The following is a 57671-nucleotide window of genomic DNA, read 5'->3' as shown; positions in this document are numbered from 1 at the left end:
TTCACAGCCTCCCCTCGAAACAACCAACCGCTCGTTGCCTCAGGCCAAGACCGGCAGACGTTTCACGCATCATCTGCAAAGAGCGGCAAATGCGTACCCTATTCGCCGACCAGTCCGTCGAAGACTTCAAGCATGGCTTCGCTGATCGCCTTGCCGAGGGCGGCGGCGGTTTGTGCGAGCGCCTCTTCGTCCATGTCGCGGGCGGCGAGCGCGAAGGCGGCGCCTTCTGCCGTGACAATCTCCTGCGCCCGCTGGATTGCCCACAAGGCAAAGTCGCCGCGACCATTGATTTCCACCGTTTCCATGTCTGTTCTCCGCGGTTGTCCGAAGCGATGCCTTACCGCGATCTCTTCGAGGTTTGAAGAGCTGACAAAGGAGAGCAGGCGCGCACCTTGCCCGGTCGGGCAGGGATTTCGCTTGCGGGACGTGGCTGGATGGGAGACAGACTTGCCTGTTTGATCGAGGCGGCGGGATGCGAAATTGCCGATGCGCGATGCCCGCCGGCGAGGGTGTCTGTCTCGCTCGTCTGGACATGGAGAGGAACGTCACCCGATGCCGCGTTTTGCTGCCAACCTGACCATGATGTTCAACGAGCACGCGTTTCTCGACCGGTTCCAGGCGGCAGCCGATGCAGGCTTCGAGGCCGTCGAGTTCCTGTTTCCGTATGACCATCCGGCGGAATTGCTGGCGGAGAAACTGCAAAGGGCCGGACTTTCCCAGGCGCTCTTCAACATGCCCCCCGGCAACTGGCACGCCGGCGAACGCGGGCTCGCGGCAGTGGCGGGTCGCGAGGAGGCGTTTCGTGCATCCGTCGACACCGCCCTCGGCTATGCGAAGATCATCGGTTCACCCTTGCTGCACGTGATGGCGGGCTTGGCCGACCGGCGTGACACGGCTGCTATGACACGCTATCTCGACGCATTGCGGTTCGCATCCGATTGCGCCGCAGACGCCGGCGTCGGATTGGTCATAGAGCCGATCAATCGACGTGACATGCCGGGTTACTTCCTCGACGACTTCGACGTCGCACTCGACATTGTCAGGAAGATCGACTGTCCAAACCTACGCCTTCAGTTCGACATCTATCATCGCCAGATCCTTCATGGCGATGTAATCATGGCCCTTCGCAGCATGATGCCGTGGATTGCCCATATCCAGGTTGCCTCCGTACCGAAACGCAACGAGCCGGGGACGGGTGAACTGAACGATGCGCTAATCTTCTCCGAGATCGACGCTCTTGGTTATGACGGCTTTGTCGGCTGTGAATACCGCCCGGCCGGCAGGACGGAAGACGGGCTTTCCTGGCTGAAGGCCTGGTAAATCCCGACAGGGCCTCGGGTTTCGGTGTCCTTACCTGTTCCTTGCTCTTCTTGTGGCATGGCGTTCGTCATGCGGGTTTGCATCCACGGCTTTCCCTAAAGCAGTGCGTATCTGCGCCTTTCGGCGCAGCAGCGATTAGTCTTTCCCGAAGACCTTCGCCCCTCTGGCTGGCACTTCATCCGGAAAGGGGGCTTGTCGCTTCCGTTCTCTCGCCGAAAACTGCTCTGCAAGCCGGTCGATCCACGCCTGCTTTTTGGTCGAATATCTCCAGTGCGGACGGAAGTGGTTGGAATGAAAATCGAAAGGTTGTCCGACTATGACGACAATTCGACCATCGGTGCGGATCTCGTCATCATCGGGGGTGGCCCGACCGGATTGACGATCGCCGCACAGTGCGCGCGGGCGGGCCTAAAAGTGCTCGTCGTCGAAAGCGGTTTGGAAGTTGAGAACCCGGACCATTCCGCGCTCAATGCGGTGGAGTGTGCAGGCGAGCCGCGAACCGAGGCGCAGCGCCGGAAGCGCGTGGAATTTCACGGCCCGCAAGCTCCCTTCTGGAAGGAGGATGTCCAGTCCTTCGGCGTGCGTTGCCGCGCGCTTGGCGGCTCGACCCATGCCTGGGCAGGAAAATCGGCTCCTTTCGACGAAATCGATTTCGCCAGCCGCGACTGGGTTGCCAACTCGGGTTGGCCGGTTGATCGGGACCAGATCGAACCGTGCATCGAGCGCGCCATGGCGGTGCTCAATCTCTGCCCCGACAACCCGCCGATCCGGTTCGCGGGGGAGGGGCTGAATTCCTTCTACTGGCAGTTCGCCCGTTCGCGCGTCGACCGGATGGACGTGATGCGTTTCGGCCGGGAGCTCCTGGCGCAACGACCCGCCAACACGCATATCCTGTTGGACGCCTCCGTCACCCATATAGGCCTCAGCCCGGATGGCGCGCGGTTCTCGCACTTGGATGTGTCGAGCATTGGCGGCAGGCGTGCCCGGGTCGAGGCGAAATGCTGCGTGCTGGCGGCGAGCGGCATAGAGAATGCGCGCCTGCTTCTTGCCTCGAACGACGTCCACGGCAACGGCATCGGCAATCATCATGACGTGGTCGGACGCTATCTCATGGATCATGCCGCGTCCCGGGTCGGGCGCATACCGACCGAGCAGATGGCAGTCCTTGCCAAGCTGTTTGGTTTCTACGGAATTCGACACAAGGGCCGGGCCCACATGTTCATGCACGGGCTTGCGCTGTCTCCGGAAATGCAGGAGCGAGAGCAGCTGCTCAATGCTGCGATCTATTTTTCGACCGAACGGGCGCCTGACGATCCCTGGGATGCGCTGAAGCGGCTGCTCAGGCATCGCAGCGAGGCGGTGGGGCGTGATCTCCTTTCGGTGGCCGGCGGTTCCGGCCTTCTCGTCAAAGGGATTGGTATGAAAGTTCTGGCCGACGAGCGGACGCCCAAGGCCTTCAAGGATCTCGTAATTAATACCGCCATTCGGTTCTCGCCGAACATGGTGGCGAACGAGTTCCAGGATCACGGGCTGCCGCACAAGCTTGCCGGGCTTCGGATCGAAGCAATCTCCGAGCAGGCGCCGAACCCCGAAAGCCGGGTCAGCCTCGGGACGGGCAAGGACCGGTTCGGCGTGCCGGTTGCGAAGGTCGACTGGCGGATCAACGATGCGGAACGCCGCACCCTGCTGCGGCTCGCCGAGCTTTCCCGGACCGCGCTCGCCGGCGCCGGTTTGCCGGTGCCGGTGCTGGAAGACTGGGCCGCCGACCGCAGGCCGGAGGACATCGTCATCATCGACATGGCGCATACGCTTGGCACCACCCGCATGTCGGCCGATCCGCGGACGGGCGTCGTCGATCCGGACTGCCGGGTCCACGGCTTGCCCAATCTCTACGTCGCCGGCGGCTCCGTCTTTCCGACCAGCGGGCACGCCAATCCAACCTTGATGATCCTCGCTTTCGCGATCCGATTGGCCGACCATCTCAATGCGGAACTCTGGCGTCCCTAGCCTTCGGGTACATCGCGAGAGGTGCCCGCAACGTTCCGCTCCGTTCTTAAGATTTTTCGAAATGGAGTGGCCGATCGCGGCTTTGGCAAGACCTGGTTAAGGTTTTCTTTCTATTAACGAGACTGGTGTGACAGCTTGTGTGATGGTCTCGCGTAGCATGCAAAATCCCTCCTCCCGTATTCCGAATTCCAATCCCGACGCCATGGCACAGGACAGCGAGCCGCCGCATACGGTTCGAGGGCCGCAGGTGCATCCGCACGTCCAGGTCGCGGGTGAGGGGATGGTGCCGCAGCCGGTCACGGATGCCGTCATTCTGGATCCGGAAAAGCTGCCGACCTGGCAGCGCGCCTTCATTCTTGGACCGAATGTGCGCTTCACCCGCACCCCGGGTCCGACCTACGCAAAGCGCGAGGCCGAGGGGGCAGGAGAGGTCCCGCCGGCGGTTGACTCTTCCAGCAGAGGCGGCGCGGCGGCTGTTGTTGGCGAGACGAATGGCGTTGCCGGCAGCTACATCATCGGCCGCGGCAATCCGGTCTGGACACCGCCCGGTCAGGCCGCGGCTTCGCCCGTCGGTGACCTTCAGCGACAGATCGCACAGGCGCTTCATCAGGGAGAGGCGTCACCCGCCGCCGCTGGATCGAAAGCCACGTCCGGCCTCATTCTCCCGCCGCGGACCGGTGCCCCCCTCCGGGTGCCGCCGCGTGGCGCCCACACAATTCCTCGCAACGAACCCGTACGCCCGACCGTCAATATGCCACCGCCTGTGATTGCGCCTGCCGTTGTCGTTACGTCTGCGGCGCCGCTGGTCCCGCATATCGAGCAGGTCGTTGCCCCCGCGTCCGCTGCCACAGTCTCCCCGACGCGCCTGCTGGCCGAGCCACAAAGAGTTTCCGCCGCCGTGACGCCTCAAAAGACTACTCCCGTCCGCCCGTTTGCCGGCATTCCGGATCATCTGCTCTGGGAAATGATGAGTCTTGGTGCGTCCGACAGTGCGCCAACTCATGCAGCATCGCGCGTTGCGCGAACCACGCCGATTGCACCGTCGGTGCCAAGCCCGCCGATCGAGAGACCGGCGCCGATTACGACGCCTGTCGCGGCGGTCAAACCCGTCGTCGGTGCCGTAATCCGGATGACGCTTCCGCCCGAGCCCGTGGCGGACGTGTCGTCCGCGCCGGTCATGCCGACCGTGCCGCAGGTGTCTTCCGCACCGTCAACGGTGCATCTCTACCGGCAAGTTGAAATGAGGGCGCCTCTGAGGAGCGAGCCGGTCGCAAGTGCCGGGGAGCCTGATCTTGCAGCGGTTCCGGTTGCGACTGAGCCGGTTCCCGCAGTCGAGCCGGCTCCGGTTGAATCAGTGGCCCTGCCGCAGACGCCCGCCCCGGTCGAGACGAGTTTTCACGCACATTCCGCACGCCGTTCGCTCGGCCCGCTCTCTTTCGTCCAGACGGAAGACTATCTCTTCCCCGCAGTCGATCTACTGCAGTCGGCGCTGCCGCGGCTGGCGGGACCGATGAGCCAGGATGCGCTGGAACAGAGTGCCGGCCTGCTTGAGAGCATTCTCGAGGATTTCGGGGTCAAGGGCGACATCATCGACGTGCGCCCCGGTCCTGTCGTCACGCTCTACGAATTCGAGCCGGCACCGGGCGTCAAGTCCTCGCGCGTCATCAATCTCGCGGACGACATCGCCCGTTCGATGTCGGCACTTTCGGCGCGTGTCGCCGTCGTGCCCGGACGCAATGTCATCGGTATCGAGCTTCCCAATGTCGAACGCGAAACGGTGTTCCTGCGCGAATTGATCGAGAGCCACAGCTATGTCGGGACCGACTATCGGCTGCCGCTCTGCCTCGGCAAGACGATCGGCGGGGAACCGGTGATCGCGGAGCTCGCCAAGATGCCCCACTTGCTCGTCGCCGGCACCACCGGCTCGGGCAAGTCGGTCGCCATCAACACCATGATCTTGTCCCTGATCTACCATCTTCGGCCGGAGGAATGCCGCCTGATCATGGTCGATCCGAAGATGCTCGAACTCTCGGTCTATGACGGCATTCCGCATCTCCTGACCCCCGTCGTCACCGATCCGAAGAAGGCGGTTCTGGCGCTGAAGTGGGCCGTGCGCGAGATGGAGGAGCGTTATCGCAAGATGTCGCGGCTCGGCGTCCGCAATATCGACGGTTTCAACGCCCGCGTGGCGGAGGCTCGCGACAAGGGCGAGACGATCATGCTGAGCGTGCCCTCCGGTTTCGACCGGTCGACGGGCGAGCAGACGTTCGAGGACCAGGAACTCGATCTGACGGCGCTGCCCTATATCGTGGTGATCGTCGACGAGATGGCCGACCTGATGATGGTCGCCGGCAAGGAGATCGAAGGCGCGATCCAGCGGCTGGCGCAGATGGCGCGCGCGGCCGGCATCCACCTGATCATGGCGACCCAGCGTCCTTCGGTCGATGTCATCACCGGCACGATCAAAGCCAATTTCCCGACCCGTATTTCCTTCCAGGTGACCTCCAAGATCGACAGCCGGACGATCCTCGGCGAGCAGGGCGCCGAACATCTGCTCGGCCAGGGAGACATGCTGCACATGGTGGGCGGCGGCAGGATCGCCCGCGTGCATGGTCCCTTCGTGTCTGACCATGAGGTGGAGAAGGTCGTCGCACATCTGAAGACGCAAGGGCAGCCAGCCTATCTCGGCAGCGTCACCGAAGACACCGAGGACGGTGCCGGTGAGGACGACGAAGACACGGCCGTCTTCGACAATACGGCGATGGGTGCTGAAGACGAGGGCGACGATCTCTACGAGCGAGCGGTCAAGATCGTCCAGCGCGACAAGAAGTGCTCGACGTCGTATATCCAGCGCCGGCTTTCAATCGGCTACAACCGTGCCGCTTCGCTAGTCGAACGCATGGAGCAGGACGGCCTGGTCGGCGCGCCGAACCATGTCGGCAAACGCGAGATCCTTGGCCCGCGGTCGCAGGGCGCTGGCGGAGAAGAATAGTTGTCGAAGCGGCCGGTAGGTCCCCGTGGGCTTTCCGGCCACGCCGACCCAAGCCGTCTTTGGGACGGGTAGATACCCGACCCACACCCGTCACGGCCCAATATGCCCCTTTCAGGAACCAAGTCAGTCGCCCGGAGTTAGTCTCTTGCCCCAAGGGCAATTCGAGACAAATTCTGAAAAAGGAGAAATCAAATGATTTCCGCTGACCAGATTCGTGAACACATGGAAGTGCGTGCGTTTGATGGCGCCCATGTTGGCACTGTCGATCATCTCGAGGGGTCGAGCCGCATCAAGCTGACGAAGACCGATTCCCCGGATGGCAAGCATCATCTCATCCCGCTCGATTGGGTCGACCACGTCGACGAGCACGTGCATCTCACCATAAGCGCCGACGATGTTGCGCGGCAGTGGACAGTCCTGAACTGACGGCGAATAGCCTTTCCAGGTGTCCTCTGGAATAGTGATACGAACATCTTTCGCGAGGCGGCCTTGTGCCGTCTCGCATTTGCCAGCATCCGTTCAGAGCCTACCGCGGGAGGGAAGATGCCTCCCAACGGCGCTGTGTCCAATTCCCGGGTCGGCTTGGTCGGGCCGGTCCCTGTCTCATCCCTCGTCCGCTCGGCCGAAAATGGGAGTTCTCATCTACCTCAATGTGACGAAGCGGTGCCCCTCAGGGGCAATTGCATAGTTGCACTTTGACGGGCAGCTTTGGCGATAGCTGGAGGTGAGACGAAATGTCATTGTTTTCCGATAATGTCGCACAGCGGCATGCCAACATCTCTTCCGTGAAGAGAAGCGGAAGCCGTGGCGGAAAACGCGCATTCGACATTATCTTTTCTCTTTCGGCTCTTCTCTTCCTGTCCCCCGCATTGATCTTGATCGCGGCGGCCCTGTTGCTCGTTGATGGCCGCCCGATCATTTTTCGCCACAAGCGCGTCGGTCAGAATGGCCGAACCTTTCATTGCCTGAAATTCCGCACCATGCGCCGCGATGCGGACAGGGTGCTGGCGGATCTGCTTGCAACCGACCCCGCGCGCCAGGAGGAATGGGCCCAGACCCAGAAACTGCAGGGAGATCCGCGCGTGCATTGGCTGGGCAAGTACCTGCGCATGACCAGTGCCGACGAACTGCCTCAATTGTTCAATGTGTTGCGCGGTGAGATGAGCATCGTCGGTCCCCGACCTATTGTCGCGGATGAACTCGAGCGCTACGGCCCGCAGATCAACTGCTATCTCGCGATGACGCCCGGTATCACCGGGCTGTGGCAGGTTTCGCGCCGTCCGGACACGACCTACGAGGAACGCATCCGTTTTGACGTGGACTATTATCACAAGGCCTCGTTCTTCACCGATATCGGCATCATCGTGAAGACCGTCGGCGTTGTGCTCTTCGCGCAGAATGAGCGCTGAGCCGAGCAGGTCCAGGACTTCGGCCCACGGTTCCATCAGCCCATAAGGATCCATCAACACCGCCCTGAACGGCATTCACTCGTTCAGACGCCGGTGTCGCATGCCGTGACGGAAACCGGAGGGCGGCTCGGCTTCCAGTCTCGACACTCGCGTCTCGCCGTGGAGGGCTGGCAGCTTGCCGTCAAGGTAATGGCCGCGACGGGGGCGCGGCCAAGGATCGCGTGATACATCATCCGTGCATTGCGGGCTCAGGGCCGCCGGAAATAGAAGCCGGTGCTCTCGCTGGCGCCGAGCTCGGGATGGGTTTCGATCGTGTGCGACAGGGTCGGTATCGTCCAGCGATCCATCATCTGGTAGCCAAGCCTCGACAGCTCCGCCATGAAGCCGGCATCGTTGCGGATCTGGTAGGGGACGGTGACATCCTCGAAGCGCTGCAGCGTGAAGACCGTCGGGCCCTGGCGAAGGGCGACCTTGTTGAGGATCACGTGTTTCGGCAACTCAGGAAGGCGCGACAGGAGCGATGTCAGCGGGACGTCCAGATACTGCAAGAGGCCGGATCCGATGAAGAGGTCGGGTGCCCCGGCGTCCTCCATGCGCTCGACGAAGCGCAGTCTGTCGAGGCCATCCAGTTCCGCCCGGCGACGGCCGGCCCGAACGATCGCCGGCACGTCGTAGACCACCCAGTCGACCTCCGACTCGATCGGCAGCAGATTGCGGAAGGCGCGGAACTTCGTGCCCATGTGACCGCCGGCATCCACCAGCAGGTCGATCTCCGGCAGGAGACGCGACAGCCAGAAGAGGACCGGATAGTCCCAAGGCATGATTTCGCACATCCGTTCGAATGCCACGTCCGTCAGGTCTTCGTGGTCGAAGCCGATCTTGCTGCCGGGTCTACCCGCAGCAACGGCGAGGTCGTAAGTGGCATAGGCACCGGAAAACTGGGGCGGGAAGGGGGACAGGAGTTTCATCCGCCCGCCCGCAATGCGCAGCGGTTCCATCCCCCGCCGCAGCCCGTGGGCCAGGGTCCGGATCGAGTTTGCCGCTTCGGAGCTCATCATTGCCATGTCTGTTCCCCTTTCCTGGCCGCCTGCGATTATCTGTCGCCAGAGGGCCTCATGAGTTGTTTTGTCTGAAAGCTGGCGCGGCGGACACGACCGCCATTCTGTGGAAGAGTATAAGAACCGCCACATAGACCAGCGCACCTGCAAAGATCTCGAAGCCGCTTGTGAAGGCGCTCGGCATCAGATCCGGCAGGGCGATAAAATCGATCGCGGTATCCGCGGCCAGCATGGCCGCGAGGGCGACGAAGGTTGGTCCGCTGCGCCGCGTGATGCCGATCCAATCGAGACCGCCGTGGCGTTGCTGCAGGCGGATCATGGTCGCCAGCCAGAAGGCACCGACCAGGCATTGCCCGACAGCGAGCGGTATCAGGCCGAAGGGGGCGAACATGACGATGAACAGGATGGCCACGGAGCCATTTGCGAGCGCAATCGGCGGAAGGCGCCTCAGTTCACCGACCATCGAAAGCAGCGGTTCTATGATGCTCGACGGTATGAGCAGCATCTGACGCACGGCCAGGATGCTGACGAGCACAGCCGCGGGCATCCAGTTCTCGCCTAGCACGAAATGCACCAGCGCACCGGAGGCAAGGGCAAGGCAGAGGTAGAGCGGAGCGGCGAGCGCGATGAAGCGCACGAGGAATGTATTGGCCGCCCGGGCAATGATTGCCGCATCATCGCCGGCTTCACGGGGGTTGCGTTCGCGCGCACGGCGAAAGACGACCCAGGAAAGCATGCGTGCCGGCTCGGCCACAAGCTCTGAGATGCCGGAGACAATACGCTCGGCGGCCCGATAGTAACCAGCCTCGGACAGGCCGAGAAAGCTCCCGACGGCGAGTGTGGCAGAGTAGGAACGCAGGAAAAAGATCAGCCGGTTCGCCAGAATATGCCTGGAGAAGCCCAGGACCTCGCGGAGAAATGGACGGGTCATGCGCAATCGTGGCACCCAGCCCACCGCAATGGCAGAGCTCAAGAGCGTGATCGATTGCATGGCGAGCCGTCCCGCAAAGAGTGCGAAGATGTTCCATCCTGCCCACAGGCCGAAAGCCACGAAGACGAGGCCGAAAAGTTCGGCAGCAATGCGGATGATCGCCTGGGTCCTCAACCGGCCGCGTGAGATGAGAATTGCATCGTAGATCGTGGAAAGAGCAGACAGGAAGATCAAAACGGAGAAGATACCCAGCACCTTTCCGGGGACGGGATCGGCGAGCCAGAGGGTCGTGACAACGGCTCCGGCCAAGGTTGCCACGGACACGATGCCACCGGAGGCGATTGCTGTGGTGGCAATCTTGTCCAGTTCGGCCTCTGTGTCGTGAGACTTCAGCAGGAATTCCCCCCAGCCACCTTCCGCCAGAACGATCAGCATGACCAGAAAGGCCGAGATGAACGCGAAGAACCCGAATTCGGCGGAGGTCAGGACGCGCGCGGCAAGAATGAAGATCGCAAGCTGCACCACCTGGGACGTGCCCTTGGCGGCGATGGTGAACATGCCGTCGCTGACGAGCTTCGGCAGGCGGGCGGAAACGGCTGAAAGCAGTTTTCGCAGGCGCTGATTCAGCCGTCGAAACATCGTACTCATTGCAACTCTTCCGGAAGTCCGATCGCATCCTCGCGACTGCCGATTCCGGCCCTGATATTCAACGTGCTTTGTTTTCGACAGAATTTGCGCGCTAATATCGCATGCGCAGAAGGTAGCCGGCTCTGCGCGGCGGCGGGACGAACGGCGGGAATGAGGAGAAGGTCAAGTATGATTGGCCGGTCTGGGTGGCATCTGAAATACAGCCTTCGTTGGCTTATCATACTGTTCTGCCTCGCCGTTTGGAGCATCGTGGCATTCCTTTTATTCTGTTGAGGCGCCAGTCGTCGCGGCGCTGGGGCGACCGCTCGGCCACGGATCGTTCATCCTTGCGACGATCCCGAGACAGTCTTCAGCGGCCGGTGATTCGCGCCCGGATGCCGTTCTTTCCATCGGCAGCCGCGTCGGCACGGTCGTTCCGTTTCGCCTTTTCCACCTCTATTGCACTCATGACGCTGCCAGCCGTGACGGCAATTTTCAATTGATCATGGCGGCATCCGGCTAGTCACAATGGCGTAGGTCCATCGGCCGGACCGGCATGCCACGCAACCACCGCTCCATTCCGGGGCGAGGGTTTCGATCATGTCCATGCGATTGAAAGGGAGCCATTCAGGCGTGGGGCGTTGCGGGGCGGTTCGCTTCCGAGAGGATCCGGCCGTAAAGTGAGATCAACGCCTCGATCCAGGTGCTAGCCGTGTGTGCAAGGCCGGATGCCTCATGCCGGCAGTTCAAGCTCATGGTTCGGATGAGTTCGTCGTCGGAGGCCATGCGTCGCAGACCGTCGGCCAGAGACTCCACGCTGCCGTTCTTGAAATTCAGTCCGCAGCCCTGTGCGGCGATCTCCTCCGCAAGCAGGGCCGAGTCCGGCATGATCACCGGTATGCCGCTGCCGATGGCTTCGATCGCCGCCAGCCCGAACGGTTCGGGCACGCGTGACGAGATGACGATCGCGCGAGCGTCTCGGACGATCTCGCGCAAACCTTCCCTCGACTGCCAGCCGTGGATGAAGATTTCGGGATAGTCGTGCTCGAGCATCGCACGGCCTGCCCCGTCGCCGATGACGTGCAGCCTGGCGTTTGCCAGTCGCGCCGCCTTGGCCGCCTCCTCGAAGCCCTTTTCCGGTTCCAGCCGACCGATGAAGTAAAATGTGCGCTGGGTCCAGGGAGCCAGTTCCTCGGTGACGAAAGGGTCGGCCGGATTGCGGATGGTGTCGACGTGCTCGATGTTGATCCCGCATCGCTCGAAGATCGCCCTCATCTGTTCGTGGACGACGACGATATTCGCCGGCATGTCGTGGGTCGGATAGAAATGCTCGCGCAGGAAATGCCGCGCGGACCGCCAGAGCTTTTCGTGATACCCGCGCTTGTCGCACTGGGTCATCAGGCACTGCGCCGACATGGGCTTCAGATCGCAGATCGTCTGCGTGCGGTAGTTGGCGAAGCCGCCGTTCGGGCAGGCGAGAAAGTAGTCGTGGGCGTGAAGGATGGTGCGTTCACGCACGTCGGAAAGAGCGCGGAAGATCGAGGGTGACAGGATCTTCGACCAGCCGTGGACATGATAGATCGTCGAGGGAGTATCTTCGGCGGCTATCAGGTCATGGAGGACCTCGTAGGCCTTCGAGTTATAGATGCCGCCGGCGAAGGCGGCGAGCCTGCCCTGCTGGGTCAGGGGCGTGCCGGCAAGGTTGATGGTATCGTTCGCGGGTTTCAGCGAACCGGGATGGTCGCCGGAGACATAGGTCACCTTCACCCCACGGCTCTCGAGCAAGCCGGCCGAAAGGATGGCGAGGTTCGATGCGCCCCCGACGGTGGTCGAACGGTCATTGATGATCACCACGCGGTCCGGCTGATGCGCCATGGCGCTAGTCCAATCTCTCGACATTCTGCGGGGCGAGCCGCCCGACCACGAGATCATAGATGGCCAGCAGGTTTCCCTTGAGGCGGCCCTTGCGATCGATCCATGGTTCGGGGCGCCAGATCCTTGCCAGATTTGCGATGATGTTCCGCGTCATCTGGAGAAGGGCGCGGCGGCTGCTCATCGTCTCCTTTTGCATCAGGTAGACCGGATTGGCGATCTGCGAGTAGCCGAAGCGCGTGCCGGAGGTTCGCCCAACCTTTGTTCCGAGATGGACGCCGATCAGCCTCGGTGAAGATACGACGCGCCCGTAGCGTGCGGCACGCCTGCTGAAGTCGACGTCCTCGAGCCAGCCGTAGAGTGGCAGGTTTTCGTCGAAACGCAGGTCGCCGATCCGCACGGAGGACATTCGCACCGCCATGTTGCAGCCATAGGCGTTATAGACCGGCATGGCGGGCAGGCTGCTCTTCGGCCCCGGATCGCGTTGCAGACGCTCCATGCCTTCCTCAACCGACATTCCGGGACCGCCGATGCCGTCTGCGATGACCGTCCCCGTGCAGATGTCGATGTCGGGATACTTCGCGAACAGCCTCTCGGTTTCCGCGAGATATGAGGGCGACATCAGGAAATCATCATCAAGGAACACCACGATGTCGGCGTCCGGAACGGATTCGAGGATATGATTGCGTTGCCGGCAGCTTCCCCGCTCGGATATCAGGATGCGTACCGGGCTGGGGATTTCCACGATCCGGGCCCGATCCACGTCGGCGGGAGTGGCTACACAGATGACGATCTCGTCCGGCAGGCGCGTCTGGCGTGCGATATAGGGCAGGGCGGATGCAAGAATTTCCTTCCGTCCAGTGCTCGGTATGCCGACGACGAGGGTAAGGGGGTGGGCGCCGGTGTCATGTCTGGAGTTCGCAGACGAGAAGTCAGGGCGAAGGGTCATCTGCCTGTGCCTCTGTTGTGCGTCGGGTTCCAGCGCGGAAGCCGGCTGCGGTTCGCGATTACGCCCAGCAGGGCGATGCGTGATTTCCCGAATGTCGTCAGCGCGTCGGCAAGACGCTCGATCGTCATCTTGTTCGAGTTTCCGAGGACCAGTACGATGCCGTCCAGATAGGTGCAGATCGCCCGGGTGTCGGCCGAATCCTCGAAGCCCGACATGTCGACGATGATGACCTTGTACTGCCGGCGCAGTCTAGCGATCGCTTCCTTGAGGGCAGAGAGGTGGCCATAGCGCTGATGCGGCGGGGCAGCTTCCCTGGTCCGTTCGATCGTCAGCAGCGGCAATGCGGACGCGACTGTCTCGCCGCTCTCCGCCTCCGGATGATGGTCCTTCTCTCTCGGCGAGAAGGCCACCTGCCGGTAGACCTTTGAACCGGACAGGGCTGCCCCTTGAGCGAAGGCTGCATGTTCGTCGACATCGGACAGCTCGATGGTTTCCATGCCGAAGTCGGCGGCGGCACTGGCTGCCAGGCGCGAGAGCCTCGCCCCGACAAAGTCCGCGTCGATGAGCAGAATGGACTGTCCTTCGTTCTGATAGAGTTGCGCAAGGTTCGTTGCGATCGTCGTCTTGCCTTCGCCGGACCCCACAGAGGTGATGCCGATCACCACGGAACCGTTGGCCGGGATGATGGAATCGAGCGAGTTTTTCACGCTTCTCAAGGCTTCGGAGAAGCGGGAATACGGTGTGTCGAGGATAGACCGCAATGGCAGGAGCGTGGTCGGCATGTCCATCCGGCGGTTGTTGGCATGGGCATCGTAGAGCGGGACATGTCCGAGCGAAGTAATCCCGAGTTCACGCTGCAGGATCTCGCTCGAGCTGGTTCGCCTGTCGAGGCCGGCTCGGAGTATGGTCACCAGCATCCCGCCGGCAAAGCCGAGCATCATGGAGAACGGCAGAATGATCGACGGCTTCGGCCATATCCGTCCGAAGGGGGCGGTTGCGGCTGTCACGATACGGGCCTTTCCGAGCGGGAAGGACTGGGTCTGCAGGGTTCCAACGAATTGCTGCAGGATGCCCTCATACAGACGCCGGTAGGTATTGGCACGGCTCTCGATTTCGGCAAGCTCGACGCGTGCGATGTTCTTGTCCGCGCCCCTTTGCGTGGCGGCCTTGAACTGCTCCTCCGCCAAGTGTTCGCGGGTGCGGGCCTCTTCGAGATTCGATTTATAGACGGCTTCCAGCCGGCGCAACTCGCCGTCGATCGATGCCTGGAGGCGAACGATGTCCGCTTCGGCGGCCGCGACGGCGGGATTTCCCTCGCTATAGCGGCCCTTCAGCCCTTCGAGCTTCGTTTGTGCAGCCCTCATGTCATCACGCAGATTCTGGATCTGCGGATTGTTGAAGGCTTCGTCGACTGCCCCATCGGACGCACCGCCACCAATGAGGCGCTGCAGCGTCGTCAGCTTCGCCATTTCCGCCGCCGTGGCGGCGCGTGCCGCCAGCATCTGGCTGCTGACTTCGGAGAGTTGCTGCTGGTCGAGCGACGAGGAGTTGCCCATGGCGGTGATGTCGTTGCGATTGCGGAATTCTTCGGCCGCCATCGCCGCCTCGCGGGCCTTATGGCCCACCTCGATCAAGCGGCTCTCCAGCCAGGTTGCCCCTCGCTTGGCGGCATTGGCGCGGTCATCCATGCCGTTGCGGATATAGGCTTCAGCGAGCGCGTTCGCCGTCCGCGCCGCCTTCTGCGGATCCGACGACATGTAGCCGATTTCAAGCACGTAGGACTGTCCGACGCGGCGCACCGAGACGCGCGAAAGGAAACCGCCCATCGTCCTGCGCATGAGTTCTTCTTCGCTGGAGGGAGCGGTGTCTTCATCCTCTCCGCCCGAGAAGAAGCTGAGGACGGAGGTCAAGGCACCGCGAATGCGCGACTGCCAGGAACGGCCGTTGACGATCTCCGGATCTTCCGTAAGGTCAAGCTGACGAATGACGTCCTGGGCGATTGCCTCGGACTTGACGATCTCGACCTGGCTGGCGATCTCAGCGGCCTCGATAATGACGGCCCCTGTCGAGGTGTCCTGCGACACGATCCGCCCCTGTTCCGGGTCCATGACGAGCCGAGTTGTTGCCAGATAGGTCGACTGGGCGGACAGCACATAGATGCCGCCCAGCACGGTGCCAGCGGCGGTGAATGCCCCAAGCAGGATCATGTTCCGGCGCAAGAAGGACAGGAGGTCGCGGAAGGAGACATATTCCCTCTGTGCACCGTCTTTCCTGTCGGTGTGGGACCTCGTCTCAATGTTTCCGAACTCATGGAAGCCCATATGCATCACCCTGCTTTCCTGGATCGCTCGTTCTTCTTATTGGGACTGCCCCGTGTCGGTGGACAACTCGACGGGGTCCGCCATCGCGGCGGAGACGTCATAGCGGACGTCGAGCACGTCGCCGGGCTCAAGTGCTGCGGTCTGCTGGATCCTGAACGGGGAACGAACGTCGCCCTTACGGGTTACCCAGTATTCCACAGGCTGGAGCGCGGTTGCCTCGAGGGCCTTGTAGCGTGACACCGAGGCGCCGCTTGCTTCCAGCAGCTGCATGGTCGTGTTGCGCTTCAGCTTGGTGTCCTCGATTTCCGCCTCGACCTCCTGGAGGTCCCGGCCGGCCTGCGTGCGGCGATCCCCCTTCAGGGTCAGCGCATCGCGCTGCGTTTCGCTGAGCTTCTGCTTAGCCCTCATGGCTGCAACCACGAGATCGAGCTTGTCGCTGCTGAGATCCGCGACAACTCGTTCGAGCGAGGTTTCGCGCGACCTCGCGAGGGTTCCCGTGTCGACAAGCGAAGCGATGCTGGACAATTCGTCCTGGGCGATCTTGATCTGCCGGTCCTGGACGACCGTCTTTTCTTCCAGAACCTTGATTTCGTTCTGGAGGAGTGACTGCAGCTCATCGAGGGATTCGAGCTGGTGCTTGAGGGCTTCGGCCCGGGCGATGAAGAGGCTGTTCTCGCTCTCGGTGATCGGCCGACCGGTGGTCTCGTCCGTCACCCGCGCGAGCTCCTTGGGGAAGTTGACCGCAGGAAGATCACGCATCTCGGCATCCAGACGGGCTCGCTTGGCGATCAGTTGTTTCAACAAGAGTTCGTAGCGATTGAGCTCGCCGAGATAACGGATCTGCTCCAGTTCCGAATAGCCGGTCGGGTTGGACTTACGTTCCCGTCCCCCGGCCATGGCGACGGCCTGCATGGCGGTCAGGCCGGGTTTAAATTCCATTTCGCCCGGGCGGTCGACGACGCCCGTCACATAGATCATCGGATAGCGGACGACTTCGACCGTGGCGACCGGCGGCGCGGACAGGCCGGTCTTGTCCTTCAATGTGCGGGAAATGCGTTCGGCCACTCCGGACGTGGTGTCATCCGCGACGACGATCTCGCCAAGAAGCGGAATCGAGATGGTTCCGAGCGGAGATACCGAGTATTCACCGTTCAGCGCCGACCACTCCTTGTATTCGCCGGTCGAGGCAACCCATTCGACAATCGTCACCTTGATATGGGTCTGGGGGCGCAGGCGGTAGCTATCGTTCGCAGCCGCGGCCTGATCTGCTGCGACGGCGGGCGGCAGGACGAGGCCGATCAGCAGGCATCCCAGCGCCATCCTGTTCCGGCGGGGAGACGGTAGCTGCTTTCCAAGAGGCAAAATCGGCATAGCGTAACCTCACGCTTTCGGCCGCCCGAGCCGGATCGAAGCGGGCCGGGCTTGAGCACTGTCAAAAACGATAATCAGCGCAATCCGAGATGAGTAAATCCCCTGCGGGTGTGGCCGGGACTAGTCCCTTTTGGCAGACAGGCTTAGTCTCTCACCCCAATCGGATGATGCTGCGTCGATGATCGCGTTAAGCGACTACCCGATCGGTCAATCGGCCGGTGCTGCTTGCTGCGGTCCTCTCACTTTGGCTAGGGTTGCAGACCTAAGGTGGTCCTGTGCCGAAGGATCACGGCCCATCTATTATGCATCTCCATGCTCGGGAGTGGGGACGTGAAATGCGGGTCGCAATCGTTCACTATTGGCTCGTGTCGATGCGCGGCGGCGAGAAGGTCGTCGAGGCATTGTGCGACATGTATCCGAATGCGGATATCTTCACGCTGGTCTATGACGAGACCCAGGTCTCCGAGAAAATCCGGCGCCACAGGATCATTCCTTCATTTCTGCAGCGTATTCCGGGGGCGGTGAAGCGATACCAGTCGCTTCTGCCGCTGATGCCGTTCGCGCTCGAGAGCTTCGACCTTCGCGGCTATGACCTTATCATCTCCAGCGAATCCGGACCTGCCAAAGGCATCATTCCGCCGCCGCATGCGGTCCATGTTTGTTATTGCCACTCGCCCATGCGGTATCTGTGGGACCACTATCACGCCTATCGCAGCCACGCCGGACGTACGGCGCGGTTCCTGATGCCGATCCTCGCGCCGCTCCTGCGTTCCTGGGACGCGAATTCGAGCCTGCGGGTCGATCGGTTCGTGGCCAATTCCCATCACGTCGCCGGCCGTATCGACAAGTATTATCGACGCACGGCAACCGTTGTCCCACCGCCGGTCGCCGTCGACGAGTTCGCGCCCACAAACGAGCTTGAGGATTTCTATCTCTGCGCCGGGCAGATCGTGCCCTACAAAAGGATCGATCTCGCCGTCCAGGCCTTCACGGAAATGAAGCGAAACCTGGTGGTCATCGGCGACGGCGCGAAAGGCGACATCGATGCGCTGAAGCGCATGGCGGGCCCGACCGTACGCTTTCTCGGGCGTGCCTCCTTTCCGGTGCTCAAATCAAAGCTGGCGCGGTGCCGCGCCTTGATCTTCCCCGGCGAGGAAGACTTCGGGATCGTGCCGGTCGAGGCGATGGCCAGCGGCCGGCCGGTGATCGCCTTCGGCGGTGGCGGCGCACTGGAGACCGTAGTGCATGGCCATACGGGGTTGCTGTTCGACGAGCAGACGGTCGAGGCGCTGGTCGACGCCGTCAATCTCTTCGAGCACGGCGACTACGAATTCCGGCCCGATGTTATTCGCATGCATGCCTCGCAGTTCAGTGTCACGAAGTTTCGCAGCAGCATGCAGAAGATCATCGACGAGGAGTTGGCTTCAAGGCGGAGGGTTGCTCCAAGCGACGCAAAGATCATGGCTGTACCACGTACCTACAACGGCGAGACGCCGATACCCTTGCATTGAGCCCCCTGTCGTCCGGACCACGCAAGGAGTGATACCATGACCCTGATACTGAAACGGTATGGCGAGCTCGACAGGCATGGAATGGCAGCCTGGCGACGACTGCCGCGTGCCCCACGATATCTTCTGTTTGTTCCCTGCCTGCTCGAATATGCGCTCTTCTACCTTGTCGGGTTTGGCCTCCTGGGTGCTATCCTTCTCCTGATGCTTGTCGAAGCGCGGCTGGTGCGAGAGTAGCGATCTGGCGCGCATCTTATTCTGGTTGTTGCTGCCAGAAACTAATAGATTCCACCATTACAGAAGTCGGACAGCATTCGGCCCCGATTGATCAGGGTAGATCCCTTGTCATTCGGGGCCGTATCTTGGTTCGTCGATGGTGCTGCCTGGGCGAACTCGAGCCTTCGCTGCACCATTCGACCGATTCTATTGATGCCTGCCAGTATCTGCAGCGATCACTTGAGCTTGAAGGCGACTTCCGTGCGGTTCGTCGCGTTCAGCTTCTTCATGATGTTGCGGATGTGAACCTTCACGGTGCTTTCGCAGAGGTTCATCTCGTAAGCGATGATTTTATTGGCCTTGCCGCGGCGCAGAGCTTCGGCAACTTCGATCTCGCGGGGAGTGAAGGTGTCGTTCGAGTAGCTGGACCCGGTGACGACCGAGGTCAGCACTTCCTTCATGGCGAGAATGCTGCTTGCGGGGATGAACACCCCGCCTGCACGTGCCAGCGCAATGGCTTCCGCCGCCACGCTGATGTTGACACTGGTGGGGATGTAGCCACGGGCGCCGCATTCCACCGCCTTCAAAATGTCGCCGAGATCGTCGGAGTCGGCGATGACGATGACCGAACTTTGCCTGAATGCTTCCGCGACGCTCGTGATTTTCTCGCAAGAGCCGGCTTCGGTCAGTTTCTTGCTACCGAAGACGAGAAGGATGGCGGAAGGGTCGTCATTCATATGACGTTTGCGCCATTCTTCTATGGATCCGGCCGTAATGATGTTCATGGCCGGGTTGTAGGTCGACAGGCTCCGAGACAGGCATTCCCGGTCCAGAGCGCGGGGGTCAATGATAAGCACGTATTCATCCATCTCCTCTTCAGCATTCGCGCCGACGGTCAACGAAGTGATGGATTCAATTTCCGATTTCTGAAGCGGTAATATTCTCTCCGGAGTCATTGTGTGCGTATTCATCTGCATCTCTCCTACCCTTACAATGTGATGCATTGTTATTTTTGCTATCGTTGCCGCAACCAATGTCCGTTTTCGTGTTTTGAATGTGAAAGTGCTTATCGGCCTTCTGGTCTTGGTGCGCGATAGATGGGGTAAGAATTTCATAAATTGATAATGGTCGCATTAACGTGGGTTAATTATTACCTAAAAAAGGGTAGTATTTCTGCCTCAATTTCTTGTGTGTTGCCTCATTTTGATAGATTGTAACCCAAAATGATTAGTGTTTAGCGCAGCGACGCGCCCTCGAATTAAGAATACCGGGTTACGCTGGCTAGTGATCCAGCGAGAGATGTTTCCGGAGAGTGGCGTGAGGGCGGTGGCCAGGGCTAACTGATGTAGTTCGTCAGGTAGCCCGGATCGAATTCGACGATGTCCGCAAGTTTGTTGCGGTTGAGGAATTCCACGATCCCGTTTCGGAACGACAGCAAGCCGTTCACCCGCATGTCCTTTAGGACCCTGTTGATGTGCACCGTCGACAGGCCGACAGCATCGCCGATATCCGACTGCTTGAGGGGACATTCGAACCCGTCGAAATTAGGCCGAGGGCTCTGTCCGGCGCGGATCGCCAGCTCGAGCAGCAGATGACCGGTTCTCTCGAGCGCATCCCTGCGTCCGATGTTTGCCAGGCGCTCGGCCATCCGTGCCTGTCGCCTCATCATCTCGACGATGATGATCAGGGAGAGTTGCGAGGAGAGTTCGGATCCCTTGCCGGACCAATGTCCGATGAATTCATAGCCGGTGACTGTCGATACTGCCTGAACCGTCTCTTGGGCCAGCGCAGAGGATACGGACGAGAGCATGTCGCCGCGCAAGGCGAATTCGGTCACGATTCGCGTTCCATTGGACAAGTGCTTGCTTGAAAGCGCCCAGCCATTGTTAATGAAAAGGATACGGGACACGTCACTGTCGGGTTCGAAGATCGTGGCGCCGGCGGGATAGGTCCGCAAAAAGGCGCCGGCTACCTTCGAGCCGTTCTTACTGTATTGAAAGCTTACGGTCTGCCTATTGTCCGACAGATCATCGACTGCCATCCAACCACCCACCCGCTCTTACCCATCAGCACCACTATTTATATCAGAAGATGCTGGTTTAAGATACCCGTTTGAACTTAATGGTAGAGTGACAAAAAAATCTCGTCACTGCGTATTCTTGGCCAGTGACGCACCTGGTCAAACCAATTTTGGGTGCGATCTAGGTTTCGAGCGCGAATGGCGGTTCCAGCCATGCCGGTTGCAGCGACTGCTTTGCCTGGTCGGCATCGTTTTGGCTCATCTCCCCGAAAAGGACCTTTCCGCTACGTTCCAGGAGAGCGGCTTTCATCGTGGCGACGCCGGCGAATGCCGCGGCAACGCGTGGCGCATGGTCGGTCCGGTCTATTCCCTGGCGCAGGGCGGCATCGACGAGCGCTGCAAGACGATTGGGCGTCGCGAGTTCCCCCTTGGCGAAAAAGGCTTCCCTTGCCACTGACCGAAAGAAGCTTTCCACCTTGGAATCCCACCCCAGTCCGACATGGGGGATCGCCATCGCGTAGGCGGCGATACAGGCATGCAGGCGATGGGCGATGATGCCGGACGTCGATCCGATGATATCGACCAGCTGCTCTGGCAAAGTCGGGCGATCCGCAAGCTCGAGCTGTTCCGTCCCTCTGAGGGGAGCCAATTCGCTGCTGGAGAATATCTGCTCCGCAAAGGCCTGGTCCTCGCGGGCGCCGTTGGAGAACAGCCGAACGCGATGGCCCTGCCGGACAAGGAGGCGGACGAGTTCGCTGTAGTCGTCGACCGTTCGCAATCCGATCTCCGCGCTATTCTTGTCGGCGTGATGAACTAGGATGATCGGGTCGGTGACGCAGACGCCAATGACATTCCCCGCATCGTACTGCCGACCCTGCGCATTTGGTGGGAAGCTGCGCCCGGTCAAAAGGCCAGGATCGGGAAGCACGATCGGTACCGGTCCCTCCGGGAAGTGGCGGATCCAGTTGGCGCGGGCCGTCTCGTCGCGGACCGACATGTGGACGAGCCTCGCCTGATCAATGCGCGAGAAGAGAGAGTGGGCCTGCGCGGACCAGTGTCCGCTGACACCGACGGCATAGACGGCAAGCGGTAGGCCGCGCCTGCGCACGCAGTCCGCCAATGTGCCGACCTTCAGGGGAAAGTTCAGGTCGTCGTCCTGCAGAAGATTGCCGCCACCAAGTACCACCGCGTCGGCCGTGGCGAGCTTACGGTCCCATTCCTGGCGGAGCTCCGCCAGCTTCGAACGGAGGGCCAGGTGCACCGCGAGCCGTCGCACGAAGGGAGGAAGCGTGTGAAGGATCCGAATGAAACGGCGGCGATTCCGGCTGGTGGTCCCGAATTCCCTGCGGCCGGCGAGGTCGATCGTTTCCACCTCGATGTCCGACTGTTCCGACAGGGCCGTCTCCATGCATGCGGCCAGAAGCCCGTCTCCGAGGTTTTCACTGAACTTCACATTGAAAACGACGAGCTTCATCGGACGCTCTCCGGGGCCGGGTGGTGGTGACGGCCAGGTGTTGTGGAATAGAGGGTTGTTGCGGCAGGCAATCTGAAAGCGCCGAGCGCAACGGCGCTGCCTGCGAGAACGAAGAACATCATGCCGAGGTCGTAGACCGTGCCCGACACGAGAGCTGCCGCCAGAACGGAGACAAGGCCGATCTTGGCGGCTCGAATGGTTGCGGTAGTGACGTCTTCAACGCCCTGGTGCGTGGAGGGGGAAGGCGACAGCAGGACCGTGCCGGTGAAGATCGCGAAGAGCACGACGCCAAGAACGCCGAGGTTCGACATGAGAACAAGCAGGTAGCTAGAGGCGCGCGCACTGCCCAGGCCGGCTCCCCACCCGAAGGTGTCGAGGAATGCCTGATAGGCCATCGCGTTCCACATGGCGCGTTCGCGCCCGGACTGGCTGTCGGCCTTGGACAACAACATTTCATGCATGAAGTCCTGCAGGCTGTCGGTGGCTGCCGGAAATAGGGTGGCAAGGGTCAGCGCGATCGCTGGGATGACCGCAAGGCTCACCACCAGAAAGGCGGGGCGACCTGTCCTGGGGGTGTGCATCGATGTCACTGCAGTGCGGATCCACAGGAGGGTCAGCACAATGCTCACTCCGATCAGTGCTGTCGCAGAGGTGGACAGGAGCAGAGCCGCGAGCAACAGAGCCGCAATAATTCCCGTTTTCCCAGGTTTCACGCGGTCCAGCCAGAGACTGGCCGTCACGCCAAAGAGCACAAGTGTATATTCGGAGAACGCCGACGCCTCGGGAAAGGACCCGGAAATGCGCTTCAAGCCACCTTTCTCTGCCGCTGTCAGCATCGCATAATTGGCGGTGCGGACGAAACTCATGAGGTATTCGGTGCCGGTGAAATAGGTCAGGACGTCGGCGAGCGCGAAACCGAGATCGAGCATGGCCACCGCAAGGATGGCCTTCACCAGATGCTCCGGCCTTCCCGCATGACGGAAATAGGCGAATGTCGCGGCAAAACAGACGAGGCCGCCAAGCGCGTAGACCGATTGCGTGATGTTGTTGGAGGTGAAACGCAACGGTGTGAGCGCGATGACGTTTCGTGCCCCTGCGACCCGCTCGACCGTCATCGTTTCGGTCATGCCTTCGAACAGCCCGGGGAACCATACCGCGCTTAACAGCCCGAAGGCCGTCAGCGCAAGCAGCCAGAAACCGGGGCGTCCGGGTGCAAGTGCAGCCAGCATCTGGCCCTCGCCGCAGGCCATAAAGACACGTAGTGTGAAAAAGACGAGAAAGAGGCTCGGCACCAGAACGGAGGCGCCGCCCAGCGCAGGCAGTCCGATTGCCGCGGCTGCGCCAAAGGCGGTGGAAAGGACCATCACGGGAAAGGCCCAGGTCACCGGTGCTGCGAGGATGATCAGGCCTGCGACGAGGGTGATCAGTCCCATAAACTGAAAGCTCATCTCATCTTGCGCCCTGTTCGCTGTCGAAGGCCGCCAGGCCCCTGACCGTACACCGGCCATTCAACGCATTGCCAATGCTCGGTAAATTATCATGCGACGGGACCGACTGTATTTACGTCTCAAGCTAAGCCTTTTTCGGTAGGGCACGAACCGAATTTGGCGGTAGTCCGCTAGAGGATCCCCACGCTATGCAGCGCGGATGATGTTGTACTCCGCCCTCCGACGCTGCATGTCGTCTTCCTCACGCCGCATTTCCGGGGTGCGGCTCGCCGTAGCTTTGGGATTGGTGCTTGCCCTTGGCGGCGGAGCCACTGCCAATGGCGACGCTCCCGGCGACAGCGGAGATGCCATCGATCCCGATCGGATGCCGCTTGCGTTTTCGGATGATTTCGATGAGCTCAGTGCCTCCGAATGGGGACCGGGTACGCGGTGGATCGCTCACACGCCCTGGTCGGGAGATTTTGGAGGTGCTCGGTTCGGCGCGCCCGGGCCGAAAGGCCCGTTCTCCATCCAGAACGGCGTCCTTCGTATCGAAGCGCGGCGGGATGCGGAGGGAGACTGGCACTCGGGCCTGCTGGCCTCGGTGGATCCCAAGGGCAATGGATTTGCGCAGCAATATGGCTATTTCGAAATGCGTGCGCGTCTGCCGACGGGGCCGGGGCTTTGGCCTGCCTTCTGGCTGATCGGCAAGGATCGCAGCAAGTCGACCGCAGAGATCGATGTCCTCGAATACAACGGGGACAAGCCGGGCGCCTATTCTTCGGTCGTGCATGTCTGGTTCAGGGACGACCGGCATTATGTCAAGGGCACCCGGGTCGAGGCCTTTCGCGATGCAGATCCCGAGGAATTCCATACCTACGGCGTGAAGGTCGATCCTGCCTTCATCCGCATCTACTTCGATCGCAAGCTTGTCTGGAAGACGGAAACCCAGGCGGAACATCGCCAGCCGATGTATATGCTGCTCAATCTTGCCCTGACCGACGGTCCGACCAAGGACGCGGCGCCCAACCCCTCCCACATGTTTGTCGACTACGCCCGTGCCTACAGGCTGAACTGACCAAGGCGGGCAGGCCGGCCGGCGCGGATTGCGCTGGTGCGGCCTGTGCCTCCTTGCGCAGGCTCTGGCAGTCCGGTGATCGCTTGGCCATCCGACACGGCGACGGGTGAAATTGGGTCGGCTCCCTGACCAAATGACTTAGGTCAATGATCCCGATCGGTCGCGCGGGTCAGCCCAATGATCAGCTTTTTATTTCTCCCCGTCATGAAATTCTGGCTGCTGAGGAATGGCCGCATTCGAGACCCTGTCGCCTCGAGATGAATGCCGTCTCTCTGACTGATGTGTTTTGCAGACCATCCACGCACGGGAAAAGCCGATGAGTGATTCCAGAGAACAGCGGATGACGGGCACGGGTTCGGTGCCGGAGACGAGCCACGGCGCGCGCATCCGCTATGACAGGGAGCGCAGCGTTCACGAGGTCGTTCGGGAACATGCACGTGCCAACCCCTCGGCCACGGCTATCCTGTTCGGTGACCGTTCGATCAGCTACGGCGAACTTGACCGTCTGTCCGATGCACTTGCCGGCTACCTCGTCAGGCAGGGTATCGAGAAGGGCGATGTCGTCGGGCTGCTCGTGCCGCGGGCCCTCGATACGGTTGTCGCCAAGCTGGGCATCCTGAAGGCCGGCGGCGCCTACCTGCCGATCGATCCCACTTTCCCGGCCGACCATCTAGCGTATGTGATCGGCGAGTGCGCGCCCAAGGTCGTTTTCGTCGATGGAGCATCCGGCATCAACATGCCGGCGTTGCCGGACGTGGGCAGCCGACTGGTCGATCTGCCCCAACTTCTCGCCCAGCTCGACTTGGACGCATCCGTCGAACTTCCGGTGGTGAGTGGTGGCGACGCAGCCTATGTCATGTACACATCCGGTTCGACCGGCCGGCCGAAGGGTGTTGCCATCCCGCACAGGGGCATTACCCGCCTGGTGCTCGACCAGAACTACATCGATTTCGACCGGAGCGACGTCGTACTGCACACGGCGACAATTTCGTTCGATGCGGCGACCTTCGAAGTATGGGGCGCGCTGGTCAACGGTGCACTTCTCGTCGGCATGCCGCGCACAAGTTTCTCTTTGACGGATCTCTGCAACGTCATGCGCGACAACGGCGTGACGGTCGCGCTTCTCACAACGGGGCTCTTCAACCTCTTCTGCGACCATGCGAGCGCCGGCCTGCCTTCCCTGCGCCATGCGCTGTTCGGCGGGGAGGCAGGTTCTGCCGGCCACGTGCGCCGTTTCCAGGCTGCCTATCCCGGCTGCCGGCTGACGAATGCCTACGGCCCGACGGAATGCACCGTCATCGCCACGGCCTTTACCGTGCCGCAAGGGTTCCAGGAGCCGGAATTGCCGATCGGCAAGGCCATTTCCAACACCGGGGTCATGGTTGTCGACGACGCGATGAAACCTCTGCCTCCCGGCGTCGAGGGGCAGCTGGCGCTTGCCGGCGACGGGGTGGCGATCGGCTACATCAACCGGCCGGACTTGACGGCCGAAAAGTTCGTTTCGGTTGAGACGGCCGACGGTCCCATGCGCTGCTATCTCACCGGTGATCTCGCGACGATCGGCGAGGACGGAACGCTGTTCTTCAAGGGGCGCCGGGACCGGCAGATCAAGATCAATGGTAAGCGCATCGAACTCGACGAGATCGAAGCGGCCCTGCGCCGCGACCCCCGGCTGCTCGATGCGCTCGTGACGTGCCACGAACAGGGGCCGTCGATCAAACGCATCGTCGCCTATCTCCGGCCGCGCAACGGGGCCGACATCGACAATGCCGGTTTCGTACCCGCGGTCATGGAAAAACTGCGCAGTGCGTTGCCGGCCTACATGATCCCGAGCGCCGCATTGGTCCTTCGTGAGTTTCCGCTCACCAAGGCAGGCAAGGTAGATCGGGCGAAGTTGCCGCTTCCGGCCGTCGAGGACGTCAAGACCGAAGCGCCGGAAAGCCAGAACGAGGAAATCCTTACACGACTGTGGCAGAACGCGCTCGGCGCCGCCGACATCCCCCTCGACCGCAACTTCTTCGATCTCGGCGGGACCTCACTTCAGCTTCTCCGCGTCCATGCCGGCCTCGAGGCCGAGCTCGGGCGAAACGTGGACGTCTTCGCCCTTTTCAAACATCCGACCATTCGTGAGCTGGCGCAGTTTCTCGACGGACGGCAGCTGCAGGCCGAGAGGTCCATGACGCTCGCCCAACGCGCCGCCTTGCAGAGAAGAACCTTCTCCCAGTTCCGCAGGAGCTCCCCATGAGAGAGAACGAGATTGACGCCATTGCGCCCGGTGGTGTCGCGATCGTCGGCATGTCGGGCCGGTTTCCCGGTGCCCCGACCGTCGAGGCGCTGTGGCGACTGATCGAGGCGGGCGAAACGTCGTTCTCGACATTTGCTCCGGATGAGATCGAGGACGCTTTCACCGATGAGGAGAGGGCGGGCGCGGACTATGTGGCGTCGCGCCCCTTCCTTGATGGAGTCGAGCAGTTCGATGCCGACTTCTTCGGCATGTATCCGCGCGAGGCGGCTGTCACCGATCCGCAGCATCGTGTCTTCCTCGAGGTCTGCTGGGAGGCACTGGAAAGCGCCGGCTACGATCCCTACCGCAATGCCGGGCTGGTCGGCGTCTTCGCCGGCTGCTCGATGCCGACCTACCTGCTGAACAACGTGCTGGGCGATCGAGCGAAGGTCGAGGAGTTCACCTCGAACTACCAGATCGGCTGCTTCAACCAGATCGTCGGGTCAGTGGCCGATGCGCTCGCAACGCGGGTCGCCTACAAGTTCAATCTGAGGGGGCCGGCCTTCACGCTCCAGTCGGCCTGCTCGACATCGCTGCTTGCCGTTTCCCAGGCGTGCCAGAACCTCCTGACCTACAGCTGCGACATGGCTCTGGCCGGTGGTGTCTCGATCACCCTTCCGCAGAAGCGCGGCTACATCTACCAGGAAGGCGGCATGGTCTCGCGCGACGGGATCTGCCGTCCCTTCGACGCCGATGCCAGCGGCACCGTCTTTGCGAGCGGGGCCGGCGTGGTGCTGCTCAAGCGGCTCGAGGATGCGCTCGAGGACGGCGACCGGATCTACGCGGTCATTCGCGGATACGGCATCAACAATGACGGTTCCGACAAGATCGGGTTCACCGCACCGAGTGCCGAAGGCCAGTCCGAGGTCATCGCGGCAGCGCTTGCCCATGCGGGGTTCGATCCGTCCACCATCGGCTATGTGGAATGCCACGGAACGGCGACCCCGCTTGGCGACCCGATCGAGTTTGCCGGACTGAAGGGGGCATTTTCCGGCATGTCCGAAACGGCTGGCCGGTGCGCGCTCGGTTCGGTCAAGGGCAACGTCGGGCACATGGATGCGGCGGCGGGCGTGTCAGGTCTGATCAAGGCGGCGCTCTCAATCTATAACCGCAAGATCCCGGCGATGCCCAACTACAAGGCTCCCAACCCGCGGATCGATCTCGATCGGAGCCCCTTCTACATTCCGCAGAGCACGACGACTTGGCCCGACGCGATGGCGCCGCGGCGGGCCGGGGTGAGTTCCTTCGGGGTCGGCGGCACCAATATCCACGTGGTGCTGGAAGAAGCTCCGGTACGTCCGCGAGCCGTCATCGACGATGGTCAAGGACCGTATATACTCCCGCTTTCGGCTCGTTCCGACGACGCGCTGGCAGCCATGCGCGCAAACCTTGCCGCCTATCTCGAAGCAAATCCTGGCCTGCCGCTGTCGCAGGTCGCCCGCACGCTGCAGACCGGCCGCCATCACTTCAAGCATCGCAGCGCGATCGCGGTAAATTCCGAGGCAGCGGCGATTGAGCAGTTGCGCGCCGAAAAGGTGTTGACGGCGGTTGCCGAGGACGTCCGTCCTCCGGTCGTCTTCATGTTCCCAGGCCAGGGCGCGCAGTATGTCGGCATGGGCTCCGGGCTCTATAACCGCGAGCCGGAATTCACCCGCTGGATCGATCGGGGTGCCGAAGTCCTCAAGATGAGTTCCAGCGTCGATATCCGCGACTACATCTGCCACACCGGGCCGGTAACGGAGGCGATGGCCGAGGAGCAACGCGAGACCCGGATCGCACAGCCGTGCCTCTATCTCGTAGAGCACGCGATGGCGCGGCTGTGGATGAGCCGCGGCTTGAAACCGGACGCGATGATTGGCCACAGCGTCGGCGAGTTCGTGGCCGCAACGCTTGCCAATGCCATCTCCTTCGAGGACGCGCTGACCCTCGTCGCAGCCCGCGGACGGCTGATGCACAAGCAGCCGGCAGGTGCGATGATCTCCGTGCGGGCAGCACCGGAGGAGCTTGAGACCCATTTGCGCGGTATGGCCGAAATCGCCGCGATCAACGCGCCGAAGCTCAGCGTGGTTTCCGGCCCGTTCGACGATATCGATGCGGTCTGCGCGGCACTCGAAAAGGCGGGAATCGCGTTTAGCCGGCTGCACACATCCCATGCGTTTCATTCGGCGATGATGGACCCGTGCATCGACGACCTGCGGGAGCTGGCGGCCAAGGTCACCTATGGGAAGGCTACCATTCCCTACATCTCTTGCGTGACGGGTGACTGGCAGAACGACCAGCTCGGCAGGTCGCCCGACTACTGGGCGCGGCACTGCCGGGAACCAGTGAGGTTCTCGGATGGTCTCACTACCTTGTGCCGGGACCGGAAACCGGTTCTCGTCGAGGTCGGCCCGGGCCGCACGCTCTCGGTCTTCGCATCACAGACGATCAGCCGCGGTGGTGTTGCCAGCATCGTGCAGTCGATGCCGGAACATGATCGCGCCTATGCCGCCGCGGCATCGCTGGCGGAGGCCCATGGGCGGCTCTGGATGGCAGGCCGCGAGCTCAACTGGCCCGAGCTTCCGGCGGGGGGCGAGCGTGCGCTGCCCCTACCCACCTATCCGTTCCAGCGACAACGCCACTGGATCGACGCGCCGCCCTCGGCGCGACGCATGGCGCTGATGGGGACGGCACCGATCCAGGTGCTTCAACAACCTTCCCAAGGCGAGACCGAAACCAAGAGTGAGATGAGTACCATGAACGCCATCAGTCCTTCTCCCGTCGCAAGCCGCATCCCCGAACTGGAGACGTCACTCCTGACGCTGCTCGGTGACATGTCCGGAGAACCGCTGGATCCGGGAAGCAAGGCCGAGAGCTTCCTGGAACTCGGCTTTGATTCCCTGTTCATCGGGCAGTTCGCCCAGAAGATCGAGAAACAGTACGGCATTAAGATCTCGTTTCGCGAGCTCCTGAGCAACATTCCTTCGATTGTTGCGCTGGCACAGTATCTGGACAAGGCCATGCCTGCCGAGACCAGGACTGTGGAAGCCGCGCCGCCCCTCATGCCGGCGCCGGCCGCCGTCGCCGCGCCTGTGAATGTGCCTGTCACGATGCCGGCCGCTATTGCCACTCCTGTCACGGCATCCCCTGCCATTGCCACCATCGCGCCCCCGATGATGCCTGCCGCACGCGGCGCAACCAGCCTCGATGCGAGCCTGGAGGCTGTTCTGCAGTCGCAGCTCAGTCTGGCCCAAACGCTGTTTGCGCAGCAGTTCCAGGTTCTCCAGGCGGCCAGCTCGGCGAGCGTCGTGATGGCTCCTTCCCCCGTCCGGGTCGATGTGCCGGTCGTCCGCGAGGCTGCTGCCGTTCAGACCGCGCCGGCCGCAGCGTCCGTCGCTCCGCCGGCTGCGACCGTGGCAGCGCCTGAGGAGCCGGGCGAAATCGGAACGGATCGCATCCGCCTCTACAAGCCCGGTGCCAAGAACGCGGGGCCGGAACTGACGCCGGAGAAGCAGAAGTTCGTCGCCGATCTGATCACCGCCTATGTGGCGCGAAACAGGAAGTCGAAGGAGTTTACGGAGAAGAATAGGCGCCGGCTCGCCGATCCCCGCACGGCTTCGGGCTTCCGCGCCGATTGGAAGGAGATGATCTTCCCGATCGTGTCCGATCGTTCCAAGGGATCGCGCATCTGGGACATCGACGGCCACGAATATATCGACCTGGTGAACGGCTTCGGCCAGACGGCTTTCGGCCATGCGCCGGACTTCCTCGTCGAGGCCATGAAAGAGCAGATGGATGCGGGCTTCGCCATCGGGCCGCAGACGCCGCTTGCCGGCGAGGTCGCCGAGCTGATCTGCGCAATGACCGGGCACGAGCGGGTTACCTTCTGCAACACCGGTTCGGAAGCCGTCATGGCGGCGATGCGAGTGGCGCGCGCCGTCACCGGCCGCGACCGGATCGTCATGTTCGCCAACGACTATCACGGCCAGTTCGACGAAGTTCTGATCAAGGGGCGCAACCGGTCGAGCAATCCCGTGGCATTGCCGATCGCGGCCGGCATTCCCAATGCCTCGGTGTCGAACATGATCGTCCTGCGCTATGGTGAGCCGGAAAGCCTCGACTGGATCAGGGCCAATGCCGGGGACATCGCGGCTGTCATCATCGAGCCGGTGCAAAGCCGCCATCCGGAATTGCGGCCGCAGGATTTCGTCCGCAGCCTTCGGGAGATCGCAACGCAGTCCGAGTTCGCCCTTGTGTTCGACGAGGTGGTCACCGGCTTCCGGGTCGATCCGGGCGGCATGCAGGCCGTCTGGGGCATCCGGGGCGACATGGCCACGTATGGCAAGGTCATCGGCGGCGGCATGCCGATCGGCATTCTCACCGGCAGCAGCCGTTTCCTCGACGCCCTCGATGGCGGCCACTGGAACTATGGCGACGATTCCGTTCCCATGGTCGCACCGACCTTCTTCGCCGGCACCTTCGTGCGCCATCCCGTCGTGCTCTCCGCCGTCCGGGCGGTGCTTCAGCATATCAAGGGCGAGGGGGCCGCACTCTACAGCCGGGTCGCGGCCCGCACCGAGGCACTGGTCGAGGAGATCAACGCGGACCTCGGCAAGCGCGGCATCGCGCCGGTCGTCAACGGTTACAAGAGTTGGTTCGTCGTCGATTTCGGCAACCAGGATCCGCTCGGCGGCCTGTTCTATCCGCATCTCCGGATGAACGGCATCCACATCCAGGACGGCTACCCCTGCTTCCTGACGACGGCGCACAGCGAGGAGGACTTCCGCTCGATCGCCAAGGCGTTCCGCGACGGCATCGACGCCCTACAGTCGGTCGGCATCATGGCCGGCAAGGGGACGATCGACGTGAAGGCCTTAACGTCCTCATCGCCCGACGTCGTCGTTTCATCGGTGGTCCGGCCCGAGACGGCGCCGCTCACGGAGGCGCAATCGGAAATCTGGCTGGCGGCGCAGGCCGGCGATGAAGCGTCCTGCTCCTTCAACGAGTCCTTCACGCTGATGCTGGACGGCACGCTCGACCAGTCCGCCTTCAGCGAGGCAGTGAGGAGTGTCGTTTCCCGCCACGACGCGCTACATATCCGGTTCGACCGGACCGGAGAGCGTTTCAGCTTCATTCCCGATTTCAGCCTCGACGTGGAGGTCATCGACCTCTCGACGGAGGCCGATGCGAATGGCGCCCTGCGCGGCCTGATCGATGACGAGGCCCACAGCCCCTTCGATCTGGTCAACGGGCCGCTTGCGCGCGCACGCCTTGTCAAGCTTTCCCCGGAGCGGCATGCCTTCATCTTCAGCGCGCACCATATCGTCTGTGACGGCTGGTCGATGAACGTTCTCGTGGAGGAGCTGTCGGCGGCCTATTCCGGCCTTATGCGCGGTGATCGCCCGCAGTTCGAACCGGCCCTGTCGTTTGCGACCTACGCGACCGAACTGGCGCCGAAAGCAGACGTCGACGGGGCGACGGCAAAGTTCTGGCTCGACCAGTTCAAGGATATTCCAGACTTGCCGGAAATGCCGTTCGACCGGCCCTATCCGGAACGGCGTAGCTTTGCAGGCGGAACCTGCACCGGTCATGTCGGACCCGACGTCTACAAGGAGCTGAAGAAGCGCGGGGCAAAGGCGGGAGCGACGCTGTTCTCCACGCTGCTCGCGGCATTGCAGGTGATGGTCGCCAAGATGTCGGGGCAGTCCGATCTGGTGATCGCGGTGCCGTCGGCCGGCCAGAGCCTGCTCGACGACCGGATACTTGTGGGCCACTGCGTCAATCTCCTGCCACTCAGGCAGACGGTCGAAGCGGCATCCTCCTTCGAGGCCCATCTCAAGGACACGCAGCAACTGGTGCTCAAGGCATTCGAACATCAGGACTACACCTATGGAACCCTGGTCAAGACGCTCGGCATCAAGCGCGACCCCCGCCGTCTGCCGCTGACCGGCATCCAGTTCAACCTGGAGCGCGTTGCGGCCGGTGCGGAGTTTGCCGGGCTCTCCACGAAGCTGGAGCCAAATCCCAAGGCGTTTTCGAACTTCGACATGTTCCTAAACATGATCGAGGGCCGCGACGGCATCCGTATCGATGTCGATTACAATGCCGACGTCCTCGACCGGGAAACGGTCGAGCGCTGGATCGGGCATTATGTCTCGCTGGTCACCGCACTGGCAAAGGGCATGGAAAGCCCGATCGCAGACCTTTCCCTGCTTTCGGAGGCCGAGACCGGACTGCTGGTCCGCAGCGTCAACCAGACCGATGCGGACTACGAGCGGGACCAGTTCGCCTTTTCGCTCTTCTCGCGTCGCGCCGCCGAGCAACCGGATGCGGTTGCCGCCGTCCATCGCGGTGAAACCATCACCTATGGCGAACTGGAAGCGAGCTCCAACCAGCTTGCCCGCCATATCCGGTCGACCATTCCGCAAGGGGGGCAGCGTATCGCTCTTTTGGTCGATCGCTCTCTTGGCATGCTTGTGGCCCTCCTCGGCATTATGAAGTCGGGCCATGCCTATGTCCCGCTCGATCCGTCCCATCCGGATCCGCGGCTGCGTCAGACGCTTGAAACGGCCCGTCCCGTCGCATTGATCTGCGACAGCGAAGCCGGTGCGGCGTTGGCAGGAGAGGGCGTCACGGTCATTCGCCTGGACAAGGAAAAGGAAGCGCTCGGCCGCCTGCCGACTAAGGCGCCGGACACCCTGCCCACCGACACCGCATCCACCGCCTATGTCATCTTCACTTCCGGCTCGACCGGCACGCCGAAGGGGGTCGCCGTTTCCCATCGCGCGCTGACCAACTTCCTGGTGTCGATGGCGCACGAGCCGGGCTTCACCCGCGACGATACACTCGTCGCCGTGACGACGATCTCGTTCGATATCGCGGGGCTGGAGCTTTACCTGCCGCTCGTCACCGGCGGCAAGGTCGTCGTCGCGGATCGGACGCAGGTCCAGGACGGCTTTGCTCTGGTCCGGCTCATCGATGAATGTGGTGCTACCGTCCTGCAGGCGACGCCGACCTTGTGGCAGATGCTCGTGGAGGCGGGCGTCGGCAAATCCGCGACGTTGAAGAAGCTGTGCGGCGGCGAGCCGTTGCCGAAGGACCTTGCCCGGACGCTGGCCCGGATGGATGGCGAGCTCTGGAACATGTACGGGCCGACCGAAACCACCATCTGGTCTTCCGTCCAGAGGATCCTCGACAATGATGAGCCGATCACGATCGGCCATCCGATCGCCAACACGCAGTTGTTCATTCTCGATACCCACGGCCGGATCGCGCCAGTCGGTGTTACGGGAGAGCTGTGCATAGGGGGCGACGGTCTGGCGGAAGGCTACTTCGAACGGCCGGATCTGACCGACGCAGTCTTCGTGCAGCGTGACATCGACGGCAGCGGCCCTCGTCGGCTCTATCGGACGGGCGATGTCGGCCGGCGTCTTGTCGACGGTTCCCTGCAGCTGCTCGGCCGCCGCGACAACCAGATCAAGCTGCGCGGCTTCCGCATCGAACTCGGCGACATCGAGTCCGTCATCGCTGCGGTGAATGGCGTGCGCCAGTGCGCGGTGGTCGGAGTTCGCAATACCAAGGGCGACGTTTCGCTGGTCTGCTATTACGTCGCCGATCCCGACGGTCCTGCACCGGACAGCGCGACGCTGGCCGCCCATGCGCGGGTGAATCTGCCCGCCTACATGGTGCCAGCCGTCTGGGTACTGGAAACAGAACTGCCGCAGACCGCGAACGGAAAGCTTGACCGGAAGGCGCTGACCAACCGCGAGGTCCGTCAGCAGGAGGTGGCCGCCGTCGTCAAGGTCAAGCCGCGTACGCCGATGGAAGAGAAGCTCTGGACGATCTGGAAAGGCGTCCTGGACAACGACAGCATCGGCGTCGAGGACAATCTCTACGCGCTCGGCGCGGATTCTCTCACCATCTTCCGGATCGCGGCCCGCATGCTGGATGCCGGCCTGCCGCTGGAGGCGAAACACCTGCTTCGCCATCCGTCGATCGCGGAGCTCGCAGCCTATGCGGATGAGCAGAAGGATCAGGAGCTTCCCACCGTTGCCCACCAGATCCCGTCTCTCAAGGACTTCAGGAACGGCGCGCGCCGCCGGATCGAGAGTGTGTCATGAGTCAGATCGACGTCAGTACGGGTGCCGCAAGCGTTTCTCCGGAGCTTGTCGGCGAGTTTCCCTGCACGCAGACGCAGTTGCGTTGCTGGGTGCTCGATCAGCTGAAGCCGGGCAATCCGGCCCTCAACGTGGCGGTGCGCTGGGAAATCCGCGGTGCCTTCAAAGCATCGACGATCGAAGCGGCCTTCCGCAAGATCATCCAGCGCCACGAGATCCTGAGGACGCGTTTCGTCGAGAAGGAAGGCCAGCCGTTCCAGCAGGTCGTAGACGCCGTCGACTTCAAGATGTCGGTCATCGATCTGAGGACGGTGCCGTCTGCGCAGCGTGAGAAGCTGATCATGTCCATCGGCGAGGAAACGGCCTCGGCACCGTTCGACCTTGGGCAGGCCGGGCTCTTCCGGGTGGCGTTGCTGATGGTCGAGAACGATCGGGCCTTTCTGCTGATCACGGCGCATCAGAGCTGCTTCGACGGCTGGTCGATCCGTGTTCTCGGACGCGAACTCGGCGAGATCGCGGCTGCGATCGATGCGGGGCGGCAGCCCGTTTTGCCCGAGCTTCCCCTGCAATACGGCGACTTCGCTCTTTGGCAGGAGGAATATCTGGCGAGCTACGGCGCAGAGGCGGAGAAGACCTTCTGGCGGGAACAGCTGGTCGGCGCACCTTATTTCGAGGTTCCGACAGACCATCCGCGCCAAGCGATCAAGACCAACAACGGCAACATCCTGTCCGTCGTGAAGCCGCTCGAATTCAACGAGCGTATCGAACGGGCTGCACGCGAACAGCGGGTATCTCTCTATAGCTACGGCGCCGCTGTCATCAGCGCCATGCTCCACCGTTTCACCGGGGCCGGCGATATCCTCTTCGGCACGCAGATTGCCGGGCGGGACCATTCCGACCTGGAAGACCTGATCGGCGTCTTCATCAACAATCTGGTGCTGCGTTTCAAGGTGACGCCGGATGTTTCCTTCGCCCAGCATGTGGGCAGCACGAACGAAGTGGTCACTGCGGCACTCAACCACCAGCGCATGCCGTTCAACCGGCTTGTCGAGATGGTCAACCCGGTTCGCGATCCCTCGCGCAACCCGTTGATCTCGGTGAATTTCAACCTTCAGAAGGCGTTTCTCGAAGATCGGCGCTATGGCGATTTAGAGCTGATAAGCGCTCCGTCCCAGTCGCCCGGGGTCATCTATGACCTCAGCTTCATCATGATCGGTCGCCCGTCCGGCTGGCGCATGTCGATCGAGTACAACACCGACCTCTTCGATCGCAGCACGATCGAGGGGCTCCTCCAGCTCTGGCAGGACGCCTATGAACTTGCGCTCGGTGATGGGGCGGCGCATCTTTCGTCGCTCGCCGTTCCCGATCGCGGGATTTCCGCCGCGTCAGGCTCTTCGACCGTTCCGGTCGTCGACCTGCTGCAGGCGCGCACATCCCGGCCTGATGCCGGAACGGAAGGATCCACAGGCCTTTCGCGGGCGGAGCGCGTGTCCGCACTGGCGAGCCTCTGGGCCGAAGTGCTGAATGTCCGGACCGTCGAACCGGACGGCGATTTCTTTGCGCTGGGTGGCCATTCGCTGCTGGCGTTGCGCATGCTGGCCGCCGCGCGGGAGCGTTTCGGCGTGAAGGCCGATCTGGCGCTGTTGTTCAAGGAGCCGACTTTCCGGGGCTTTGCGCAGGCGCTTTTCGGAGATGGGCCGGAAGAAGAACAGGCGCCGCCAGCGAAAACGCCGTGGGACATGACCGTCTATAAGACCGGGAGCGGGCCATTCTCCGTCTACACGCTCAACCATCCCTTCCTCTACTATCGGCTGGCAAACGAACTCGACGACCGGGTTTCGGTCTTCAACGTCAACATGTTCAAGGCGTCCGATGACCAGACCGGTGAGAGCATGACGCTCGAGGCGATCGCGGCCCAGGCGATCGAGGCGATGGAGATCGATAAACGGCCGGGTCCGATCGCGATCGTCGGTCTTTGCGTGAACGGCGTGCTCGCGATCGAAGTCGCCCGGCAGCTGCGCGCGGCCGGTGTGGACGTGGCGTTTTCCGCCATCATCGACAGTTGGGCCCCGGGCTATGTTCGGTCTCTGCCCAAGAGCCGGCAGCGCTGGTGGAATGCGGAGAGGCGGATCAAGCGCATCGGTTATTTCAGCCGCAAGCTCCTTTCGGGCCGTATGAAGCCCGTCGTGTTTCTCAAGGAGTTCAATCTGACCCTCGCGCTGATGCAAAAGCTCGGTATCGCCGCGGCAAAACCGTCCACCGAGGAGACCGCCAACGCCGCCGTGACCGAGCTGCTCGTCAAGGCAGCCAGAAACTATCGTCCCGGAAAGGGCGGCGCGACCTTGCTGTTCCGCAGCCAGGCCAACCACCCGCGCGCCGGCAAGCTGCGTTTCGGATGGGGCGACAGCGCGGGCGAGGATTCCGGCGTGATCGATCTCGAGGGTTGGCATGAGGATTCGCTGACGGTGGACGGCATTCGCAAGCTTGCGGCTTCCGTGGAAGGGCGGCTCCTTAAGGAGCCGGTCTGACATGCTGACGGTTCCGGCACCGGATACGAGACCTGTTCCGGGTGGAGCCTTCCGGCCTCTGCGGATCGGCGTCCTTGCCTCGAAGAAAAGGGGCTTCGACAACTGGCAGCTTCGTGTCTTCGATCGGATCATCTCCGATCCGCGCTTTGAACTGGCCGGTTTCCTCGTGGCGACCTCCGAGAAGTCGGAGAAGGCTTCTCAGTCTCCTCTGCTGAGCCTCGCTTCCCGGCTTGAGCGCGTCGCGCTTGCCCGGCAACCGGCCTTCATCCCGGCTCACTTCGATCCGGATCGCCAGCGTTTCGAAGACGTCGACCTCGGCGTCGAGGGGGAGCCGGGAAAACGCCTCGTGCAGTCGGTGGAGGAAATGGATCTCGACCTGGTCATCTCGCTCCTGCCCCAGGGCCTGCCTGACGCAGCCGTGCGTCTGCTGCCGCTCGGCGAATGGCACCTGTCCTTCACCGCTGAGACGTCCGGTGCCGCGGATTGGTACGGCTATGCCAGCGTCATCGGCGCGCGACCGTCCACGCCGCTGCGCATTGAGGTGCGGCGCGGTGATCCTCTCCGGACGGTCTGCCTTGCCACATCATCCTTCAACACGAAGTTCAGCGCCGTGCGGAATGCCGATTTCGTCAAGGAACGGGCGGTCACGCTGCTGATGCGCGAACTCGGGCGAAGTCTCGACGAGCGGGGACGAGAGATACCCGCTGAAACCAATGCGGAAGTGGCCCCGGAGCCCCAACCGCGGGATCGTGATCTGCTTGCCTATGGCCTTCAGCTCTCCAGCGCGTTGATCGGACGGGCGGGGAAGGCGCTGAAATCCAGGATGGGCGGTGGGTCCGCGGTCTGGACGCTTTATACGGGGCGGGGGACGATTGACGATTTCGATCCGCGGCAGGCGATCGAAATCGCGCCGGACGACGACGAGATTCGTGCCGATCCCTTCCTCCTGGAGCATGAGGGAGAGTGCTATCTGTTCTACGAGGCCTATGCGCAGGGGCAGAATCGGGCTCATATCGCCGTCAGCCGTTTCGTCGGCGACCGGCTGGAACGACTCGGCATCGCGCTTCAGAGCGAACATCACCTGTCCTATCCCTTCGTGTTCCGGCATGACGGAGACGTCTTCATGATGCCGGAGACGAACCAGGCCCGGCGCATCGAGGTCTGGCGCTGCGTCGAGTTTCCGCTCAAGTGGGAGCTCTACTCGACGGCTCTCGAAGGCCAGTCCGCGGCCGACAGCTCCCTGACCTGGATCGACGGCAAGTGGTGGCTCTTCACCAATCTCTCCGACTTTCACGCCTATGAAGACCACTGCAGCGAGCTTCATGTTTTCGAGGTCGACGGTCCGGCGCTCAAGCGGATCGTTCCGCATCGGCGCAATCCAGTGGTCATCGACAGCACGCTCGCCCGCAATGCCGGACGGATGTTCGAACGGAACGGCAAGCTCTACCGGCCTTCGCAGCGAAACGAATATGGCGTCTATGGCTATGGTCTGAACATCATGGAGATCGACCAGCTTGATCTCGACAGCTACCGCGAGACATGTGTCCGCACAATCATCCCCGACTTCAAGCCCGGTCTCTACGGCTGCCATCACTTCGATGCGGCCGGCGGGCGCTATATCATCGATGCGCGACGGGATCGCTAGGGATTGCCCCGGCGATAGTTCAGCGTGACGGGGGTTCCGGATGTCATGGCTGCAACGGCGCCGCAGAAGCCCTGCGGCGCCCTGAGGTCGAGCAAGCTCCAGTCGTCGGCCAGCCCGACCGTATCGTCGAGACGCTCGATCCGAAGATCCACAGTGCCGACGAGGGGCACATCGAAGCAATCCAGCGCCAGCGACAGACCTGCGCCATGGGCCTTCACGAATGCCTCCTTGCGGGTCCAGCAACGGTAGAAGGCCTGCTGTTGCTGCGATATCGGGAGCGACTTCAGCCGGGTGCATTCGTTCGGGGAAAAGAAGTGCCCCGCCACGTCTTCCGCGATTGCTTTCTCCGCCTCGATGTCGATGCCGAGCGGGAAACGATCGGAGACGGCGAGCACCGCGATGTCTTCGCTGTGGCTGAGGTTGAAATGAAGATCGGACCCGTCTTCTTCGCCAAGGCAGGGCTTGCCGAACTCGTTGTAGGCGAAGACGAGCTCTTCCGGATGTCTGTCGAGATAGCTGGCGAGCACGATACGCAATGTTGATCGCCCGACGATGTAACGGTGCGCATCGCGGTGTCTTGCAAAACGCGCGGCCCGTGCCGTCTCGTCCGGCGAAAGGAGTGTGGTCGGATCCGGTATGCCGGATGGCGGCCGGTCGAGAGACCAGCTCCAGACGTCGATCAGTGCCGGCGATGTTCCGGATCGATCGAAGGTCGTCGTCATGGAACCCCGGGCTTCGTGACGAGGCTCTGCAAGTCGCCGCTGCGCTGGCCGGTCATCTTTTTCGCCATGTAACGCATCAGCGGCAGCGGATAGTTCTCGCCGAGCCCGATACGGCAGGTCCGTTTCAGGATGTCGAGCGAGCGTGCGCAGGCATTAGGCGAGTAATCGATCTTGCGAGCGGCCCAGGCATAGGGGTTCATCTTCGGGTGGACGGCCCTCTGCTCGAGGATCGGCTGCCAGAAGGTGTAGACGTGGCGGCTTGAATCGTGAAGGCGGTAGACACCGCGCCGGTTGCGCGCGGCGAAGGCCTTGGCCTCGCCTTCCGTATCGAAGATCACGTGCAGGCCGGCGGCGTTTGCAGGATCGTTGTGCGGACCTACCCGCAGGTCGCCATCGTTCAACAGGATTTCCGCCATCGCGTCGTAACGGCGCCGCATGCGCCGGACCATGGGGTCGAGCTTCTTCAACTGGACATTGAGCATCGCGCCCTGGATCTGGCTTGCCTTGAGGTTGATCCCGGGAATGAGCGGTTCGTTGGCATTGTCGAGATGGCCGCGAAACACCGATCCGATGTCGTGGTACATGCGTGCACGGGCAAAGAGGTGGTCGTCGTTGGTCACGATCGCCCCGCCTTCCCCGATGCTGATGTTCTTGAACTGATTGAAGCTGAAGGCGCCGATGTCGCCGATGGTGCCGGCGCGGCGGCCCTTGTAGGTGAGGCCGACCGCCTGGCAGGCGTCCTCGATCACCAGCAGGCCGTGTTCCCGGGCAATGCGCATGATGCTGTCCATGTCGCAGACCATATTGGCCATGTGGACCGGGATGATCGCCCGCGTGTTGGGTGTGATCTTGCGCAGGATGTCCTGGGGGTCGATGGTCAGCGTCTGGTCGATTTCGACGAGCACCGGCACGGCACCGACGGCAAGGGGGGCGGCGGCTGTCGCGATCCAGGTATAGGCCGGAACCAGGACCTCGTCGCCCGGCCCAATGCCGGCGGCCACAAGTGCGGCGATCAGGGCTCCCGTTCCGCTGCTGACGGTCAGGGTGTGCCGAACATCGAAGGCGGCGGAGAAATCCCGTTCGAAGCGGGTCAAAGGCCCGCCGTCCTCGTTGCCGTAGCGCGACAGCTTGCCCGATGCGATCACCGGTGCAATCGCCAGCCATTCCCGCAAGCCAACCCGTGCCATCATGCCTCTCCATTCGAGCGGTCCCCGCCTCCCGGAGGTGGTGGATCAACGTCGAGGGTAGTCCTTCGCGAACCCGGTTACAAAATCCACATCCGGCTTAGGTTGCCGGGCGGGCGCGCAGTGTTGCCCCTGCGGAATGGGTAGGTCTCGCGACGTTTCTACCCAAATCGGACAGGTCCGGCGCGCGGGCAGCGCCACCGGCGTCAACTCGCCAAAGCGGGGCTCAAAGGAATACGTGGGCGGCGTTCGGCTCGAAGGTCAGCCAGACATCTGCGCCACGCGGAAGTCCGGAAATCGCGTGATGGCCGAAGGGCAGGCGAACCGAAAGGGCCGCACCGTCCGGGGTTCGCGTCGCGACGTTGACATGAGTGCCGAGGAAGGTGATGTCTTCCACGGTCGCCGGCAGCGCCCGCTCCTGCCTTTCGGTCGAGAGCGAAAGACGCTCGGGTCTCAGCATCAGCAGCCCGTCGGTTTTGGCGCCTGCCTTGCCGTGCAAGGGAACGTCAGGAACCGTGAGGTTCCCATCGAGGGCGATCAGGGCGCGGCCGTCGCGCTGCTCGACGACGCGGCAGGGCAGGAAGTCGCTGTCCCCGATGAATTCGGCGACGAAGCGGGTGGCGGGATCCGCATAGAGCTGTTCGCCGGTGCCGATCTGGTCGATCACCCCGTGGGAGAAGACTGCGATGCGGTCCGAGAGGCGAAGGGCCTCCTCCTGGTCGTGGGTGACGTAGAGGATCGTTACCTCGGTCTGCTGGTGGATGCGGCGGATTTCGTGCTGGATCTCCTCTCGCAGCTTCTTGTCGAGTGCGGAGAGCGGCTCGTCCATCAGGAGAACCGGCGGATCGTAGGCAAGGGCGCGTGCGAGCGCGACGCGCTGCTGCTGGCCACCGGACATGGCGGCCGGCTTGCGCTCCTCGAAGCCTTCGAGCCGCACCAGCGACAGCATCTGGCGGACGCGTTCGGTGATCGCCGCCTTCGACCAGCCGCGCACCTTGAGCGGAAAGGCGATGTTGTCGCCGACGGAGAGATGGGGGAACAGCGTGTAGCGCTGGAAGACCATGCCGATATTGCGCTGATGCGACGGCGTATCGAGGATGGTCCTGCCGTTCAGGAGGATGTCGCCGCGCGTCGGCTGCTCGAAGCCGGCGAGAATGTAGAGTGTCGTACTCTTGCCCGAGCCGGACGGCCCGAGAAAGGTCATGAACTCCCCGTGATCGACGGTGAGGTTGACATCGTGGACGGCGACCACCGGACCGTACTGCTTGCGGATACCGCGAATTTCCAGGAAGGGCGTCATGATTTCAGTCCTTTCTTCACCGCAGCTGCAACAAGCATCAGCACGATGGTGACGACGATGAGGAGGGTCGAAGCGGCGGCGATCACGGGGGTGAGGTCCTGGCGAAGCGTCGCCCAGATCTTCACCGGCAGGGTCTGTAGCGTCGGGCTCGACATGAAGATGGCCAGCACGACCTCGTCCCAGGAAGTGAGGAAGGAGAAGATGGCCGCCGAGAAAAGCCCGTGGCTGATGCAGGGCAGGGTGATGGTGATCCTGGCCCTCAGCGGAGAGGCGCCGCAGAGGACGGCTGCGTCCTCGATAGACTTGTCGAAGCCCTCAAGTGCGCCGGTCAGGGCGAGGATCGAAAAGGGAAGGGCGACCACGAGATGGGCGATGACGAAGCCGATGGTCGTTCCGTTGAGGCCGAGGCGCAGGAAAAAGGCGTAGAGGGCGACCGCCAGAACGACGACAGGCAGGATCATCGGCGTCATGAAGAGCGCGCGCAATGCGACACGCCCGACGAAGCGCCCGCGGACCAGGCCGAACGAAGCGACGAGGCCGATCAGAACCGACAGGATCGTGACCATGATGGCGATGCGGAAACTGGTCCAGGCGGCTTCAAGCCAGCGTGGATCGGCGAGCAGGTCGCCGTACCACTTCAAGGTCCATGACGGCGGCGGAAAGATCAGCCATTGCGACGAGCCGAAGGAGAGGGCCGCGATGAACAGGATGGGGAGCAGCAGGAAGAGGGAGGTCGTCGCGGTGATTGCGAGCAGCACCCATTTCCATGCCCCGAGGCTGTTGAAGTTGAGGAGCATCAGTGTTTCTCCTGTCCTGCGACGCCGAACAGCTTCAGCTGGAGCGCATAGAGGCTCAAGGTGACGACGAGAAGCACCAGGGCTGCTGCCCCGCCCATGCCCCAGTTGACCAGCGACTGGACGAACTGCGCGATCAGCTCGGCGAGCATCATGTTGGCCGTTCCGCCGAGCAGCGAGGGCGTCACGAAATAGCCTAGCGACATGACGAAGACCATCAGCGCACCGGAGAGCATTCCGGGCGCCGCCAGCGGCAGCAGGATGCGAAACAGCGACTGGGTCTTGGTGGCGCCGCACAGGGCGGCGGCCTGCAGGATGGCCGGGTCGATCTTGCGGATCACGCCGTAGAGCGGAATGATGATGAAGGGCAGCATGATGTAGGTCATGCCGATCGTGACGCCGACGAGGTTGTTCACCATCACCAGCGGCTGGTCGATGATGCCCATTCCCATCAGTGTCTTGTTGATGACGCCGGTGCGCTGGAGCAGGACCATCCACGCATAGGTGCGGGCGAGGAGGTTGGTCCACATCGACAGCAGCACGATCGCAAAGACGATGTTCGCATGCCGTTTCGGCATGATCGCGAGCGCCCAGGCGACAGGGAAGCCGATGACGAGCGAGATCGCGGTGACGAGTGCCGAGACGAAGAAGGTGTTGAAGAAGATCTTCAGATAGGTGGAGCTGCCGAGCAGGTCGGCATAGTTCTGCATCCCGAAGGTCGGTTCGGTGACGCTGCGCGTCAACAGTGCCAGGACAGGAAGAACGAAGAAGACCAGCACCAGCACGAAGGCCGGCAGCGTCGGCGCGAACCCGCGCCGGGCGCGACGGGAGCGGCCCGGCGCTTGCCTGCCATCTGCAGATTCGGCGAAAGAAACCATTGCACCACCTCACGCAATTTTCTGTTCGCTCGGCTTCGGTCTTTCAAACATCACCGGCCGGCCGATCGGTGCCCGACGGGGCGCCATGCACCCCGTCGGACCTGTCGAATGTCGCTTACTTGGACTGCCAGGCGTACCAGCGCTCGCCGATCTCGTCGCGATGCTCAGCCCAGTAGGCCATGTCGGCATTGATCTGCGATGCGGTCTGCTGGTCGGGCAGCGTCTTGGCAACGGCCGGATCCATCAGGGCCGGCGACTTGGTGTTCGTCGGCGCATAGCCGGTGCCGGCCGCCATTTCCGCCTGGGCTTCGGGCGAGGTCGCATAGGCGATGAACTTCATCGCTGCTTCCTTGTTCTTGGTGCCCTTCGGAACGACGAGCGCGTCGGCCGCCGTGATGTTCTGTTCCCAGGAGGTTTCGACATTGACGCCGGTCGCGGCGAGTGCCGTCAGGCGACCGTTCCAGAAGGAGCCGAACGGGGCCTCTGCCGAGGCGAGAAGCTGCTGCGACTGGGCGCCGCCGGTCCACCAGATGATGTCGGCCTTGATCGAGTCGAGCTTCTTGAAGGCGCGGTCGAGGTCGAGCGGATAGAGCTTGTCGGCGGTAACGCCGTCGGCAAGGAGTGCTGCCTCGATCACACCGGGCGCCGACCACTTGTAGAAGGCTCGCTTGCCGGGGAAAGCCTTGGTGTCGAACAGGTCGGCCCAGGTCTTCGGGCAGGAGGCGGCCGCGTCCTTGTTGCAGCCGACGACGAAGGAGTAATAGAAGCTGCCGACCGAGTAGTCGGTCACGAAGCGGGGGTCGAGCGTGCTCTTGTCGATGATCGAGAAGTCGAGCTTTTCGAGGAGGCCCTGCTTGCCGGCCTGGATGGCATAGTCGCCTTCGGCATCGACGACGTCCCAGGTGACGCCGTTGGCCTCTACCATGGCCTTGATCTTGCCGTAGTCGGTCGGGCCGTCCTGCAGGACGTTGATGCCTTCCTTGGCGGTGAACTTGTCCGCCCAGGCGGATTTCTGCACGTCCTGCGTCGTGCCGCCCCAGCTGGTGAATACCATGTCGGCGGCGAAGCTCTGGCCGGATACGCCCAGCAGTAGGGCGAAAGATGCGATGATCGTCTTGCTTTTCATGTTCCCTTATCCTTGTCTTTGCGCTGTTCGTGACTGCGTGTTCAGGGTCTTGGCCGCCGGTCTGCTTCTTGTGGTCGTTCCGGCCGCAACCTTCTGTCTTTGTTCTTGAGGTCAGCTTTTCCCTTCTTCAAAGAAGGGGGCCGGCTTCATGATCTTGTTTTCCGCCACCTCGATCAGGTCGCGGATCTTCGGCAGGAAGGCCTGCCACTCAGGGTCGGCGGCGAGACGCGTGCGCCGCGCCTCGCGGTCATCGAGGCTGTCGAAGGCCCAGATGTGAACGATTTCGTTGATCGGGCCGATCTCCGAGAAGAAGTAGCCGACCAACCGGCCGAGATGCTTTTTCTGGATGGCGATGCCTTCCTCGCCGACGACCTTCAGGTAGCCGGGGATCGAACCGTTCTTAAGGCGATAGGTGCGGATCTCGTAGAACATCGGGTCACCGCATCACGAAGGGGTCTGGGAACGGATCGTCCGACGTTTTCAGCCAGATTGTTTTGGTACGGGTGTAGTCGAGTACGGCCGCCATGCCGCCTTCGCGGCCGTGGCCCGACAGGCCATAGCCACCGAACGGGGCGATCGGAGAGACGGCGCGGTAGGTGTTGATCCACACGACGCCGGCGTGGATCGCACGCGTCAGTCGATGCGCACGGCCGAGATTCTGGGTGAAGACGCCTGCCGCCAGCCCGTAGCGCGTGTCGTTGGCAAGCGAGACCGCCTCGGCCTCGGTGTCGAAGGACACGACCGAGAGAACCGGCCCGAAGAACTCGTTGACCAGCGAGGGAGAGGCGATGCCGTCGCAGTCGAGGATTGTCGGCGGATAGAAGTTGCCGGGGCCGGTCGGGCGCTTGCCTCCCGTCAGGAGTATTGCGCCCGCAGACACAGAAGACTGCACGAGGCTGTCGACATGGTCCTGCTGGCGCCTTGTCGCGAGCGGCCCGACCTCGGTCGACATGTCGAGCGGCGAGCCGATGCGGATCGCCTCGGCCTTGGCCTTCAGGCGGACGAGGAATTCGCCCTTGATGCTACGCTCAACGATCAGTCGCGACCCTGCGACACAGGACTGGCCAGTCGCCGCGAAGATGCCGGCAACCTGGGCATTGACCGCGCTCTCGATGTCGGCGTCGGCAAAGACGACGAAAGGCGACTTGCCGCCGAGTTCGAGGGAGGTCGAAGCGAGGTTTTCGGCCGAGTTGCGCACGACATGGCGGGCAGCTTCCGGGCCGCCGGTAAAGGCGACATGGGCAATGCCGGGGTGCCGCGTGAGCGCCGCCCCGCAGGCCGGTCCGAAACCTGTGATGACATTGACGACGCCTGCCGGAAAACCGGCCTCGTGCACGAGACGGGCGAATTCGAGCAGCGGTGCGGGGCCGTCCTCGGACGCCTTGACCACCATGGTGCAGCCTGCGGCCAGCGCCGGGCCGATCTTGACCGCCGAGAGGAAGAGCTGGCTGTTCCACGGCACCACCATGGCAACGACGCCGACGGGTTCGCGCCGCAGCCAGACCTCCATGTCGGGCTTGTCGATCGGCAGGTGTGAGCCTTCGATCTTGTCGGCGATGCCTGCGTAGTAACGGTAGTAGTCCGCGACATAGGCGATCTGCGAGGAGGTTTCGCGGATGATCTTGCCGGTATCCCGCGTCTCGAGCTCGGCAAGCTTCGGCGCATTGGCCGCAATCAGGTCCGCCAACTTGTAGAGCAGCTTGCCCCGCTGGGTGGCCGTCATCTTCGCCCAGGGGCCGTCCTGCAGTGCCCGCGTTGCTGCCGTCACGGCACGGTCGACATCGGCCTCGCGCGCCTCCGGCATGTCGGCCCATGTGGTTCCCGTCGCGGGATCGAGGCTCTCGAACCGCGCTTCACCGTCTTCGAATTGTCCGTCGATATAGAGCTGGAAGCGCTGCATGGGTTCTACTCCGCGAAGGCCGGCATGACGTCCCGGATGAAGCGTTCGAGCGAGGCCTTTTTGCGCTCGAAGCTCATGCCGGTGTCGATCCAGAAGGAGTACTCATCATAGCCGAGCGCCTCGTAGTGCTTCAGGCGGGCGATGACATCGTCGGCGGTGCCGATCGGCAGGTTCTTGTGCATTGTCTCGGGCGAGAGGTTGGCGTTCGCCGCCATCTCTTCTTCCGTCAGTCGCTGGATCAGTCCCTGCCGGATCGGCTTCTCGTTCTTGAACCAGGCGAAGAAGTAATTGTAGTAAACGCTCAGCTCCTTCGTCGCCTGCGCGACGTCGTCACCGTCCGAGCCGACATAGGTGTGGAGCAGCAGCATGATCTTCGGCCGCGCGACGTCGGGCGCCTTGTCGCAGGCGGCGTTGAACCGGCCCATCAGGCTCTCGATCTCCGGGTCGCCGTTCCAGAGCGGCGTGACCTGCACGTTGCAGCCGTTGGCGACAGCGAACTCGTGGGAGTTCGGGTCGCGGGCCGCCACCCACATCGGGATCGGAGCCTGGAGCGGTTTCGGGGCCGAGGTCGTCGCCGGGAATTTCCAGAACTCGCCGTCGTGGGCATAGTCACCTTCCCAGACGCCCTTCACCGCGGGGATCAGTTCGCGCATGCGCTGGCCGGCTCCCCAGGCGTCGAGACCGGGCAGGAGGCGCTCGTATTCGAAGCTGTAGGCGCCACGGGCGATGCCGAGATCAAGACGGCCGTCGGTGATGATGTCCGTCATCGCGGCTTCGCCGGCGAGCTTGATCGGATGCCAGAAGGGCGCGATCACCGTGCCGGTTCCGAGGCGCACGTTTTTAGTGCGGCGGGCGAGGTCGGCGATCGTCACGAAGGGGTTGGGCGCGATGGTGAAATCCATCCCGTGGTGCTCGCCGGTCCAGATCGCGTGCATGCCGCCCTTGTCGGCAATCTCGCAGAGCTGAACGAATTCCTCGTAGAGGCTCTTGTGGTTCTGGCTCGCGTCGAGCCGCTCCATATGGACGAAAAGCGAGAACTTCATGTTATGCCTTCCTGGCGATTGAATGAACGCGGCCCGCGGTCTCGTTGCCGAAATAGACACCGAAATTGCCGATCGAGCTTTCCATGGCGAAGCGGTTCAGGATGTCGGCCGTGGCCGAGCCGGAGAGGCTGGTCCTCGCCAGCTGGTCGAGACTGACGAAGGTTCCCTCCTTCGGATCCCCCTCGCCGGCAAAGGCGCGGTAGACGATGTGCTGGCGGCCATCGCTCAGCCCCTCGTAGACCGAATAGAGGAAGCCGATCGTGATTGGCAGGCCGGTCAGCTGTTCCAGATGGGATTTCAGCGCCTCAAGTGGTTCACCGTCATCGAAGTCGCAGCCCGGAAGCGATTTCGCGTCTTCGCCCACAAGGAGGATCTCGCCGGCCCGCTCTACCACGGCGCCCAGGTGCAGGTGGCCTTCGCTGGCCACGGAGACAGCCTTTGCCGCCAGCGTCGGCGTGAAGTAACCGCCGCGCACATAGCCGAGACCGTTGCGTCCGCTGTTGTCGAAGGCTTCGACGCGTCCGAGGAGAATGACGTGGTCGCCGGCCTCGATCACCTGGTCCAGACTACAGTCGAACCAGGCCGCGACATCGGCAAGCACCGGCGATCCGTAAGGGCCATGGCTCCATTCCACAGTGGCGAAACGGTCCTCGACCGGGCGGGCGAAGGTATTGGATGCGTCCTTCTGGCCATCCGACAGGATGTTGACGGCAAAACCCTTCGCCTTCGTCATCGCGTCGAAGTTCCGGGAGGTCTTTGCCAGGCAGATCAGCAGCAGCGGCGGATCGAGCGACACCGAGCTGAAGGAGTTTGCGGTGAAACCGAGTGGCTGGCCGTCGGGACCGACGGCGGTGACGATGGTTACGCCGGTCGCGAAGGCGCCAAAGGCATCGCGAAGGCTTCGTGGGTCAAATGCGGTCGCGGTCATGCTGGGACCTCCGGCAGTTCGAGCCATTCGAGAAGAAGACGGTTGACCTCCTCCGGGGCGGTCAGGTTCACCATGTGGCGGTGGCCGTGGATGATGCGGGCGTAGCCGTTCGGGGCCATGTCGGCCATCGCCTTGGCCATGGCCGGCGTTGAATTGGGATCGTCCGATCCGGTGAGGAAAAGGGCGGGGCAGGTGGCCTCGCTCCAGCGGTCGGCATAGGTTTCGTCGCCACCGGCGAAGGCACCATAGGCGGTGGCATAGCCTTCGACATCCATCAGCCCCAACCATTGGCGGGTCAGTTCGCGGGCGACGAGGCTTGCCTCGTCCTCGGAAAACCAGCGGGTGACCGGGCCAGCGATGTCGATGCCCGTCGTCGGGATCGAGGCTGCACGGGCGAGGACGGCCGCCTTTGCCGCCGCATCGCGCCGATGAACCCCGTTGAGCAGTGCGACGCGGCGAATGCGCTCGGGAAAAGTGGCGACCGCACCGCCCGAGATGAGGGCGCCCATGGAGTGGCCGGCGAGGTTTACCCGCTCGAGCGCCAGGGCGTCGAGGACGGTCGCGAGCCAGGCGACGAAAGCTGTCAGGTCGCTGCCGGTCGGCAAGGGCCTGCTCTCGCCGTGTCCGGGCATGTCCACGGCTATGACGCGATGGCTTTCGCTCAGCACCGCGATCTGCGGCGCCCAGGCGTCGAGCCTCATGCCGACGCCGTGGATCAGAACGAGCGGTTCCCCCCGGCCGGCCTCGTAATAGGCCGCGCCGTTCGATGCGCTCATGCGCCGGAACGATGGCGGCGCCAGACTTGCGAGGGGAGCGTCGAGGGTGGCCATCGTCTCTGTCTCGCTCAGACGCCGGCCGGATTCTTGACGTCCTGACCCAGGTCCTTGAGATCCTGGTAGCGGTCGCCGATCCGGTGATGGGGACGTCCACCGACTGAAGCGCCGAGGCCGATGACGATTTCGTCGGCGGCGGGGGCGTCCGGGATGGACGTCTGTATGGTCAGGTAGTGGGAGCGGCGGCCTTCGTCGTTCTTGTCCATCAGCGGAATCATGATCGCCGTATTGGCCGGGCCGCGGGTGTTGCAGAAGGCGAGGTAGGACTTCGCGCCGACGGCGGTGCGATAGTGATTGCCGAAGCGCAGCGTGTGGATGAGCGCCGAGGCGTGTTCGATCTCGCCGTCAAGGCCGACGACGGCCGTCTTGCCATAGGCTTCGACCGCATCACCCGAGCCGACCGCGTCCAGGATCATGCCCGTCAGCAGTTCTCCCAGGATCGGTGCTGCTGCGTGGACTTCCGGCTTCAGGTCCTCGACGAAGCCGCGACCCGCCCACGGATTCTTCACGACGGCAAAGGCCGAATAGAGCTTGAGGGGTTTCGGCGCCTGCTTGCCGCCCTCTATGAGCGTGGTTTCGATCTGCAGAAGTGTCTTGCGTATCTGAAGGGTCATGGTCGTGTCTCAATCCTTGAATGATATTATGGTATACCATCATATAAGTGAGTCAAGCAGCTTGTCGGAAGGGAATGTTTTTTTCTCTTTGAGAATAATTTGGACGCAAAAAAACGCCCTGGCGACTTGATCGCGAGGGGGCAAATTGCTCAGCGGCGACGTCGCGGCATGGCCCGCGACGTCAATTCCTATGTGTCAGTTGCCCGCAGGCTCCTGCTGTCGCAACACGACGGAAGCGATCGATGCGGCGCGCTGGACGTGTTCGGCGGCCGCGCGTTCGGCGGCCGGACCGTCGCCAGTGCGGATCGCGTCAACAATCTTCTGCATCTGCGCCGGACCCTCGACCGAGCGGCGTTCGGTTTTGATCGTCATGGATCGCAGGTGGTTGATCCGCACCATCATCAGCTTGACCACGCCCCAGGCGACATGCCGGTCGATGCTGGTGAACAATGTCTCGTAGAACTGCGTCGTCCGGGCCAGGACCTCTGCCATGTCGTTGACATCGTAGGCTTGGCGGATGCCGGCCAGGGCCTCCTCCAGTCTTGCGACGACCGAAGGGTCGGCTTTCTCGGCGCACAGCCGCGCCGCCATTCCTTCGAGTGCCGCGCGGATCTCGTAGATCTGCCGGGCTTCATCGAGTTCCAGCCGGGCCACCATCGGTCCCTTATTGTTGACCGGATTGGCGACAAGCCCTTCGGATTCGAGATGGCGCAAGACCTCGCGAACGATGGTTCGGCTGACGCCGAGCTGCGTGCACAGGTCGCGCTCCACCAGCCGGTCGCCCGGCTTGAAGTGGCCGCTGAAGATGGCATCGCGCACCTTTTCGAGCGCCAGCTCCCGGAGGGTTTTGGAGGGGCGTTCGACGCGAATGGCGCCTTCGGCCGAGGAATTGGTCATCAGGATATCCGCATTGCCGCGAAGGGAAAATCAGCTTGGTATTATGGTCTACCAAAAACCTGACGACGGCAAGCCTCTCCCTGAAGAACCGCGTGGATGAATGCAAGTTTCTCGCTGTCGCGCGTTATCTCGGGACGGCGCAGGTGCCTGACCGTCAGGTGAATTCCGCGCTCATGACCTTCAACTCATGCCACAGGCTTTCGGCAAAACCGCGCAGAACAAGCAGCTCGAAGGTGTCCTCGCCGGTTCGGGCAAGGTTGACGCCGATATGGCCGATGAGCGTCATCGCCGCCTGGCCTATGGGGAACATGTCCGGGTGGAGATCGACGCCGGTGCCCTTCGCCAGCACCTGCCTGACGGCCGGCCCGCTCAGGCGGATCCGGCTTCTGCCGCAGGTCTGGTCAACGACATAGGCCTTGTCGGCGAGGCTGCGCGCTATCCCGTCGATATCGGCTGCCGTGTCCGAGACCAGAAACCATTGCCCGGGGCCAGCGGGCCGCAGGCTCATCGCGCCGTCAGACGCGAGCGCGTTCCTTGCCTCGCCCTCGCCGAAGACGCCGGGCTTGCCGAGCAGCTGCAGGACCGAGCCGTCAGGCATGTGTTCGAAGGTCAACGAAGCGTATTGAGACGGTGCGTCGGCCGCGATCGCCGGTCTGCGGATCAGGGTAAAATCAGACATGGTGGCGTCAGGCATGAAGCTTCTCGTTTTCAGGATCGAAGAAGACCGGGCTGGTCAGCCGAGCGGGCGTGAATTCGTTGCGCAGGCCGTTCCAGACCATGACCTCTTCGCCGTGGCGGGAGGCGCCGCCCTTGACCAGAGCGAGACCGATCGTCGAGCCGAGATGCGGTGAGAAACAGCTCGAGGTGACGTAGCCCTGGTCGTTTTCGAGCGTTGCTGCGGCATTGCTTGCGAGCACATGCGAGCCGGTCTTGAAGGACGTCCTTTCATCTAGCGGCACCACGCCGACCAGTTGAGGCCTTGCCGGATCGGTCAGGCCCTCGCGGGCGAGCATGTGCTTTCCGACGAAGTCCGGCTTTGCCGCCGATACCATCTTGCCGAAGCCGAGATCGGCCGGCACCACGGTGCCGTTGATCTCGTTGTGCGTGACGTGCCCCTTTTCGATGCGAAGCACCGCCAGGGCCTCGATTCCGTAGGCGCAGATGCCATGGTCCTTGCCCGCAGCCATCAGGGCGTCGGCGACACTTTCGCCGAAGTCGGCCGGCACCGCCAGTTCATAGGCGAGTTCGCCGGAGAAGGAGATGCGGAACAGGCGGCCTTTGAGGCGGCCGCCGAAAAGGGAGACTTCCCTTGCCGACAGGGCGGGGAAGGCATCGTTGGAAACATCCTCGTCGACGATCGTCTGCAGGATGGCGCGGGACTTCGGTCCGGCAAGCGCCATCTGTGCCCACTGGTCGGTCACGGAGGCGAGCCGTACGTCGAGTTCCGGCCAGAGCGCCTGCGCACAGAATTCCAGGTGGTTCATGACGCCGGCCGCATAGGCAGTGGTGGTGGTCATGAAGTAGCGGTCTTCGCCGAGCCGGCTGGTCGTGCCATCGTCGTAGATGAAGCCGTCCTCGCGCAGCATCAGGCCGTAGCGGGCCCTGCCGACGGGCAGTTTGAGGAAGGCGTTGGTGTAGACGCGGTTGAGGAATTCGGCGGCGTCAGGCCCGCAGACCTCGATTTTTCCGAGCATCGAGACGTCGCAGAGCCCGGCATTCTTTCGAACGTTCAACACCTCGCGGTCGACGCTCTCACGCCAGCCGCTTTCACCGGCACGCGGAAACCAGGCGGAGCGGTACCAGAGGCCGGTCTCGACGAAGGTGGCGCCATTCTTTGCCGCCCAGTCGTGGAGCGGCGACTTGCGGACCGGCTGGAAGTCCTTGCCGTGGGAGGTGCCGGCCAGGGCGCCGAAGGAGACCGGGGTGTAGAACGGGCGGAAGGTCGTCGTTCCGACCTCGGCGGGCGAGATCCGCCGCGCCTCGGCGAGCAGGCCGATCGCGTTGACGTTGGAGAGCTTGCCCTGATCCGTCGCCATGCCGTTCGTGGTGTAACGCTTGGCGAGTTCGACGTGGCCATAGCCCTCCTGGACTGCGAGGCCCAGATCCTTCAGGTGCACGTCGTTCTGGTAGTCGACGAAGGCCTTGGTCTTGATGCCGGGGATCGACCAGAGCGGCTTGGCGGGTGCCGGAGCGATGTCGTTTTCGATTGTCGGTCGGTCGATGGCGACCGTGCGCAAGCCCAGGTCCGAAAGGGCCGCGTTGGCTGCATCAAGCCCGGAGGCAAAGGCGGCGCTCAGCCAGAAAACACCGGCCGCCGAGCCCGCGAGCGCAAGGTCTTTCAGACCTTCGGGCGCGAGGAAGGCCGAGTGGGCATTCGACCATTGCGGCTTGCCGCCGCGATGGCAGGCGAGATGGATGATCGGGCTGAAACCGCCGGACATGGCGAGGCTGTCGATGTCCAGCTTTTCCTTATGGCCTTCGCGCCAGAGGTCGAGAGACTTCACGGACTTGCCGCCCTCGACGTCCGACACGAAGCCGCCGCGCACGAGGCGCGCCTTGCCGGAATAGGAGAGGCTAGCGTCACGACGGCTGTCAATCAGGGCGACAACCTCGACCCCGGCCGCCTCCAGATCGGCAGCCAGTGCGTAGCCGCTGTCGTTGGTGGTGAAAACCGCGGTCCTGTTGCCCGGTGCGACACCGTATCTGTTGAGATAGCTGCGCATGGCGCCCGCCATCATCACGCCGGGGATGTCGTTGCCGCCGAACACCAGCGGCCGTTCCTCTGCACCTGTCGCGAGGATCGCCTTCCTGGTAGCGATGCGCCAGAGCCGCTCGACCGGGCGGTTCGAGGCAGGGGTCGCGACGTGCTTCTGCACCCGCTCCAGCGCGCCGAACACATTGCCGTCATACCAGCCGAAAGCCGTCGTGCGCGGAAGGCGCTGGACGTTCGGAAGGCCTTCAAGCTCTCCGATCAGTGTCCGGGCATAGGCGGAAGCCGGGTTTCCGTCGAACAGTGCTCCGTCCGTCAGCAGGTAGCCGCCGAGCTCGGCATTTTCGTCCACCAGGATGACGCGCGCGCCGGCACGACCTGCGGCAAGGGCCGCGGCAAGGCCGGTCAGACCTGCGCCCACGACCAGCACATCGCAATGCGCCCAGCATTTCTCGTAGACGTCCGGATCTGCTTCGTAGGTCGCCCTGCCGAGACCGGCCGCCTTGCGGATGACCGGTTCATAGAGCTTTTCCCAAAGAGCGCCGGGCCACATGAAAGTCTTGTAGTAGAAGCCTGCCGACAGGAAGGGAGAGACAAGGCCGTTGATCGCGCCGACGTCGTGCTCCAGCGAGGGCCAGCGGTTCTGGCTTCTGGCTTCCAGCCCGTCATAGAGTTCCTGCATGGTGGCGCGGGTGTTCGGTTCGGTCCGACCGCCGCGACCGATGGTCATCAATGCGTTCGGCTCTGCTGCGCCCGCGGTCAGGATGCCGCGCGGCCGGTGATACTTGAAGCTTCGTCCGACGAGCTGCTGGCCGTTCGCAAGCAGCGCCGAGGCGAGCGTGTCGCCCTCATAGCCCTGCATCGGCTTGCCGTCGAAGGTGAAGGAGATGGGGCGGGACCGGTCGATCAGTCCCCCTTTGGCGAGGCGGCGGGACGTCATGCTTTCACCTTCGTCTTGTCGGCGGCGTCACGGCTGCCGTGGATTTCGTGCGTGGCGGTGTCGCGGGAAACGACCAGCCAGCGGCGGCAGCCGGAGGTGTGGTGCCAGTATTCCTCATAGGCACCGCGCGGATTGTCGCGCAGGTAGACGTAGTCGTACCAGGCGTCCTCGCCGGCATCGGGAGCCGGTCGGGTGACGGCGGCACCCTTGACGGTGAATTCTTCCTTGGGTCGGAGCCCGCAATGGGGGCAGGGAATGCGGCTGGCCATGTCGTGTTGCTTCCGGAGAAATCAGTGAAGGTTCGGCTGGGCGCCCTGGCCCTTTTCGTCGATCAGGTTTCCGCGGCGGAACCGGTCGAGGCGGAAGGCGCGCGCCGTCTCGTGTGGTTCGTCGCGGGCGATCAGGTGGGCAAAACAGTAGCCGGAGGCCGGCGTGGCCTTGAAGCCGCCGTAGCACCAGCCGGAGTTCAGGTAGAGGTTGTCGAGATGGACCTTGTCGATGATCGGCGAGCCGTCCATGCTCATGTCCATGATGCCGCCCCACGACCTGAGGACGCGAATGCGCGACAAGGCCGGGATCATCGCCTTGCCGGCTTCCGCGACATGCTCGACTGTCGCGAGATTGCCGCGCTGGGCATAGGAGTTGTAGCCGTCGATGTCGCCGCCGAAGACGAGGCCGCCCTTGTCGGACTGCGAGACATAGAAATGTCCGGCGCCGAACGTGACGACGCAGTCGATGAAGGGTTTCAGGCCCTCCGAAACGAAGGCCTGCAGGACATGGCTCTCGATCGGAAGCTTGAGGTCGACCATTTCGGCGACCCGCGAGGAATTGCCGGCGGCGGCCAATGCAAGCTTGGCGCAGCCGATGAAGCCGCGTGTCGTCTCCACGCCGACAGCCTTGCCGTTTTCCCGGCGGATCCCGGTCACTTCGCAGTTCTGGATGATGTCCACGCCATGGGTGTCGGCGCCGCGGGCATAACCCCAGGCGACGGCGTCATGACGGACCGTGCCGCCGCGACGCTGCAGCAGGCCGCCCTGGATCGGGAAACGCGCATTCTTATAGTCGAGGAATGGCAGCTTCGCCTTGACGGCCTCGCGATCGAGCAATTCGGCGTCCACGCCATGCAGCCGCATGGCGTTACCGCGGCGGGTATAGGCATCGCGCTGGGCGTCGGAGTGATAGAGGTTCAGAACGCCGCGCTGGGAGACCATGGCGTTGAAGTTGAAATCCTGCTCCAGGCCCTCCCAGAGCTTCATCGACAGTTCGTAGAAGGGATTGTTGCCGGGCAACAGGTAGTTCGAGCGGATGATCGTCGTGTTGCGGCCGACATTGCCGGAGCCGATATAGCCCTTCTCGACGACGGCGATGTTCCTGACACCGAAGACCTTCGACAGGTAGTAGGCGGTCGACAGGCCGTGACCGCCGCCACCGACGATCACCACGTCATAATGCGGCTTCGGATCCGGCTGGCGCCAGTGGGCCGCCCAGTTCCTGTTGCCGCGAAGGCCGTTGAGAAAGATCGATAGGGCGGAGTAACGCATCAGGGCTGCCTGCTGATTTGAGGAGATCCTAACGGTACGGTGGAACATGCGAAGAGAATTGCATAAATGGGACGAATAGAGATAAGTTCGGGCCATGTCGGAAAACCTCTCGTCGTCGACACATGGCTATGGCTTCGTCCTCGTGCCCAATTTCGCGCTGATGTCCTATGCGTCCGCTACCGAGCCCCTGCGCGCCGCCAACCTGATCGCGCAAACCAAGCTCTTCTCCGTGAAGCCCCTGTCGTGCGACGGCTCGGACGTGGTCAGTTCCTCCGGCCTTGCCATTCCGTGTGGTGGCCTCGCGGAAGAAGGCGCGCGTTGCCACACGATCTTCGTCGTGGCGGGCGGCAATCCTTCGGACTGGCGGTCGGCGTCCGCGATCTTTCCGACCCTGCGTCGTCTGGCGCGGCAGGGCGTACGCATCGGCGGCATTTCGAGCGGTTCGTTCCTGCTTGCTGCCGCCGGCCTGCTTGACGGGCGCGATTTCACCATCCACTGGGAACATGCGCCGGCACTTGCCGAAGCCTTTCCTCACCTTGCTCCCCGCCAGGCCCGCTATGTGCTGGACGGCGATCGCATCACCTGCGGCGGTGGCGTGGCGCCGCTCGACATGATGCATGCGCTGATTTCCGAGCGCATGGGATCGGCCTTCGCGCGGCGGGTGAGCGACTGGTATCTGCACACGGCGATCGCCGAGCCCGGCGGCCCGCAGCGCGGGTCGTCGGTCGAGCGCTTCGGCACCCATCATCCGGCGCTCGTCACCATCCTCGAAACGATGGAGACGACGATCGAGCATCCCTTGAGCCGCCAGGACATGGCCCGTCTGGCAGGCATCAGTCCGCGCCATCTCGACCGGCTGTTTGCCGAGCAGATGGCTCAGGGTTTCCTCGAAACCTATCGTGACGTCCGGCTTGTCCATGCCCGTAAACTGCTCGAACAAAGCCCGCTCGCGATTTCCGAGGTCGCCTTCGCCACGGGTTTTTCGAGCGCATCTCATTTCTCGCGGGCCTACAAACAGCGTTTTGGCATTCGGCCGAAATCCGCTAGATCGTAGTTCGGAAGAAGCGGGCAGGGCATGGCCCCGCACGAGGAGCGAGGGACGGATGACGGCGGACAGCAACAAATCGA

42 protein-coding genes (1 of these 42 running past the window's edge) are annotated in these 57671 nt (G+C 62.7%); 14 read left to right on the top strand and 28 right to left on the bottom strand.

Annotated elements, in window-relative coordinates:
• Positions 1–98: 98 nt before the first annotated feature.
• Positions 99–305: a hypothetical protein gene (locus ACX93L_RS20970; RefSeq protein ID WP_459406649.1), complete on the bottom strand. Its 207-nt coding sequence runs from the start codon at positions 303–305 to the stop codon at positions 99–101.
• Positions 306–552: 247 nt separating this feature from the next.
• On the opposite strand from ACX93L_RS20970, the gene otnI reads away from it, so the two are divergent.
• From otnI to ACX93L_RS20945, 5 genes are all read left to right on the top strand, one after another.
• The gene (gene otnI / locus ACX93L_RS20965) at positions 553–1320 is read left to right on the top strand and encodes a 2-oxo-tetronate isomerase (RefSeq protein WP_459406648.1); all 768 of its coding nucleotides are present in this window, start codon (positions 553–555) and stop codon (positions 1318–1320) included.
• A 291-nt stretch (positions 1321–1611) separates the two neighbouring features.
• Positions 1612–3327 carry an FAD-dependent oxidoreductase gene (locus tag ACX93L_RS20960; protein ID WP_459406647.1) on the top strand — a complete coding sequence of 572 codons (1716 nt, stop codon included), beginning with the start codon at positions 1612–1614 and terminating at the stop codon, positions 3325–3327.
• A 157-nt stretch (positions 3328–3484) separates the two neighbouring features.
• Entirely contained in the window at positions 3485–6319 is a 2835-nt protein-coding gene (locus ACX93L_RS20955; protein WP_459406646.1) for a DNA translocase FtsK, read from the top strand.
• A 192-nt stretch (positions 6320–6511) separates the two neighbouring features.
• Positions 6512–6745, top strand: coding sequence for a DUF2171 domain-containing protein (locus tag ACX93L_RS20950; RefSeq protein ID WP_459406645.1), 234 nt, complete (start codon positions 6512–6514; stop codon positions 6743–6745).
• A 308-nt stretch (positions 6746–7053) separates the two neighbouring features.
• Positions 7054–7728 (top strand): sugar transferase, encoded by a 675-nt coding sequence (locus tag ACX93L_RS20945; RefSeq protein ID WP_459406644.1) that lies wholly within the window; start codon positions 7054–7056, stop codon positions 7726–7728.
• A 248-nt stretch (positions 7729–7976) separates the two neighbouring features.
• Here ACX93L_RS20945 and ACX93L_RS20940 read toward each other — a convergent pair whose 3' ends face one another.
• The 6 genes from ACX93L_RS20940 to ACX93L_RS20915 form a co-directional block, all read right to left on the bottom strand.
• Positions 7977–8792: a methyltransferase, TIGR04325 family gene (locus tag ACX93L_RS20940; RefSeq protein WP_459406643.1), complete on the bottom strand. Its 816-nt coding sequence runs from the start codon at positions 8790–8792 to the stop codon at positions 7977–7979.
• A 49-nt stretch (positions 8793–8841) separates the two neighbouring features.
• Positions 8842–10365, bottom strand: coding sequence for an oligosaccharide flippase family protein (locus ACX93L_RS20935; RefSeq protein ID WP_459406642.1), 1524 nt, complete (start codon positions 10363–10365; stop codon positions 8842–8844).
• 606 nt (positions 10366–10971) lie between these two features.
• Complete coding sequence (locus ACX93L_RS20930) at positions 10972–12219, bottom strand: glycosyltransferase family 4 protein (protein WP_459406641.1); 1248 nt, start codon at positions 12217–12219, stop codon at positions 10972–10974.
• 4 nt (positions 12220–12223) lie between these two features.
• Positions 12224–13165 carry a glycosyltransferase family 2 protein gene (locus ACX93L_RS20925; protein WP_459406640.1) on the bottom strand — a complete coding sequence of 314 codons (942 nt, stop codon included), beginning with the start codon at positions 13163–13165 and terminating at the stop codon, positions 12224–12226.
• Complete coding sequence (locus ACX93L_RS20920; protein ID WP_459406639.1) at positions 13162–15492, bottom strand: exopolysaccharide transport family protein; 2331 nt, start codon at positions 15490–15492, stop codon at positions 13162–13164. The genes ACX93L_RS20925 and ACX93L_RS20920 overlap by 4 nt, the downstream gene beginning before the upstream one ends.
• Positions 15493–15522: 30 nt before the next feature.
• Positions 15523–16806, bottom strand: coding sequence for a polysaccharide biosynthesis/export family protein (locus tag ACX93L_RS20915; protein WP_459406638.1), 1284 nt, complete (start codon positions 16804–16806; stop codon positions 15523–15525).
• A gap of 386 nt (positions 16807–17192) precedes the next feature.
• Here ACX93L_RS20915 and ACX93L_RS20910 point away from each other — a divergent pair, with 386 nt between their 5' ends.
• Positions 17193–18368, top strand: coding sequence for a glycosyltransferase (locus ACX93L_RS20910; protein WP_459406637.1), 1176 nt, complete (start codon positions 17193–17195; stop codon positions 18366–18368).
• Positions 18369–18404: 36 nt separating this feature from the next.
• The gene (locus tag ACX93L_RS20905; RefSeq protein ID WP_459406636.1) at positions 18405–18602 is read left to right on the top strand and encodes a hypothetical protein; all 198 of its coding nucleotides are present in this window, start codon (positions 18405–18407) and stop codon (positions 18600–18602) included.
• A gap of 215 nt (positions 18603–18817) precedes the next feature.
• Here ACX93L_RS20905 and ACX93L_RS20900 read toward each other — a convergent pair whose 3' ends face one another.
• The 4 genes from ACX93L_RS20900 to ACX93L_RS20885 all read right to left on the bottom strand — a co-directional run bounded on the left by ACX93L_RS20900 (position 18818) and on the right by ACX93L_RS20885 (position 23523).
• A complete protein-coding gene (locus ACX93L_RS20900) occupies positions 18818–19552 on the bottom strand; it encodes a response regulator transcription factor (protein ID WP_459406635.1) in 735 nt (244 codons plus the stop codon).
• A 365-nt stretch (positions 19553–19917) separates the two neighbouring features.
• A complete protein-coding gene (locus ACX93L_RS20895) occupies positions 19918–20622 on the bottom strand; it encodes a Crp/Fnr family transcriptional regulator (protein WP_459406634.1) in 705 nt (234 codons plus the stop codon).
• Between the two features lie 160 nt (positions 20623–20782).
• Positions 20783–22075 (bottom strand): polysaccharide pyruvyl transferase family protein, encoded by a 1293-nt coding sequence (locus ACX93L_RS20890; RefSeq protein ID WP_459406633.1) that lies wholly within the window; start codon positions 22073–22075, stop codon positions 20783–20785.
• Positions 22072–23523, bottom strand: a complete 1452-nt coding sequence (locus ACX93L_RS20885) for a hypothetical protein (RefSeq protein ID WP_459406632.1) — start codon at positions 23521–23523, stop codon at positions 22072–22074. Before ACX93L_RS20885 ends, ACX93L_RS20890 begins: the two co-directional genes overlap by 4 nt.
• A gap of 229 nt (positions 23524–23752) precedes the next feature.
• Between ACX93L_RS20885 and ACX93L_RS20880 the strand changes: the two genes are divergently transcribed.
• The 5 genes from ACX93L_RS20880 to ACX93L_RS20860 all read left to right on the top strand — a co-directional run bounded on the left by ACX93L_RS20880 (position 23753) and on the right by ACX93L_RS20860 (position 39133).
• Entirely contained in the window at positions 23753–24580 is an 828-nt protein-coding gene (locus tag ACX93L_RS20880; protein ID WP_459406631.1) for a glycoside hydrolase family 16 protein, read from the top strand.
• A gap of 316 nt (positions 24581–24896) precedes the next feature.
• On the top strand, positions 24897–26825 hold the full coding sequence (locus ACX93L_RS20875; RefSeq protein WP_459406630.1) for an amino acid adenylation domain-containing protein: 1929 nt from the start codon (positions 24897–24899) through the stop codon (positions 26823–26825).
• Positions 26822–34963, top strand: a complete 8142-nt coding sequence (locus ACX93L_RS20870) for an amino acid adenylation domain-containing protein (RefSeq protein WP_459406629.1) — start codon at positions 26822–26824, stop codon at positions 34961–34963. The genes ACX93L_RS20875 and ACX93L_RS20870 overlap by 4 nt, the downstream gene beginning before the upstream one ends.
• On the top strand, positions 34960–37488 hold the full coding sequence (locus tag ACX93L_RS20865) for a condensation domain-containing protein (protein ID WP_459406628.1): 2529 nt from the start codon (positions 34960–34962) through the stop codon (positions 37486–37488). Before ACX93L_RS20870 ends, ACX93L_RS20865 begins: the two co-directional genes overlap by 4 nt.
• Position 37489: 1 nt before the next feature.
• Positions 37490–39133 (top strand): glucosamine inositolphosphorylceramide transferase family protein, encoded by a 1644-nt coding sequence (locus tag ACX93L_RS20860; protein ID WP_459406627.1) that lies wholly within the window; start codon positions 37490–37492, stop codon positions 39131–39133.
• Here the strand turns inward: ACX93L_RS20860 and ACX93L_RS20855 are convergent.
• From ACX93L_RS20855 to ACX93L_RS20775, 17 genes are all read right to left on the bottom strand, one after another.
• Complete coding sequence (locus ACX93L_RS20855) at positions 39130–39855, bottom strand: 4'-phosphopantetheinyl transferase family protein (RefSeq protein WP_459406626.1); 726 nt, start codon at positions 39853–39855, stop codon at positions 39130–39132. The two genes, ACX93L_RS20860 and ACX93L_RS20855, sit on opposite strands and share 4 nt — an antisense overlap.
• On the bottom strand, positions 39852–41042 hold the full coding sequence (locus ACX93L_RS20850) for a DegT/DnrJ/EryC1/StrS family aminotransferase (RefSeq protein WP_459406625.1): 1191 nt from the start codon (positions 41040–41042) through the stop codon (positions 39852–39854). Before ACX93L_RS20850 ends, ACX93L_RS20855 begins: the two co-directional genes overlap by 4 nt.
• 223 nt (positions 41043–41265) lie before the next feature.
• Positions 41266–42342, bottom strand: a complete 1077-nt coding sequence (locus ACX93L_RS20845) for an ABC transporter ATP-binding protein (RefSeq protein WP_459406685.1) — start codon at positions 42340–42342, stop codon at positions 41266–41268.
• Positions 42336–43136, bottom strand: a complete 801-nt coding sequence (locus ACX93L_RS20840; RefSeq protein ID WP_459406624.1) for an ABC transporter permease — start codon at positions 43134–43136, stop codon at positions 42336–42338. Before ACX93L_RS20840 ends, ACX93L_RS20845 begins: the two co-directional genes overlap by 7 nt.
• Complete coding sequence (locus tag ACX93L_RS20835; protein WP_459406623.1) at positions 43136–44011, bottom strand: ABC transporter permease; 876 nt, start codon at positions 44009–44011, stop codon at positions 43136–43138. The genes ACX93L_RS20840 and ACX93L_RS20835 overlap by 1 nt, the downstream gene beginning before the upstream one ends.
• A 115-nt stretch (positions 44012–44126) precedes the next feature.
• Positions 44127–45137, bottom strand: coding sequence for an ABC transporter substrate-binding protein (locus ACX93L_RS20830; RefSeq protein WP_459406622.1), 1011 nt, complete (start codon positions 45135–45137; stop codon positions 44127–44129).
• Between the two features lie 111 nt (positions 45138–45248).
• The gene (locus tag ACX93L_RS20825) at positions 45249–45569 is read right to left on the bottom strand and encodes an NIPSNAP family protein (RefSeq protein ID WP_459406621.1); all 321 of its coding nucleotides are present in this window, start codon (positions 45567–45569) and stop codon (positions 45249–45251) included.
• A gap of 4 nt (positions 45570–45573) precedes the next feature.
• A complete protein-coding gene (locus tag ACX93L_RS20820; RefSeq protein ID WP_459406620.1) occupies positions 45574–47037 on the bottom strand; it encodes an aldehyde dehydrogenase in 1464 nt (487 codons plus the stop codon).
• A gap of 5 nt (positions 47038–47042) precedes the next feature.
• Entirely contained in the window at positions 47043–48080 is a 1038-nt protein-coding gene (locus ACX93L_RS20815) for an LLM class flavin-dependent oxidoreductase (RefSeq protein ID WP_459406619.1), read from the bottom strand.
• Between the two features lies 1 nt (position 48081).
• A complete protein-coding gene (locus tag ACX93L_RS20810) occupies positions 48082–49008 on the bottom strand; it encodes a flavin reductase (RefSeq protein WP_459406618.1) in 927 nt (308 codons plus the stop codon).
• On the bottom strand, positions 49005–49838 hold the full coding sequence (locus ACX93L_RS20805) for an alpha/beta fold hydrolase (protein WP_459406617.1): 834 nt from the start codon (positions 49836–49838) through the stop codon (positions 49005–49007). Before ACX93L_RS20805 ends, ACX93L_RS20810 begins: the two co-directional genes overlap by 4 nt.
• A gap of 14 nt (positions 49839–49852) precedes the next feature.
• Entirely contained in the window at positions 49853–50455 is a 603-nt protein-coding gene (locus ACX93L_RS20800; protein ID WP_459406616.1) for an amino acid synthesis family protein, read from the bottom strand.
• A 195-nt stretch (positions 50456–50650) separates the two neighbouring features.
• Positions 50651–51352, bottom strand: coding sequence for a GntR family transcriptional regulator (locus tag ACX93L_RS20795; protein ID WP_459406615.1), 702 nt, complete (start codon positions 51350–51352; stop codon positions 50651–50653).
• A 154-nt stretch (positions 51353–51506) separates the two neighbouring features.
• On the bottom strand, positions 51507–52046 hold the full coding sequence (locus tag ACX93L_RS20790) for a sarcosine oxidase subunit gamma (RefSeq protein ID WP_459406614.1): 540 nt from the start codon (positions 52044–52046) through the stop codon (positions 51507–51509).
• Positions 52039–55002, bottom strand: coding sequence for a sarcosine oxidase subunit alpha (locus ACX93L_RS20785; RefSeq protein WP_459406613.1), 2964 nt, complete (start codon positions 55000–55002; stop codon positions 52039–52041). Before ACX93L_RS20785 ends, ACX93L_RS20790 begins: the two co-directional genes overlap by 8 nt.
• The gene (locus tag ACX93L_RS20780; protein ID WP_459406612.1) at positions 54999–55271 is read right to left on the bottom strand and encodes a sarcosine oxidase subunit delta; all 273 of its coding nucleotides are present in this window, start codon (positions 55269–55271) and stop codon (positions 54999–55001) included. Before ACX93L_RS20780 ends, ACX93L_RS20785 begins: the two co-directional genes overlap by 4 nt.
• A 21-nt stretch (positions 55272–55292) precedes the next feature.
• Positions 55293–56543, bottom strand: a complete 1251-nt coding sequence (locus ACX93L_RS20775) for a sarcosine oxidase subunit beta family protein (protein ID WP_459406611.1) — start codon at positions 56541–56543, stop codon at positions 55293–55295.
• A gap of 94 nt (positions 56544–56637) precedes the next feature.
• Here ACX93L_RS20775 and ACX93L_RS20770 point away from each other — a divergent pair, with 94 nt between their 5' ends.
• Together ACX93L_RS20770 and ACX93L_RS20765 are read left to right on the top strand one after the other, a co-directional pair.
• Positions 56638–57597 carry a GlxA family transcriptional regulator gene (locus ACX93L_RS20770; protein WP_459406610.1) on the top strand — a complete coding sequence of 320 codons (960 nt, stop codon included), beginning with the start codon at positions 56638–56640 and terminating at the stop codon, positions 57595–57597.
• Between the two features lie 49 nt (positions 57598–57646).
• On the top strand, positions 57647–57671 hold the beginning of the coding sequence (locus tag ACX93L_RS20765; RefSeq protein ID WP_459406609.1) for a helix-turn-helix domain-containing protein. It continues 632 nt past the right edge of the window; the window shows 25 of its 657 coding nt (coding positions 1–25); the start codon lies at positions 57647–57649; the stop codon falls past the right edge of the window.

This window comes from Rhizobium sp. CAU 1783, assembly GCF_054551725.1.
This window is presented reverse-complemented; position numbering and strand designations above follow the sequence as displayed.

Excerpts from the sequence above, each read along its gene's own strand:
- ACX93L_RS20970 (WP_459406649.1), bottom strand. The coding sequence starts at position 305 with ATGGAAACGGTGGAAATCAATGGTCGCGGCGACTTTGCCTTGTGGGCA.
- otnI (WP_459406648.1), top strand. The coding sequence starts at position 553 with ATGCCGCGTTTTGCTGCCAACCTGACCATGATGTTCAACGAGCACGCG.
- ACX93L_RS20960 (WP_459406647.1), top strand. The coding sequence starts at position 1,612 with ATGAAAATCGAAAGGTTGTCCGACTATGACGACAATTCGACCATCGGT.
- ACX93L_RS20955 (WP_459406646.1), top strand. The coding sequence starts at position 3,485 with ATGCAAAATCCCTCCTCCCGTATTCCGAATTCCAATCCCGACGCCATG.
- ACX93L_RS20950 (WP_459406645.1), top strand. The coding sequence starts at position 6,512 with ATGATTTCCGCTGACCAGATTCGTGAACACATGGAAGTGCGTGCGTTT.
- ACX93L_RS20945 (WP_459406644.1), top strand. The coding sequence starts at position 7,054 with ATGTCATTGTTTTCCGATAATGTCGCACAGCGGCATGCCAACATCTCT.
- ACX93L_RS20940 (WP_459406643.1), bottom strand. The coding sequence starts at position 8,792 with ATGGCAATGATGAGCTCCGAAGCGGCAAACTCGATCCGGACCCTGGCC.
- ACX93L_RS20935 (WP_459406642.1), bottom strand. The coding sequence starts at position 10,365 with ATGAGTACGATGTTTCGACGGCTGAATCAGCGCCTGCGAAAACTGCTT.
- ACX93L_RS20930 (WP_459406641.1), bottom strand. The coding sequence starts at position 12,219 with ATGGCGCATCAGCCGGACCGCGTGGTGATCATCAATGACCGTTCGACC.
- ACX93L_RS20925 (WP_459406640.1), bottom strand. The coding sequence starts at position 13,165 with ATGACCCTTCGCCCTGACTTCTCGTCTGCGAACTCCAGACATGACACC.
- ACX93L_RS20920 (WP_459406639.1), bottom strand. The coding sequence starts at position 15,492 with ATGCATATGGGCTTCCATGAGTTCGGAAACATTGAGACGAGGTCCCAC.
- ACX93L_RS20915 (WP_459406638.1), bottom strand. The coding sequence starts at position 16,806 with ATGGCGCTGGGATGCCTGCTGATCGGCCTCGTCCTGCCGCCCGCCGTC.
- ACX93L_RS20910 (WP_459406637.1), top strand. The coding sequence starts at position 17,193 with ATGCGGGTCGCAATCGTTCACTATTGGCTCGTGTCGATGCGCGGCGGC.
- ACX93L_RS20905 (WP_459406636.1), top strand. The coding sequence starts at position 18,405 with ATGACCCTGATACTGAAACGGTATGGCGAGCTCGACAGGCATGGAATG.
- ACX93L_RS20900 (WP_459406635.1), bottom strand. The coding sequence starts at position 19,552 with ATGAATACGCACACAATGACTCCGGAGAGAATATTACCGCTTCAGAAA.
- ACX93L_RS20895 (WP_459406634.1), bottom strand. The coding sequence starts at position 20,622 with ATGGCAGTCGATGATCTGTCGGACAATAGGCAGACCGTAAGCTTTCAA.
- ACX93L_RS20890 (WP_459406633.1), bottom strand. The coding sequence starts at position 22,075 with ATGAAGCTCGTCGTTTTCAATGTGAAGTTCAGTGAAAACCTCGGAGAC.
- ACX93L_RS20885 (WP_459406632.1), bottom strand. The coding sequence starts at position 23,523 with ATGAGCTTTCAGTTTATGGGACTGATCACCCTCGTCGCAGGCCTGATC.
- ACX93L_RS20880 (WP_459406631.1), top strand. The coding sequence starts at position 23,753 with ATGTCGTCTTCCTCACGCCGCATTTCCGGGGTGCGGCTCGCCGTAGCT.
- ACX93L_RS20875 (WP_459406630.1), top strand. The coding sequence starts at position 24,897 with ATGAGTGATTCCAGAGAACAGCGGATGACGGGCACGGGTTCGGTGCCG.
- ACX93L_RS20870 (WP_459406629.1), top strand. The coding sequence starts at position 26,822 with ATGAGAGAGAACGAGATTGACGCCATTGCGCCCGGTGGTGTCGCGATC.
- ACX93L_RS20865 (WP_459406628.1), top strand. The coding sequence starts at position 34,960 with ATGAGTCAGATCGACGTCAGTACGGGTGCCGCAAGCGTTTCTCCGGAG.
- ACX93L_RS20860 (WP_459406627.1), top strand. The coding sequence starts at position 37,490 with ATGCTGACGGTTCCGGCACCGGATACGAGACCTGTTCCGGGTGGAGCC.
- ACX93L_RS20855 (WP_459406626.1), bottom strand. The coding sequence starts at position 39,855 with ATGACGACGACCTTCGATCGATCCGGAACATCGCCGGCACTGATCGAC.
- ACX93L_RS20850 (WP_459406625.1), bottom strand. The coding sequence starts at position 41,042 with ATGGCACGGGTTGGCTTGCGGGAATGGCTGGCGATTGCACCGGTGATC.
- ACX93L_RS20840 (WP_459406624.1), bottom strand. The coding sequence starts at position 43,136 with ATGCTCCTCAACTTCAACAGCCTCGGGGCATGGAAATGGGTGCTGCTC.
- ACX93L_RS20835 (WP_459406623.1), bottom strand. The coding sequence starts at position 44,011 with ATGGTTTCTTTCGCCGAATCTGCAGATGGCAGGCAAGCGCCGGGCCGC.
- ACX93L_RS20830 (WP_459406622.1), bottom strand. The coding sequence starts at position 45,137 with ATGAAAAGCAAGACGATCATCGCATCTTTCGCCCTACTGCTGGGCGTA.
- ACX93L_RS20825 (WP_459406621.1), bottom strand. The coding sequence starts at position 45,569 with ATGTTCTACGAGATCCGCACCTATCGCCTTAAGAACGGTTCGATCCCC.
- ACX93L_RS20820 (WP_459406620.1), bottom strand. The coding sequence starts at position 47,037 with ATGCAGCGCTTCCAGCTCTATATCGACGGACAATTCGAAGACGGTGAA.
- ACX93L_RS20815 (WP_459406619.1), bottom strand. The coding sequence starts at position 48,080 with ATGAAGTTCTCGCTTTTCGTCCATATGGAGCGGCTCGACGCGAGCCAG.
- ACX93L_RS20810 (WP_459406618.1), bottom strand. The coding sequence starts at position 49,008 with ATGACCGCGACCGCATTTGACCCACGAAGCCTTCGCGATGCCTTTGGC.
- ACX93L_RS20805 (WP_459406617.1), bottom strand. The coding sequence starts at position 49,838 with ATGGCCACCCTCGACGCTCCCCTCGCAAGTCTGGCGCCGCCATCGTTC.
- ACX93L_RS20800 (WP_459406616.1), bottom strand. The coding sequence starts at position 50,455 with ATGACCCTTCAGATACGCAAGACACTTCTGCAGATCGAAACCACGCTC.
- ACX93L_RS20795 (WP_459406615.1), bottom strand. The coding sequence starts at position 51,352 with ATGACCAATTCCTCGGCCGAAGGCGCCATTCGCGTCGAACGCCCCTCC.
- ACX93L_RS20790 (WP_459406614.1), bottom strand. The coding sequence starts at position 52,046 with ATGCCTGACGCCACCATGTCTGATTTTACCCTGATCCGCAGACCGGCG.
- ACX93L_RS20785 (WP_459406613.1), bottom strand. The coding sequence starts at position 55,002 with ATGACGTCCCGCCGCCTCGCCAAAGGGGGACTGATCGACCGGTCCCGC.
- ACX93L_RS20780 (WP_459406612.1), bottom strand. The coding sequence starts at position 55,271 with ATGGCCAGCCGCATTCCCTGCCCCCATTGCGGGCTCCGACCCAAGGAA.
- ACX93L_RS20775 (WP_459406611.1), bottom strand. The coding sequence starts at position 56,543 with ATGCGTTACTCCGCCCTATCGATCTTTCTCAACGGCCTTCGCGGCAAC.
- ACX93L_RS20770 (WP_459406610.1), top strand. The coding sequence starts at position 56,638 with ATGTCGGAAAACCTCTCGTCGTCGACACATGGCTATGGCTTCGTCCTC.